Consider the following 57671-nt stretch of genomic DNA (forward strand, 5'->3'; position numbering starts at 1 on the left):
GATATTGTATCTAAGCCTACAGGCCCGCCTCTAAATTTTTCAATAATCCCTCTTAATAATTTATGGTCAATATGGTCAAGACCTAAACGGTCCACCTGTAACATTTCTAATGCTTCAGTAGCAAGGGTTTCAGTTATAGCTCCGTCTCCTTTTACCTGGGCAAAATCTCTGACTCTTCGAAGCAAGCGGTTCGCAATACGTGGAGTTCCTCTAGCACGCCTAGCCATCTCAAACGTCGCTTTCTGATCAATCTCTACATCTAAAATAGCTGCTGTTCTTTCTACTATCGAAGCAAGATCTTCTTCTTGATAGTATTCCAAACGGCTTAAAACGCCGAAGCGATCACGTAAAGGAGAAGATAAAAGCCCTGCTCTTGTTGTTGCACCTACTAGCGTAAACGGAGGCAAATCAAGACGGACAGAACGTGCACTCGGCCCTTTTCCAATCACAATGTCCAAACAGAAGTCTTCCATTGCTGGGTACAGTACTTCTTCAACAGAACGATTTAATCGATGAATTTCATCAATAAAAAGCACATCTCCAGGCTCTAAGCTGGTTAAAACCGCGGCTAAGTCGCCTGGACGCTCAATGGCTGGCCCTGAGGTCGTTCGGATTTGCACGCCCATTTCATTAGCGATAATAGTGGCAAGGGTTGTTTTACCTAATCCTGGAGGACCATATAAGAGCACGTGATCTAACGTTTCGCTTCGCATTTTGGCAGCTTTAATAAAAATGTCAAGATGGGATTTTACTTTATGCTGACCAATATACTGCTGTAAGGTTTGCGGCCGCAAACTTTGCTCGATGATTTCTTCTTCACCAAGAACATCTCCCGTTACAATACGATCGTCCATTTTACTCCTCCCTTACTTATTGTTTCAATAATCGTTTTAGCGCTTCTTTAATATACTGATCTGTTGTCATCGTTTCCTTCATTAAAGCTGGAACAATTTTTTTGATTTCTCTTTCTGCGTAACCTAATACTTTAAGTGCTTCAATCGCTTCATCGAGTGCTTCTGAACTTTGAGATTTGACTTCTTGTGCGTCCAAATCTGCAAATAAAGAAGGAACGGCATCTGGTACAATATCATGCAGCTTTCCTTTTAAATCTAGAATCATCTGTCGAGCTGTTTTTTTACCTACTCCTGGAAACTTAACTAAAAACTTCTCGTCTTCCTCCTCCACAGCTTGGACAACCTGCGCTGGATTACCTGACGCTAAAATAGCTAAACCGCCTTTTGGGCCGATTCCTGACACGCTAATTAACTTCATAAATAAATCCTTTTGTTCTCGCGAAGCAAACCCGTAAAGTGCAATTACGTCTTCTCTTACATATTGATAGGTGTAAACCGTTTTTGGTTGTTCATCAATTGAAAACACGTATGGATTCGGCGTAAAGACCTGATAGCCTATTCCGTTGTTTTCAATTACTATATACTCAGGATTTATATATGTAACCGTGCCTTTGATATAATCAAACAATAAGCTCTCTCCTTACTCACGTACGCGCGGGCAGTGACCTTCCATCTTACCTATGAAGAGTCCTGCCCGCATCGTTCTCTATTTTCCTTTACAGTTCCTTTTAAAAAGACGTTCAAGAGAACGTTCGCCTCTTTTCATCTTTCTCAACCCACTTTCACAATAGCTGTAAAAAATAGAACCGCCCACTTTTATTGATGAATGACCTTTTAAGTTATATACAATACTAGACTGCTGAATACCATTTTAACATATCGCCAAAAGCAAATAGAAGCAATTTAGAATGTTGAATTCAATAATTATTTTACCATACTAAAAAACGGCTGCTTGATCGAAAGCGGCCGCTGCTGGAGCTGATAGATTTTATAGAAATTAATGAGGGAAAGATATTCATCTTTTGATTGAACGCGAATACCTTTCTTTAATTGTTCATGCTGATAGCTTTCAAGCCTTTTGATGTCAATTTGAAAAAACGACTGTATAATGTGCTGCGACGAAGCTGGCTTGCCTTCAAATGCTGAGAGAATACCGTTAACAGAAAGCCCTACGTAGCCGTTGTCTTTTAAAATAGGTGAAATATCGTCTATGCTTGTTCTAAAAACTAGCTCTCGATCGGTTTCTTTAAGCAGTCGCCAATTTTTATATTTTTTCATTAATTGTTTTTTTGTCATAGAAGGGCTTTTAATCATCTCTTGACTTACGACTCCATCCACATACACGCGCTCAAGAAATAATGTCATCGGCTCCTTTTCATTCGCATCTGCACGGTATGGCATTATACAAAGCACAATACTTACTAGCATTAAAAAAGCTGCTTGATGAATGACTTTCTTCACTCACCTTCACCTCACACGTTAATCATACTCTTTTTAGTATTATCTAAAAAGGTTTTGTGAAAATCTACACTAATAGTTTGACCTACTTATTTTCTTTTATCCTCTTATTTTATGAAACGAATCCTTTTCACGATATTATGTTAAGAAAACATGGAGTATTTGTTACATTTGCACACTATTTGTAAAATTTTCTCTTAAACGTTTTAATTAAATTTTCGCAGGGTATGTACATAGTGGAAGTAATTGTAAGGACTTCTATTATCTATTTTCATAAAAAAGGGAGCTGAAGTAATGAGAATGAATAAACGTGTAGTCGGAACTTTTTTTTCAGAAAAAGAAGCTTTAGATGTTATCCATAATTTAAAACGTCAAGGTTATCGAGAAACAGACATCATGGTCATTTCTAATAGTAAAAGCAATACATTTCAAATAGGTCATGATACAAATGTAATTATTGAAGCTGGTTCGCCTGCCGTAAGTTCATTAGCTGGCGTCATGATGGATAACTTTTTTACCATGATGACAGGCGGCATGGGGCTCAAACAAGGAAGCGGCTTGAAATCAAAATTAATCCGCATGGGCATCCCAGACATCTCAGCCGTGCAGTGCGAGACAGATGTAGCTGCTGGTAAAATTCTAATTTTGATAGATGCCGTAAGCTCTGAACAAACTCCAGCGTACGGAACCTATACGGAACACAACGAGCATAGAGCTGTCCAACTGCGTGAAGAAAAATTAGATGTCTTAAAAGAACGCGTTCAAGTAGGTGAAGTAAAACTCCACAAAAAAGTAATAGAGGAAGAAAGAACTGTACACGTTCCTGTTACAAGAGAAGAGTTTTATATTGAACGCCGCCCTGTAATTGACGGAGACTATAACGCTGGCCCACTTACAGAAGATGAAATTATTCGTGTTCCAATCATGGAAGAACGAGTAGAAATAACCAAAAGACCAGTTATTGTTGAAGAAGTAATTATAGGAAAAAAACTTATTCAAGAAACAAAAGAATGGACTGAAACGATTAAGAAAGAAGAAGCAAGCGTAGAACCTGATGGACTCGCGAGCGCTGAAGTATACGAAAATATGATGAACTATACAGACCATACTTACGCTCAAGTTTCTGCAGCTCTAGCAAGCGACGTGGAAGCTGAATACGAAAATAGTCAGACAACTAACAACGAGAAGCCAAACACACAAGCTAATAAGACAAGCTCTTCTGCAAAAAATGTTAAAAATACAAAAAGTGTCGCTACGGCACCAGCAGATACGAAAAAAAGAGAAGGTCGCCTCAAACAAAACGAAACTAACGCTCAAAATGAAGAAGCGGAATCTAAAACAACAAACAAATCTGCTTCTAACAAGAAAAATTAATAGTTACATGTTCGAGGAATAGCTGCCTGGCTTCAATGGCAGCTTTTTTATATGTATTCTCATCAAAAAAACAGCCGCCCTTCACAGACAGCTGCTTCTTCATTTAACGATGTTTATGATTGACATTCTCATCGACTGATTCAAATAGACCATTGAAATTAGTTTGAATCGTATTTCGGTCTTTTCCATTTCGAATATCGTCATCAAGAGAACGAGCATTCATAAATACATCGTGATCTACTTTTACTTGAACATTGTAGTCCTTCGCAATAGGCTTTACTTTATCGAGCACATTTTGTCTTAAACGGCCGTTATTTATGTCTTTGGCAGGATCCACAGCAACTAATAGCTGATCTCCACGGACAACGGCGCGACTATTTTCTACACCTTTAACGCTTGCAGCTCGATCAGCCACTTTTTCCGTAAAGTCTCTTGGATAATCTTCACCATAATACATATTAGCCACGCCATTTGTACGATCATTTGTATTATTGATGTTTCCATAAGGGTTTGTCGGATTGTCAAAACGTCCATCACTTACGTTTAACGGATAATTAGGTGTTCCATTCCCATCTAAAACTTCGGTCATTGGACCTTTCGGATTATCTACGCGATGTTCATTCGCTTTTTCATTTGTATGATACCCAACAGGCTGTGTCGTATCTGTATAGCGTTGTTCCATACCTTGGTCTTTGTTATTGCAAGCGCCAAGTCCCATCATACATGCAAAAGCTAAAGAAGTTGCTACATACCTATTCAACATAATCGCCCCCTAATTTAAGCTCTATTTACTCTGAGCTTACTATTAGGATTAAAAGACAAGCCGTTTCTTATTCGATGAAGTGTTTATAAACTCTTTACATGTCATGTAGGTTTTGTAAGTGCTGGTAAATCACTCGATAAAACCGCGTACGCTGTGACCATTCTTCAACTGATTGCTGCATTAACCTTTGACGGTTTGCCCATGATAAAGCAGAGGGGTTTATATTCCAGTTTCTCATCAGCATCGATGGAAATAGCAAAGAAGCAAGAAAAAAACGCTGCTTGCTTAATTCTTTTATTTTCGAGTGTTGAAGTAGTTCTTTCATCGACCACTGGACGTAAGGCAAAAAGCGCTGGGCCAGCTGAACATAGTCATAAAGAGCAGGAGCTTTAGCCGCTAAGTCAAAATCAATCATAACAATACCCAAGTGGTTTGTTTTCAAGAAATTATGTGAAGCAACATCACCATGAATAATAGAATAGTTCAACCCTCTATCTTTGAAGCGCTCCATTAAGACTAAAGCTTTTTCTCCCCAAGTCACAATATCTTTATATACATGAAATTGATTAAATTCTCTAAATATGTGTGATGCTTCTCGAAAAGAGGAAAGCCGCTTTTTCCATTTTAAAATAAGATCATACTCAGAAAGCTTTGTATACGCGGCTATTTTCTTTTTATGAACTTCTCCATGATAGCGGCTCAATGCTTGTAATACTTCTTCTCGATCCTGAAAACTTTCATACGTTACCTCTTTTACTTGCTTAACAAAGGGCATCATCGCCCAATACAAATGACGGTCCTTTATATAAAGTTCACCTTGTGGGTAAGCTTCGAAATTAACAGCGTACCCTTGTTGAATCTGAGATAAAAAATGATAAACATGTTCAATTTTACCTTTATCTCTGTAAGCTTTTATTACTTTTTTTCCTTTATTCGTATCCGCTATGATGACATGAGGCTTTTTCATACGGTAGGTCTCAACTTGAATATCTCTTTTTTTCAAATAGAGAAAGAGACGATTTAAATTAAAATCGTCTCGTGTATAATAATCAATCCTCATCTTCGTCGTACTCATCATATTCTGGAATACTAAATGCATTTGGGTCAAACGCAGGATACGGAGGTACACCAATCATGCCATATGGGGCTGGATAGGGTGCCCTTGGGTCCTGAAAGCCATAAGGTACCTGCTGCTGGTACTGTGGATAAGGCTGCTGTGGTGCATAGTCTTCAGGTCGTGGTTCACCGCAGCCGCAGTCTCCTTGCTGCTGTGGCGCATAGTGCTGCCCATAATGGTAAGGCGCGTTTCCAAAACCTTCGGAAGAACTTTCATAATGGCCACCTGTCATAGCTCCTTGCACTTGTGGATACATCGGTGCTTGATGATAGGCCGGATAAACGGGCTGCTGATATCCCCATGGAGGCGGACAAGGAGAACATTGTACTGGTCCATAGCAGCTGTGTGGCATCATTGGATACATTGGCATCGGTGCCATGTGAGCGCCCATTGCATGTTCTTCAAACGATTCGTTTTCATAACCGTGATGATACATTGGAGCCTGTTGATACATTGGCATTGGATATGGCTGCGGTGCATACATTGGCGGATGACACGGCATATAATTAAATCCGCAGCCTGGCATCACAGGCGATATTGGCATGATTGGGTAACATGGCATTTGAGGAGGCATTTCTATACTCTCCATCTCAGGACTTTCTGGCGATTCATGCTTGGGTAGTTCTTTTGGTGCTTCTTTTTTTGGAGCCTGCATCGCCATATTAACTGTGTAATAATTGTTAATATCAATCTCAGGTGCAATTGGCTTTAATTTAGGAAGCTTTGGCGCAACTGGCATTTCTTTTTTAGGCTGAACAATTGGTGCTTCTTTTTTAGGCTGGGCGACCGGCGCTTCTTTCTTTGGCTGCGCAATCGGCGCTTCCTTTTTCGGTTGAGCAATCGGTGCTTCTTTTTTAGGCTGGGCAATTGGTGCTTCTTTTATCGGTTGCATAAACGGTGTCTGAGCAGGCTGATTAGCTGACTTTTTCTCATCTGGACTTTCATCAATTTCCGTTACTGGATAAGCTTTTGTGGATTGGTCACTATAAGGGTGTTGAACTTTAGGCATTTCTTTTATCCCAGGTGAAGGAGCTCCTTCTTTTTGAACAGGCACTCCGCTTGTCGGCACTTTAATTTTCATTCCAGGCATGATCATATCTGGATTGCTTAATTGAGAATTCGCTTTTTTTAACTCTTCAAAATTAACCCCATACTTTTCAGCGATTTTCCAAAGGGTATCCCCTTTTTGAACGATATGGATTTTCAACGTCATTCCCCTCCCGAGTAGAGTCTCTGCCATCTATATGTGCAAAATCAAAGTAAGTTCTGTTTGTTCATCACAAGATATGCCTTGAACCATTTTTTTATTCATTTTGCCCACAGTTTGGTTCAAGTTTTTATGATAAAGAAAAAAAGACTTATCAACACAAACAATATGTCAATAAGTCTTCTTTTAGACCTTCTTTGTTTAATTGTCTTAAAAATCTTTATGCTCGTTCTAACATATTCGTTAGGGCTTTGATAGCACCTTCTGCTGTATGTTTATCCACCTTGATTTGATTTACTTCTTTTCCTTCTTCGATGCTTTCTAAAGCCCACAGCAAGTGAGGCAAATCAATTCGGTTCATCGTCAAACAAGGACACATATAGGGATTAAGTGAAACAATTTCTTTATCCGGATGACTATTGATAATCCGTTTCACTAAGTTCATTTCCGTGCCAATGGCCCATTTAGAGCCTGAAGGAGCTTGTTCAATTGTATCAATAATATATTTTGTAGAACCTGCATAATCTGATTTTTGCACCACTTCATGGGAACACTCTGGATGAACAATAATATTCATCCTAGGCTGCTTCTCGCGTAAATAATCAATATTTTTAACCGTGAAATTTTCGTGCACAGAACAGTGACCTTTCCATAGAATCACCTTGATGTTGTTTATATCGCCTTCATATTCAAGCATTTCTTCAATAGGATTCCAAATGGCCATTTCATCTAGTCCAACACCTAAATCATAAGCTGTGTTTCTGCCCAAATGCTGATCTGGTAAAAAGAGAATGCGCTCTTTTTTAGAAAATGCCCACTCCACCATATTTTTTGCATTTGAAGATGTTACTGTTGCACCATCATGTTCGCCTACAAAAGATTTAATTGCAGCTGTAGAATTTACATACGTAAGCGGAATAATCGTATCTCCGAAAAGATCCTGCAAGACAGGCCATGCCTTTTCTGTTTGCTGAATAGTAGCCATATCAGCCATTGAACAGCCAGCTCGCATATCGGGTAAAATGACTTTTTGGTTTTCATCTGTTAAAATATCAGCTGTTTCTGCCATGAAGTGAACGCCGCAAAACACAATATGCTCAGCTTCTCTATTTTCAGCCGCTATTTGAGCCAGCTGTAAGGAGTCTCCTACCGCATCTGCAAACTCGTACACTTCGTCTTTTTGATAATGGTGGCCGAGCAGAAACAATTTGCTTCCCAGTTTTTTCTTGATTTCTAATACTCTTCTTTTCATTTCATTTTCTGTGAGCTCCGTATATTTAGCGGGCAGCGTTTGCTGCTGAAGCGTTTGTAATAAACTCATCATTTTCTGTTCCCCTTTCTGTTAATAAGTCCAAGCTGATATCGATAGACCCTGCTGAATGCGTTAAAGCTCCAAGTGAAATATAGTCCACTCCGCTGTCTCTAAAAGAATGGAGCGTGCCAAGCGTAATTCCACCGGATGCTTCTGTGACAATATGAGCGGGAACCAGCGGTATCCAATCTTTAATGACTTCTGGAGAACAGTTATCGAACATAATGACATCTGCTCCTGCCTCTATTGCTTCTAGCAATTGACTTTTATTTTCAATTTCTACTTCCACCTTAACCATATGTCCAAGCTGCTCTCTTACTCTCACAACAGCGTCTAGAATAGATCCTGCATGTGCAATATGGTTATCTTTTAACATGACGCCATCGTACAAGCCAAAACGATGATTATAACCTCCTCCAGCACGAACGGCATACTTCTCTAACATTCGCAGACCAGGCGTTGTTTTTCGCGTGTCACATATGCGGGTATGTGAGCTGCCAAGCATCGCTACGGCTTTGTGCGTCATCGTGGCAATGCCGCTCATTCTTTGAAGTAAGTTTAAAATTACCCGTTCACCGGTCAAAATAGATCGCACGGATCCTGAAACGGCAGCTATTTTATCTCCAGGCTTAAGAACATCTCCATCTTTTTTTTCGAAATCCACTTTCACATTAGGGTCTATTAAATGAAATCCTTCTTTAATCAATTCCACTCCTGCGATAATACCTGATTGCTTTGCCGTAAACACAGCCTTCCCTTGGTCAGACGGAGAAAAAATAGCTTCACAAGTTATATCTCCATCTCCAATGTCTTCTATAAAAAAAGAATGCAACAGTGTTTGTAATTTCAACGTGTTCATTATGCTACCTCACCTTTCTTTTTAGATTTCCTTGCTTATAAAATCAATGATTGTTTTGTTGAAGCAGCAGACTGCTTAATAATTCGCTTATGCTCCCACTCTTGCTTTTCATGCGGAAAGTCACTTCGGTAATGACCTCCTCTACTTTCTTTTCTTGCAAGAGAGGACTCGGCAATAAGCAGACCTGCAGTTAGCATATTGCAGATGGTTGCAGCTTCCCTCGAATATATAACTTCTTGATCAAGAGGTATTCCATCCAAATAATTTGTGAATTCATGCACAATGGTAGCCAATTCGTTTTCATGACGAATGATTCCTACACAATCCATCATTTTATGCTGAATTTGTCTTGTGGCAGGCAGTATTTTAGGCATGCCTTTATAGACGTAACGAACGGGAGTATAACGAGATACCGTTCTCGCTTTATGTAAAATATGACGCCCTGCCCGTTTTCCGAATACAAGACACTCTAACAATGAATTGCTTGCTAGACGATTTGCTCCATGAACGCCTGTAGAAGAAACTTCCCCCACGGCATACAATCCTTCAACACTTGTTTGTCCGTAAGCATCTACTTCAATTCCACCCATTAAAAAATGTGCGCCCGGAGTAACAGGTATTCGTTTTTTGTCCAATTGAATTTTATACTTTCGACACAGTGCCGTAATCGTAGGAAATTTTTGTTCAAAATGAGCCACTTTTTCAATGTCTAAAAATACGGATCTTCCTTTTTTCATTTCATTAAAAATCGTCCTTGCTACAACATCTCGCGGTGCTAAATCCTTAAAGAGATGAACGCCTTCCATTATGCGTTCATTCCATTCATTTACCAGTACACCACCTTCACCTCGAACCGCTTCGGATACTAGACCTTTCGCTTCCTTTTGATACAAAAGGGTCGGATGAAACTGAACAAATTCTAAGTCCGCTAATTTTGCTCCAGCCCTGTACGCAAGCGCTAGCCCATCTCCTGTCGCAAGCGGCTGGTTAGATGTATGCTTGTACAAAGCGCCGATTCCTCCGGTAGCAATAATGGTTTGGCGAGCATAATATATAGTAATTTTGTTGTTTTCACCTTGTCCGATAGCACCTCTACACGTTCCATCTACAGTTACTAAATGCTGAATCATTTCGTTTTCAATCACTGTAATATATGGCAGTACTTCTTTTTTCAAAAAAGCGAACAGCGCTTGTCCTGTTGCATCCCCACCTGCATGCAGAATACGATTGACACGATGGGCTCCTTCTTTTCCAAAATGCAGCGTACCATCTGGATTTTTATCAAACTTCATTCCTTTATGAATCAATTCATTTACTACAGCCGCACCTTCTTCCACTAAAGTGCGTACCGCTTGTTCATTGCAATGCTTATTGCCCGCAATCAACGTATCATAGAGATGTTCACTCCAGTGATCGCTGCTTCCAATAGCAGCTGCTACTCCGCCTTGAGCAAGAACTGAGTTATTGCGGTCAATTTTCCCTTTCGTTACCATTACAACTCTGTTATGACGACACAGTTCATAAGCTGCAGAAAACGCTGCTAATCCGCTTCCAATAATTAAAACATCCGTCTCTAACATTTTACACCTCTTTATTTACATGTGTCTTGACACCTATATTTACATATTATTAAATGAAAGACAAGAAGTTTTTTTATCGGGGGGAGAAAATGATTTATCTGGACTATGCAGCAACAACGCCAATGAGACAAGAAGCAATTGAGGTATATACTGAAGCGGCAACGAGCTATTATGGAAATTCCAGCAGTCTTCACACACTTGGAACACAAGCAGAGAATCTGCTTACACTATGCAGAAAAAAATTAAGTCTGTTAATAAATTGCCGAGAGGATGATCTTTTTTTTACAAGCGGGGGAACAGAAGCTAATTACTTAGCTATTCACTCTCTTTTAAAAGGAAACACTAGCAAACGAAAACATTTGGTTACAACGAAGCTTGAACATTCTTCAGTTCTTCATACGTTGCAGCAGCTTGAAAAAGAAGGCTTTTCCTTATCTTACGTACCTGTAGATCAAAACGGCGTTGTGTCTGTAGACGACTTAAAGAAGACGATTCGACCTGACACTGTGCTAGTAGCCATTCAGCATATCAATCATGAGCTCGGTACAATTCAGCCAATTGAGGATATTGGCCATTTTTTATCTCAAAAAGAAATTCTCTTTCACTGTGATTGTGTTCAATCTTTCGGTAAGCTTCCTATTGATGTTAAAAAGCTGAAAGCTGATAGCATCTCAGTTTCTAGTCATAAAATTTACGGACCAAAAGGTGTAGGAATGGTATACATGAATTCAAGTTCTTCTTGGAAGCCTATTTATCATAAAGCAACTCATGAAAAAGGCTTTCGCCCTGGGACTGTAAATACCACAGGCATTGCTGCCTTTACTGCAGCAGCTGAATGCGCATATGCAGAAATGAAGACCGCCAGAAGCCATTATGAGCGCTTAAAATCGTACTTACTGGAAAAACTAGAATCTCTTGCTCCTTTTATAGAGGTAGAAGGCCTTGGGAACTCTCATTTTCCTGGAATTATTGGACTGACATTTTCAAACATACAGGGTCAATATGTTATGTTACAATGTAATCGTCACGGAATTGCTATATCTACGGGAAGTGCCTGCCATGTAAATCAGCAGGAACCATTAGCTTCTTTACTTGCGATTGGCAAATCGACTGCGAATGCTAAGAACTTTGTACGTCTTTCATTTAGTCAACATTCAACGTTTAAGCATATTGATCGACTCATATCCGTTTTTCATTTATTACAGCAAGAATTTATGACAGTGTAAAAGGAGGGATTAAAGGTGCCAGGAACTCAAAAGAAAATTCTTGGAGAAGAAAGAAGAGAACTTATTCTACAATGGTTACAAACAGAGAATAAACCAATGACGGGCAGTGAGCTTTCGAAAAGAACAAACGTTAGCCGCCAAGTCATTGTACAAGATATTTCGCTGCTTAAAGCTAAAAATGAGCCCATTATCGCAACAAGCCAAGGATATATTTATATTCAAAATCCATCTCAAACTACCGTGCATCAGCGAATTATTGCCTGTCAGCATACGCCAGAAGATGCTGAAAAGGAGCTTCTCCTGCTTGTTGACCACGGCGTTCTCGTAAAAAATGTAACCGTTGAACACCCTGTGTATGGTGAATTAACGGCTTCCGTTATGATTCAAACCCGAAAAGAAGTAGAAACGTTCATAAAAAAAATTCAAGAAACAAACGCAACTTATTTATCTCAGTTAACAGAGGGGATTCACCTTCATACGATTGAAGCAGATACAATTGAAAAACTGAATGCTGCCTGCTTAGCTCTTGAAGCGGAAGGTTATTTAGTTTCGAATGAGTAAAAAGGTGTTATAACAAAAAAAATCCCGCTTTAAAGCGGGATTTCTGTTTCAAGTAGTGTATGAGGATAGCTTCCTAACAGCTCTACGCTACAGCCTAGTGCCTCAAGTTCAGCCATAGCCCCAGGGATTAATACTTCATCCATTTTTTGTTCAATATCAACGATAAAGAAATAGTTTCCAAGCCCTGTTTTCATGGGACGGGATTCAATTTTAGACAGATTTAGCTTACGCCAAGAGAAAGCTGAAAGCACTTGATGAAGCGCTCCTGCCTGATCAGATGGAAGTGTAATCATTAACGTTGTCTTGCACCCGTTTCCAGCTAAAAATGGCACCTCTTGCCCTCCATCTTTATGCAAAATAACAAATCTTGTTGTATTATGATCATAATCATGAATGTTCGGGCAAGCAATATGTAATCCATATTCACGGGCTGCTAATCCATTCGCAATAGCTCCAATATTAAGCTCAGGGTGTTCGCTTACATATTTAGCAGCAAACGCCGTTGATGTCATCTCTTCTACTGCAGTTGACGTACATTCTCCGTGTAAAAATTTATGACACTGCGCAATTGCATGAGGATGAGAATAAATCGTTTCAATGTTTTTCCACTGTTCTGCATGAGATGGATGAACCATTAAATGCTGACGAATTGGAAGCACAATTTCTCCAACAATCGGCAGACGACGTTCGTGAATAAGATAATCAAGTGTTAAATTTACAGATCCTTCAAGTGCATTTTCTAACGGTACAATTCCATACTCAATTTCTCCTTTATCCACTGCGTCAATGCATGCTGGAATTGTTTTGTATGGAATATGGTCGTGCTGTTTAAATACGCCTTGGACGGCCACATGTGTAAATGTTGCCTTTGGTCCTAAATATCCTACTTTCCCCACAATCATGCCTCTCCTTATCTATATCTGTTTACCATTATGCCCCTGAACCAAGCACGTCCACTTTATCTACAAACTCTAAGCTTTTCAGTCTTCGCAGCATTTCATTTAACTCAACACTCATACTTGCTGTATCTAATGAAAGAGTTACGTTGGCACGCCCTTGTAAAGGGATGGTTTGGTGAATTGTTAACACATTGCATCCTGATGATGCAACGGTGCTCAATAAATGTGATAAAGTTCCTGATCGATCTTCAATATGAAAAAATAGTGAAATAATGCGCTGTTTGACAACCGTCTGAAACGGAAAGACCGTGTCGCGGTACTTATAAAAAGCACTGCGACTCAAGTCTACGGCTTGTACAGCATCTGCTACCGACTCAGCTTTTCCCCGTTCAATTAACAGCTTCGCATCCAATGTTTTTTTCATCGCTTCCGGTAATACATCTTCGCGAACTAAATAAAACTGCTTATCGCTCTTATGCAAGTAAAGCCCCTCCCCTTATCCTATGAACAACAATTAGTCGATAAATTCAAATTCATATTCAAACAGCTTTACAATGTCGCCATCTTTTGCTCCTCGTTCACGAAGGGCTTCATCGACGCCCATGCCTCGAAGCTGGCGCGCGAATCGACGAACTGATTCTTCACGTGAGAAGTCAGTCATCTTGAATAATTTTTCGATTTTTTCACCGCTTAATACGTATGAGCCATCGCTATCACGCGTAATAACAAATTCCACTTCTTTCTTTTCATGCTTGTACAGTACGCGGTGCATAGATAGATCTTCCTCTTCTTGCATTGGGAATTCCGGGGTCGTTTCTACAAGATCAGCTACTGTAAATAACAGTTCGCGGATTCCATCACGCGTTGCCGCAGAAATTGGAAAGATTTTCACTTCGTCCCCTACTTTTTCTTTGAATGCAGCTAAATTCTCTTCGGCTTGCGGGATATCCATTTTATTTGCTACCACTACTTGCGGACGTTCCGTTAAACGCATATTATACTGACGCAGCTCTTCATTAATAGTTAAGTAATCTTCATATGGATCACGGCCTTCTAAACCTGACATATCGATTACATGGACAATCACGCGGGTACGTTCAATGTGACGTAAAAACTGATGACCTAATCCTACACCTTCATGTGCACCTTCGATTAGCCCTGGTAAATCTGCCATCACAAAACTGCGATTATCTTCTGTTTCAACTACTCCTAAATTCGGATTAATTGTTGTAAAATGATATTCAGCAATTTTTGGCTTTGCAGCAGACGTTACGGATAATAACGTTGACTTTCCGACACTTGGGAAACCAACTAATCCTACATCGGCTAATACTTTTAATTCAAGAATGACATTTCTCTCTTTACCTGGCTCTCCATTTTCTGAAAGCTCCGGTGCTGGATTTGCAGGTGTAGCAAAACGCGTATTCCCACGCCCTCCGCGTCCACCTTTAGCAATCACTGCGCGCTGGCCGTGCTCAACTAAATCAGCAATCGTTTCGTTCGTATCTTCATCCAACACAACGGTACCTGGTGGAACTTTTACAATCATCGGCTCAGCGTTACGTCCGTGCTGTCCTTTTGACATTCCATGTTCACCACGGCTTGCTTTAAAGTGACGCTTATAGCGGAAATCCATCAGCGTACGTAATCCTTCTTCTACTTCAAAAATGACATCTGCACCGTGACCACCGTCACCACCTGCAGGACCTCCTTTTGGTACGTACTTTTCGCGACGGAAGGCAACCATTCCATTTCCTCCGTCGCCACCTTTTACATATACCTTGACCTGATCTACAAACATTTCTTTTTCACTCCGTTCTATATCTTAGCTCTTGCCATAGCAAAAGCGCTTTTAACTTATTGTGAGCATAAGGCTAAATTCATCTTCAGACATATGCTGTTCAACCAATGCAACTCCTTGAGCGCACTCATAACATTGTAGCTTGTTTTGTAGCTTCTGTATATCTGTTAGTATTCCACTAAAGTCAAAAAAGAAACGAATTCCCTGTTCTTCAATGCATACTGAAATACTCAAATAGTTTTCTGCATGATAATCAACATACTTTTCGAGTGCTTCTGTCAAATAGCAACACCAGTTGTATACGAACTCATCGTATTGTGATAAATCCTTCAATTCTCCAAGCACTTCCACATCTAAGCGAACAGCATGGTTATTCCAATGATAGGTCATAACAAAGCCCGCAAACAGTCGCATATTGATGTTTGTTAACTTGGATTCATGTTTGGATTCATTTACAATTTCTTCAATGATTTCATTCGCTCGATCAAGCCGATTCAACGCTAGATTGCCTTTGATTAATTGCAGCTTATTTAACCAATCATGCCGCGCGTATCTTAATACCTCTACGACATCCCATTCTTTTTCCATCTTAGCACTCCTAACTTTGACTCGAGCATAAGTATTTCACAACGCTGACAAACATCTCGTATCAATCTTCTTAGATATGTTCGATTATAACAAATTCCAATGGGTAATAGGTGAAATATTCTACAAAAAGAAAACTCTAACCTACTTGGGTTAGAGTTTTCTTTTTGTATCTTATGCTTCTTGAGCAACAGGGTATACAGATACTTTTTTACGGTCACGACCGAAACGTTCAAATTTAACGATACCGTCGATTTGAGCGAATAAAGTATCATCTCCACCACGACCTACGTTTGCACCTGGGTAAATTTTAGTACCGCGTTGACGGTATAAAATTGAACCACCAGATACGAATTGGCCATCAGCACGTTTAGCACCAAGACGTTTCGAGATTGAATCACGACCGTTTTTAGTACTACCTACTCCTTTTTTAGAAGCGAAGAATTGAAGGTCTAATCTTACTAACATGACATCCACCTCCTGTTTAGTTGTCGTTAATTTTTATATAATTACTGTAATCTAATTCGATCGTTTTCAGTGAAACAACCATACCTTCTAATAGCAATTGAATCTGTTCCAATGTGAACGAATCCACATCTTTCGGAATCTCACAACGGAGATAGCCACCATCTCCACCTTGCTCTAAGTGCGGTTCAACCCCACTTATTGAAAAGATAGCATTAATTGTTCCAAATGAAACTGCAGATGCTCCCGCACAAACAAGATCTTTTCCGTGTTCGGAAAAGTCAGCATGTCCACTCATCGTGAACCCGTCAACTTTCTTATTTGCATCACGAGAAATCGTCACCTTAATCATTTGTTATAATTACGCGTTGATAGCGTCGATTACAACTTTTGTGTAAGGTTGACGGTGACCTTGCTTACGACGATAGTTTTTCTTTGCTTTGTATTTAAATACAGTGATCTTTTTAGCGCGACCTTGTTTTTCAACTTTAGCCGTAACTGTTGCACCTTCTACGAAAGGAACACCAACTTTCACGCTGTCGCCACCTACAAATAATACTTTGTCAAAAGTAACTGTTTCGCCTTGTTCACCAGCAAGTTTTTCAACGTAGATTGCTTGACCAGCCTCTACTTTAATTTGCTTACCACCAGTTTCAATAATTGCGTACATTCTCTGCACCTCCTCTAAAAACTAAGACTCGCCATCACAGGTGTTCAAGTGAACTTAAAACCTGTTCTGAGCGGTTGTAGCACGGGTGCTACAAACCAACATATTAAATCTTACTACAAATCAAAGGTTAGTGTCAATTGGAATTCATGTTTTCTTCTAAAAATTTATATAGAAGCAGAGACCCTTTTTTGAATCTGCTCTTTCGACCCCAATTGACGCAAAACAAATGCGTTTGTATAATCATCGCTTGGCGTAAGATATACGGTTTTTTTAACCATTTTCTCTAGAGCTTTGAGAAACCCTTGAGCTTTCATTTCATTTATAACATCACTTCGCGTCTCAATCCAAATAGCCTCTTCTTCCGCGCCGCGATGTTCCCAAATTACACGTTCAATTTGAAAAGCAACCGTTTTGGAATCAATCATTTTACCGGTTCCTTCACATACTTCACAAGGCATAGTTAATGTTGACCCAATGCTATTGCGCACTTTCTTCCGCGTTAATTGCAATATGCCGAGCTCTGTAAAGCCAACTACATTCGTCCGCACTTCATCTTGTTCACATAGCTTTTTCATATACCTTTCTACTTCTGTCCGATCTTCTTTATGAGACATATTTATAAAATCAATTAAGATCATGCCGCCTAAGTGACGTAATTGCATCTGTTTGGACAGTTCATACGCAGCTTCCATATTTGTTTGAAACATCGTCTTTCGAATATTATCTTTTCCTGAAAACTTCCCCGTGTTCACGTCTACGACCGTCATCGCTTCCGTTTCGTCAATAACGATATAACCTCCACTTTTGAGCCACACGATTCGCTTTAAAAGCTTCTCTATTTGCCGTTCCACATCATAAAAGGAGAAAATATTTTCATTTCCTTTATAGTACTCTATTGACGAGTTAGGGTAGGCAGCTTGAAGATGCTGATATAGGTCAAAGTCATCTACTACTATCCCGTCAATTCCTTGTTGAAGTGCAGCTTGCACTCTTGTTTCGAGAAAATCTTGTCCTTTGCTGACTAGGGCAGGAGCTTTCATTCCCTGTGTCTGTCGTTCAAGGCGCTCATATTTCTTCTGTAGCTCTTTTATTTTGTGTTGGACCGCAGCTTCTGATTTTTCCTCAATCGCTGTTCGAAATAAAAAGCCTTCCATCCCCTGTTTTAACCGCTCGCCAAGCTGTTTCCACTGTTGGCGTTTTGGCTCATCTATTTTTTTGGATACAGCGACATAGTTTCCGTGCGGTAAATATACAAGCTCATCAGAAGAAAATTCAATAATACCCGTCAGCTTCGGCCCTTTTGTTCCAATGCCTTCTTTTACAACTTGAACCAATACTTTTTCTCCTTCACGAATAAAAGCAGACATCGGCTGCTGATCCTTGTGAGGATTATCTGACTGCTGATAGGATACAAGTTCATTTCGATGAATAAATCCGTTCATTGATAAACCAATATCGATAAAGGCTGCTTGCATATGCGGCAGGACTTTTACGACTTTACCCCAATATATATCACCAATAATTTGATTCTCGCTTTGTTCTTCTAAATATATTTTTTCTAGTGTTTTATCGTTTATCACGGCTATACGTTTGGAAGAAGTAGCCGCGTTAATGATACATGCCTTCACATACATTGCCTCACTTTAATCTAAATTCATAGGAAAAAGTTCGGTCAGTGCAACCGAACTTTTTTCATTCTATTCTATGTTACTAGAAATCAGTAAACTGTTACAAGTTCATCTAGTGGGCTATTTGTTCTTTTTTCTACAAAGTAAGCGTGTAAAAGTTCATTTTCATCAATTTGTACATGCTCGCCTGTTTGAGATGTAGCAATAATCATATGCTTACAACCTCTTTGGAATTTTTGCAGGACTTGATGGAGCGTCTCACTGGTTGATACACTTAGCGTTTTTAAAGCTCCAATTGGATGCTCTTTTCCATGATACCTCTCCAACAAAAAGCGCATGTAGACAAATTGCCTGCTCTTCCATTCCAAATATCCGGATATAATTAAAAATGAAATAACAATCCATAAGTGCAGCTGAAAAGGATGCATAATGACGGCGTAGATAATACCGATAGCTAAAAAAAACGTTGATAACCGGAGTGCAAGCTTATGCGCTTCTAAAAATGGTAAAGAACGACTGCACATTAAAAAAAGCAGCTTCCCTCCGTCCAATGGCCAAATGGGCAAAAGGTTAAATAGTAAAATTACTGTGCATTGAAACATAAATTGCTCATACGTTTCCAAAGACAACACATTTATTTTCATTAATAAGAAAGCAGCTCCAAACATCCAAAGATGCTGAAGAGGTCCACTTATTGTCACAATAAACTCTTCTCGAAATGGACGATTACCATGTTCATCTACTTCTGCTACTCCTCCAAAAGGTAAGAGCATAATTCTACGAATTCGCCAAGAAAAACACTGAGCCGCTACGGCGTGGCCCAGTTCATGAATAATTACAATAATAAATAACAAAAAAAGCTGCTTTACCGTAGCCGTTAAGATACCAATTACGAAAATCCCCCAAAACAATGGATGAATGTGAATTTTCATCAATAACGAAAAAGCACTATTCAAATTGAATCACCTGACTAGGATCCACAAACTTATCGCCTTTTTTAATAGCAAAATAGAACGTTCCAGCATCGCCTTTTTTACTGTTTTCCACAATTCCTACTTCTTTGCCTTTATTCACAAAATCATACATGCTAACATTGATTTTTTTGAGCTGTCCATACCAAGTTTCAGTTCCATCGGCATGTTGAATAATAACGGTATTCCCAGTATCATCACGTTTTCCTACATACCTTACAATACCTTCACTCATTGCTTCTACAACAGAATCCACTCCTGTTTGAACCGTCACCCCTTGCTTACTTTGAGCAAATGTTTCCGTTACTTTCCCTGAAGCTGGAGTAGCGTATTCTCCGCTTACACTTTGCTCCGTTTTGCTAGACTCCTTATTCGGCAGGAGCGTTAACGGCTTCCCAAACTTATCTTCATACCAAGAGGAAACAGCTGCAAACTGAAATTCTTTATCCATTGTTTGTTGAACCACCACTCTGGCCTGTTCAAAAGCAGGAGAAGCGTTCTTGAACATAATCCCTACAATTAACACTAAGCAGGCCGAAGCTAAAATTTTAAATAAAAAGCGTTCTTTTCGAAATAACGGGTGATATTCCTTTGCTGATGGTGTGTATTCAACCGCAGAATAATCCATCGATCCATATTTTTCTTCTTCACTCATTAAGGACGTATGAAGAGGTTCTTGAGGAAGACGCTTCGTTGTATTTAATTGTTTTCGCTTGCGCTCAGCAATTCGTTTACGGATTTCATCAGCACGTCGATTCATGATTCATCATTCTCCTTGTTCTTATCGTATAATCAACTATATGACTTGTCCGTGGAGCTTATGACAGCTTGACTCTACAAAATCACACAAATAAAAAAAGCTTCCTCTATCGGAAGCTTTTTAAGAACGAACACCAAAGAATCGTTTAATACGTGCAAACATTCCCTTATCTTCTTCATCTAACGATTGAAGAGGAACCGTTTCACCTAGAATACGTCTTGCAATATTACGATATGCAATTGATGCTTTGCTTGATGGATCCATGACAATTGGTTCACCGTTGTTAGAAGCACGAATAACATTTTCATCGTCAGCAACGATTCCAATTAAATCAACAGCCAGAAGCTGAGAAATTTCTTCCACGTCCAGCATGTCTCCATTTTTCATCATATGACTACGGATTCGGTTAATAACCAGTTTTGGAGATTCGATATCCTCTTGCTCCAATAATCCAATAATACGGTCAGCATCACGAACAGCTGAAACTTCCGGTGTTGTCACAACGAGTGCCTTATCAGCGCCAGCTACGGCATTCTTATAGCCTTGTTCAATACCAGCTGGGCAATCAATAACCACATAGTCATAGTCTTGCTTTAACTGAAGAACTAACTCTCGCATTTGTTCTGGTTGAACAGCTGTTTTGTCACTCGTTTGAGCAGCAGGAAGTAAGTACAAACATTCAAAACGCTTGTCCTTAATCAAGGCTTTTTGCGGTTGGCATCGACCTTCTACCACGTCTACAAGATCATAAATAATACGATTTTCAAGCCCCATTACAACATCCAAGTTGCGTAAGCCGATATCAGTGTCTACTAGACACACGCGCTTTCCAGCTAATGCTAGAGCAGTACCTAAATTGGCTGATGTCGTTGTTTTTCCAACTCCACCTTTACCAGACGTAACAACAATAGCCTCTCCCACTGTCAAATTCTCCTTTCTACCCTGGTCAAATTCGGTCTTAGATGCGGTAAAGCTTGCACGCGATCTATCACCATTTGATCATTATCATCTAAGTATGCACATTCCATTATATTCTCTTCCTTCTCACTGCGCTCTTCTTCTGATCGGGTAATGATATCAGCAATGCGCAGCTGTGAAGGTTTCATTAACGATGCAGCAATAACGGCGTTTTTATTGCCGCGATATCCTGCATGAGCAATCCCTTTTAAAGCACCTAATACAAATAAATTTCCTCCAGCTACAACGGTTCCTCCGGGATTTACGTCTCCGACTAGAAGCAAATCGCCTTCTACATGGAGAACCTGTCCTGAACGAACTACCTTTGTAACAGATACTAATTCACTTTCTTCTCTTACTCGGACTGCATCTTGCTTTAAAATAACGTTACTATCAATTTGTTTAACTACTAAATACTGATTTTCTTCTATGAGCGCCTTCAATTCGGTTTCCTGCTCTGTAGTTAAATAACGATTTCCGATTTTGACATACACTGTGACGATTTGATCGGCATCGCCATGCTTATTTGTCAAAAGCTTCGTCTTAAGTTCCGTCAAAAGCTCTGCAAATGAACATGTATCATTGAGATGCAACGTTAATCCATCTTTTGTTCCTTTAATTGTCACATTTTGTTGCTTTTGTTTATTCAAGACGCTCACCTCAACGAATATATAATTTCGACAGAGACTTACTCAATTCCTTTTTTTCGTTTCTTCAATCAGCATTTTTATCACATCACGAACGAGAAGCGTAATATATTTTCGGATCAGCGTTCATCGATAAATTTAGCGAAATATTGAAAACATCTTTGAAGCGGAAATGCAAAAATGAGTGCAAATATGGCATTTAAAATGATGGTTGCGTAAAATCGCTCTTGCAAGAAGCGACCAATGGTCATATCGGATATATTAATAATGCTATTAATTCCATATACATAAAACTCAATAATGGCTACAGCTAATAGCGACATGCAGATTACGATAAGCGTATTTTGCTGAAAAATCTTCATTAGTTTTGATACGATATAGCATACGGCCGGCAATCCAAGCGCGTATACTCCTAAGACATCCGTAAAGGCAATATCGTACATGAATCCAAGGATTACCCCATATAGCATCGCTTGCTTTGGGTGATAATACACTGCCATAAAAGCCAGTACCACTACAACAAAGTGAGGCGATAGAATCCAGTCTCGCCATGGTGATGCCATGGCGACAAAATTAACAAAGATACTTTCAAACATAAAAACGACAAGCACGAGAATAGGAAGGACAAACCGCTTCATCAGTTAGCCTCCTCCGCCCCTAAATCGTCTTCAGCAGCGGGCGCACTTCTTTTAGCTACAACTACGTTATCTAAGTCATACAAGTCAGCAGCAGGTTTGATATAAGCTTTTTTCGTTAATCCATATTCATCAGGCTCAATTTTTGTGATAACGCCAATTGGAAGATTGCTAGGAAAAATGCCGTCTTCTTGTCCTAGACCGGACGTTACTACTTTTTGCTTTTCTTTAATATCAGCATCAAAAGGAATACGACGCATAACAAGCGCCTGTTCTTTATCATCATAGCCTTCAATTAAACCAAACACTTCTTTTTTAGCCTGAATTTTAGCAGATACACGGTTTGTACGATCTGATGAACTAATTAACTGCACAGTAGATGTGAACTTAGATGCATGCTTCACTTTACCAATCAGCCCTTCAGGAGTCATAACAGCCATATTTTCCTGTACATTATGAACCGTCCCTTTATCAATGGCAATTACCTCATGCCAACGGTCTGGATTACGAGCAATAACTGTTGCTTCGATTGGATTGTATTGACTTAAATCCGTTTTTTTGTCGAGCTGTGCTCTTAATTTTTTATTTTCTTGCTGCAAAGCGTTGGCTTTCGTTTCTAATTGCATGCGTTCGTCTAAACGGGCTTTTAATACCTCGTTTTCTTCGTATGTACGCTTTAAGTCACCTACATTCTGAAAGAAACCCGCTACAAATTGTGCGGGTTCATTAAAGGTAGCCTGAACAAGACCAACCGTATCTTTGACAAACTGTTCAGGCCACGTTACATTTTTACGACCATTTAACGAAAAACCAATCAATGCCACTAATACAATAATACTGACCAATAAAATAACTAAACGTTTATTTAAGAAAAATTGTGGCACGATCTACACCTCTTAATATTTAGCGATATGAATCGCTTGTACGATTTTTAAATAAATCAATGTGTTCTAACGCTTTCCCAGTTCCAATTGCAACACAGTCAAGCGGATCTTCTGCGATGACAACCGGCATATTTGTTTCTTCACTAATAACTTTATCTAAATTACGTAGCAATGCGCCACCGCCTGTTAATACAATACCGCGATCCATAATATCTGCCGCAAGTTCAGGTGGTGTTTTTTCTAATGTACTTTTTACTGAATCGACAATAGAAGCCACTGTATCTTTTAGCGCTTCTGCAATTTCTTCTGCTGAAATTTCGATTGTTTTCGGTAGACCTGTTAGTAAGTCACGTCCGCGAATTTCCATGTTTTCAATACCTTCTGGAATTCCGGCAGAACCGACTTCTACTTTTAATGCTTCTGACGTACGCTCACCGATCATTAAATTGTAATTCTTGCGAATATATTGAATAATCGCTTCATCCATCTCGTCCCCAGCGATACGGATTGACTGACATGTTACGATTCCGCCTAAAGAAATAATCGCAACTTCTGTTGTTCCTCCACCAATATCTACTACCATACTTCCCGTTGGCTCCCAAACCGGTAGATTGGCGCCGATTGCTGCAGCAAACGGTTCTTCAATTGTATACGCATCACGCGCGCCAGCCTGACGAGTCGCATCAATAACGGCACGCTTCTCAACAGCTGTAATGCCAGAAGGTACACAAACCATTACATACGGCTTACCCGCAAACAAACTTTTTGTTTTTTGAGCTTGATTGATGTAATATTTCATCATCGTCGCAGTTGTTTCGTAATCTGCAATAACTCCATCTTTCATTGGACGAAGGGCTACTACGTTCCCAGGTGTACGACCAATCATATTTTTTGCATCGTTACCTACCGCAACGATTTGTTTTGTATCAGTTTGCAAAGCCACAACAGACGGCTCACGCACAACAATTCCTTTTCCTTTTACATAAACGAGCGTATTTGCAGTACCCAAATCTATTCCAAGGTCTCTAGTACCGATTCCAAACATGTGTCTCTTCCTTTCTCTTACCAAAATGCAAAGGTAAAAATTCCATAATTCAATTTCTTCATTTCATAAGTAACATTTTTTATTTTCTATACTTTTTTCATAGATGTCAACGCCAAATATTGTATGATAAAAAGTCATACTTTGTCTATTAATAACGAATGATTGTAAAGAACTTGTCATTTAAAATCATGACTACTATTATAACCCAAGGATTTTAAAAAGCATAGCCTTACATGTATCCTTTTTCTTTTAAACTAATATATTTTCGATCTCCGATAATTAAATGATCTAACAATTCAATTCCTATGATAAATCCGCACTCTTTTAAGCGCTTCGTTACCTCTATATCTTCTCTGCTGGGAGTAGGGTCGCCGGAGGGATGATTATGAATACAAATAAGAGATGCAGCTGAACGGCGAAAGGCTTCTTTAAATACTTCTCTTGGATGGACAATAGATGAATTGAGGCTTCCGATAAAAATGGTTTGCTTGTGGAGAACTTGATTTTTCGTGTTGAGGTATAAACAGACGAAATGCTCTTGGGACAGCACGCGCATTTCTTCCATCACATAATTAGCTCCGTCTTCAGGGCCATGAATGGTATATCGCTCACTAGATTTCCGCTGTACAATCCTCTTACCTATTTCAATAGCCGCTATAATTTGAATCGCTTTTGCAGGTCCGATACCTTTAATATTCATCATTTCATCAAGCGATGCATGCTGTAAAAGTTGAAGACCTTCAAAATGCGTTAATATGCGATTGGACAGCTGAAGAACAGATTCATCTTTGGTTCCGGTGCGCAGCAAAATAGCAATAAGCTCGTGGTTAGAAAGACTAGAAGCACCCATTGCCACAAGGCGCTCTCGAGGTCTTTCATCTTGAGGAAAATCTTTAATTAGCAATGATTGATCCAATTTCGTCACTCCTTTTTAGTAGACGAAACCGTATTGTTTTAGCTCACGTATTGTTCGGGAGAGCGGCAAGCCCACCACGGAGAAATAGTCTCCTTCAATTTTTTTAACTAGCGCAGCACCGAGACCTTGAATTCCATAAGAACCAGCCTTATCCATAGGCTCTCCTGACTCTACGTACTGTACGATTTCATCTTGTTCAATCGGCCAAAACTCTACATCAGTTTGTTCATAAAACGTATGAACTTTTGCATTTGATACGAACGCTACTCCAGTTAACACCTGATGTTTTTGACCTGACAGCATCGTAAGTGTTTCAATCGCTTCTTGTTTCGTTTTTGGCTTTCCTAAAATACGATTGCCATATACGACAACTGTATCGGCGCCTAGGACCATATCCTCTTTATAATGCGAAGCGACGTCCACTGCTTTTTGCCTAGCTAAATCCATTACTACCTCGGACGGAGTGTATGATGGATTGACGATTTCTTCAATTGTACTAACGTGAACGGTAAAGGGAATGTGAAGCTGCTGAAGTAATTCTTTTCGACGAGGAGAGCCTGAGGCTAAAATTAATGTTTGTTTCATACATCTCACCTTTGCATTTTGATTTAAAAAAAGAAGGACACACCGTTATTTTAGCAATTTCATCTCTAAATGACAATAAACAAGTGAGGCAGCATTACACTACCTCACCTGTTAAGACGTTACAAGGCTTTCATACTGCTGAAGAGCTTTTAACACGTATCCCTGAGCAAGCCAAGCGTCTTTACTGCTTTTATTGTCTTCATATGAAGAAAGAGAAGCCGCAGCCTTTTGAAGGGTTCTCACCATGGTTTTAATGTCTTCATTTGACGCTTCTTTCTGAACTTTTGTCAGCTCTTTTTTCAAAGATTTGATATCGGCTACCCGCTCTCCCTCAATCGCTTTAACAGATTGATCTAAGAGATTAGCCATAAACGGCTGCGCTGTTGTTATAACCGTTTGATCTTTTTTCCCTAATTCGCTGGTGGGCTTAATTTCATAAGACTTTACATATACATCTTTACCTTGTTGTTTATACGTTTTACTAAGTGCCTTTGCTTTTTCTTCTCCAGTGGCAGCACCAACGACAAGAGAATAGGTTTTAGGTGAAAAAATCTCGCCTGCTTCGTTCTCTTCTTTCCATTTATCCATTGCTTTATTTGCAGCAGTTTTTGATGAAAAAGCACCTGCTTGCACAATGTAAAAGGAAAAAGGGTCTAAAGTAGAAGCAGCAGCTGACGTATCCTTCGATTCCTGTTCGCTTTTCTTTTCAGCTTTACCAACACTTTCAGTGGCAGACGCTGTTTGAGCAGCTTTTTCTTCTTTCGCTCGCTCACTTGTTTGTGCTTTTCCTACAGGCTGTTCGCTTCCTGTCATCATTTTCACACCAACCATACCGATGCCGCTGCCTATTCCGACTGCTAGTAATACAATCACAGCCGTTCGTTTGATCACACCGCCGTTTACTGTTTTAATCGAAACATTTTTAGGGTGTAATCGCGGCTTTTTCTTCTTTTCATTTCTTACATCTTCAATAAACACCACTTTATTTTCTTCCACATGAGAATCTTTGGATGCCGGTTCCGGAAGAACCCACGTAAATTCGTCTTTTTCCGGCGCTTGTTCTTCCTTCTCATCCTTAGATTGACCATTGATTTTAATTGAAATTTTTCGTTCCTGCTTGTCCACTGCCCCACCGCCTTTAGTTAACGTAGTCTTAGTACCGGTTGTAAGCTGAGGTAAACCGACATAAAACATACACTTTTTTCCATGCTATCATAGAAGAAAAAAAAAATAACAAGACATTTGTCGTCTTGTTACAAAAGGTTTTCGCTATTTAGTTACAGAAATTTTAACTTTGTCGAAGACTTGAAGCTCAATAAAAATAGTTGCTAACATACCAATCTATCAATTCGTTTCCATGAAAATAAGCAGCGATTGTCCCTATAAAAATAAAAGGAACGAAAGGAATTGGTACACCTACCTTTGCCTTTTTCATTAATAATGCTCCTATACTAACGGTTCCGCCTATTAATATAGCTAAAAAAAGTGATAGCAAAACAAGCTTTACTCCAAGCACAATACCAATCAAACCATACAATTTAATATCTCCTTCTCCAAGGCCTCCTCTGCTGAGAAATGCGATTAGAAAGAGGAGAAAAAATGCGATTCCTCCTCCCATTAAAGAATCACTCCACGAAGTTAATGGAATGAAAAGACGCTCAAGAAGAAAGATAGGCAAAAAGAAAAGCAGCACCTTATTTGGGACAATCATATAGGCTATATCTGAGACAACGATAATTGTTAAAAAAGAAACAAAAGTTAATATGACAATCAGTTCTAACGTCATATTCAATCTTAAAAAAGCATATACAAATAAACTTCCTGTCGAAAATTCTACGAACGGGTAGATGAAGGAGATTTTTTTGCGACACATACTACATTTTCCTGCATTTTTAATGTAGGAGACTACGGGGATTAACTGTTGTGGAGAAAGAACGTATAAACAGTGTGGACAATGAGATCTTGGAGATAAAATAGATTTTCCCTGAGGAATTCTAAGGCCTGCTACGTTGTAAAATGAACCTAGAGTGATACCTGAAACGAATAGATAAAGGTAAATTATACTCATACGACTCCTTCCATTTCAGGGGTATAGAATACTAACTGTAGATTTTCTTTTGAATGGGGCAATGTATCTTTTCCTTTTAAATAGCTGCCAATAAACGGTATGAGAAAAGCTGCTAGAAGACCTATTACGATAACCAGTATGATCACTTGCGTGAGAGAAAGTCCTTTATTCTCTTTTGACAGTTTATCCATTTCCACACCTCTCTTTTATTGATTAGTATCAAACAGCTCCTTCATTAATAAACTGAATCTTAATACCCATAAAAGTCATATTCTGTATGCCTCCTTCCTTAAAACACACCTTTTATAGGTAATAAGGATTATACCACTAAAAAACAAAAACAGCATAAAAAAACGTCTGCAAAAGCAGACGTTTTTTAATAGTAAGGAGCCATAAATAAGTAGACAATTACACCTGTAAGGCTTACATAAAGCCAGATTGGCATTGTCCATCGCACAATTTTTTTATGTTTTTCAACTTGCATTGTCCAGCCCCACACAAGTGCAAACAGTGCCAGCGGAACGATAATCGCTGCTAAGAAACTGTGTGTGATCAAAATAAAGAAGTAAATGGGACGAACAATTCCTTCTCCACCAAACGTAGCTGTTTCCGTTGAGATATAGTGGAACGTTAAATATGAAACTAAAAAGAGCAGTGTAGAAGTGAATGCCGCTAAGATAAACCCTCTATGAGCATTGATGTTTTTTCTAAAGATTGAAATCAACGCTGCAACTAAAAAAATAAACGTAAAACTATTCAAAATAGCATTTAACCGTGGAAAGATAGTCAAATCAAAACTTACTTTTCCTTGATAGCCAATATTCGAAAAGAATAGCAGTAAGATAATAACATTCGCTATCACTGAAAAGGTAAGAATAATACCGGTAAAGTTTTTATTACTTTTCGGTACAATTTTTTCATTATTCTTACTCATGTTAACAATCTCCTTATTTAGTGATGTACATGTTTATTATATATCACTTACCTAGGGGGTGAAAGTGACAATACTTTGAACTTAGTGCTTCCTTATTATTTGTATCCCTTTCTTACATTATGTTAAAAGCAGCAAGATTTCACTTGCTGCTTCTGCTCATTTGAGAAGAAAGGCCCGCACTTCTGATATAAAATACAGAGACCCTGTAATCACGACCATGTCTTGTTCACCTGTCGCCTTTTCCTTTACGTAAGCAATTGCTTTTTTCCACTCCTCGTCCATATGCTTATTACGATGAGTACTCATCTCATAAAGCTCTCCAGCTGCGCGAGCACGAGGAAAGTCAAACGACGTAAATGTAATACTTGCAGCGATTGTTTCAAGTTCTTGGACCATTCGATCAGCGCTTTTATCATTTAAGCAGCTGAAGATTAAATGAATGTTTCGATCTTCATAATGAAGGCGTAAAGTAGATAACAAGCTATCAATGCCTTCTGCATTATGAGCCCCGTCAATAATCGTTAAAGGATGCTCATTTACTATCTCAAAGCGGCCGTTCCACTTTGTATGCTGAATCCCTTTTATCATTTGCTCATTGGAGATAGAAAGCTTTTTCTTTTCTTTTAAATAACAAACGGCCATCACAGCCAAAGCTGCATTTTTAACTTGATGATAGCCAAGCATATTTAATTGCAAGTGTTCAAATGTACCATACGGCGTTTTTAACGTAAAGCCTTCTCCATTTGCTAAGGGCTCATAGTTTTCAATTTTAAATTCTTTTCCTAACACAAATAACGAAGCCTGCTTCAAATTTGCCTCTTCTGTAATGACGTCAAGCGCCTTTACTTGCTCTGCACCAGTAATAATAGGGACTTCTTTTTTAATAATCCCCGCTTTTTCTGCTGCAATTTCTTCTACCGTATCACCTAGTATCGCCATGTGATCAAATCCAATGTTTGTAATAATACTCACCATAGGATTCACAACGTTTGTTGAATCATATCGTCCCCCAAGACCTGTTTCAAACACAACATAGTCAACTGAATCATGATAGCCGAAATAAAGAAAAGCCATGATTGTAATCACTTCAAATTCCGTTGCTGACCCTAAGTCCGTATGTTCTAGTCGCTCCACTACAGGCTTTACTTCCTGAACAAGAGCGGTCATTGCTTCATTTGAAATAGGCTGTCCATTCACGCTAATCCGCTCATTAAATGTTTCGATATAAGGGGAAGTAAACGTTCCAACTTTATACCCTGCTTCTTCTAACATATTTCGCAAATACGAAACAGTAGAACCTTTACCATTCGTCCCAGCAACGTGAATAGCATTTATATTTTGCTGCGGAAAATCAAGCTGCTCTAGCATCCATTCCATTCGTTCTAACCCCGGCTTGATTCCAAAGCGAAGTCTGTTATGAATCCAATCAAGCGCTTCTTCATATGTCGTTATCATCTTTTATTCACCTTTCTTTTCCATCGCTATTATTATGTAAAGAAAAAGCGTCGCTATACAAGCCACGCTTTTTCTGTTAGTTTATTAACCCATTGATTATCCGCGTAATTCAGCAATACGAGACTGAACAGCTTCACGTTTTTCAACGTAATCTTGCTCTTTTGCACGCTCTTCTTCTACTACTTTAGCAGGCGCTTTTGCAATAAAGCCTTGGTTGTTTAATTTCTTTTGTACACGTTCTACTTCTTTGTTTAACTTATCGTATTCTTTTTCTAAACGGGCGATTTCTTCTTCGATATTAATTAAACCTTCAAGAGGTAAAATTAATTCTGCGCCTGTTACAACAGCAGTCATCGCTTTTTCATCTAATGAAACATCGGTTGAAATCACAAGCTCACTTGGATTACAGAAACGTTCTACATACGCACGATTCTTTTCAAGCTGACTTTGAATATTTTCATCTTTAGCTTTAATAAATAATTTTACTTGTTTGCTCATCGGCGTGTTCACTTCAGCACGAATGTTACGAACAGCACGGATAATATCTACAAGTAAACGCATATCGTTAGCAGCTTCTTTATCCGAAAGCTCAGCGCGTACTTCCGGCCATTTAGCTACTGTAATTGATTCACCTTCATGCGGCAAGCTTTGCCAAATTTCTTCAGTAATAAACGGCATGAATGGATGTAAAAGTCGCATTGTGTTATCAAGTACATAAGCTAAAATTGAGCGAGTGGTCTTTTTAGCTGCTTCATCTTCTCCGTAAAGAGGAAGTTTAGCCATTTCAATGTACCAATCGCAGAAGTCATCCCAAATAAAGTTATAAAGAATGCGTCCAACTTCACCAAATTCATATTTGTCAGCTAATTTTGTTACGTGCTCAATCGTTTCATTTAAGCGCGTTAAAATCCATTTATCCGCAACTGACTTTTCGCCTGATAAATCAAGCTCTTCAAATGTGATGCCGTCCATGTTCATTAATGCAAAACGAGAAGCATTCCAAATTTTATTTGCAAAGTTCCACGTCGCTTCGACTTTTTCAAAGCTGAAGCGTAAATCTTGTCCCGGTGAGCTTCCTGTAGATAAGAAATAGCGAAGAGAATCTGCACCGTATTTCTCGATTACTTCCATTGGATCTACGCCGTTACCAAGTGATTTACTCATCTTACGACCTTCAGCATCTCGTACAAGACCGTGAATAAGTACATCGTCAAACGGACGTTTACCCGTAAATTCAAGACCTTGGAAAATCATACGAGATACCCAGAAGAAAATAATGTCGTAGCCCGTTACAAGAACATTTGTTGGGTAGTAGCGTTTGAAATCAGCTGCATCCACATCCGGCCAGCCCATTGTTGAGAACGGCCATAGCGCTGAACTGAACCATGTGTCTAATACATCTGAATCCTGTTCCCAGTTTTCGATATCTGCTGGAGCCTCATGATCTACGTATACTTCTCCAGTTTCTTTATGATACCAAGCTGGAATGCGATGTCCCCACCAAAGCTGACGCGAAATACACCAGTCGCGAATATTTTCCATCCAGTGTAAGTATGTCTTTTCAAAACGATCAGGCACAAAGTTTACTTTTTCTTCTTGTTTTTGAAGATCTACTGCTTTATCTGCTAACGGCTGCATTTTTACAAACCACTGAGTTGATAAATAAGGTTCAACAACGGCACCGCTTCGTTCACTGTGACCTACTGAATGCATGTGGTCTTCAATGTTGAACAATACGCCGTCTTCTTGAAGGTCTTTAACAATTTGCTTACGGCAAGCAAAACGATCCATTCCTTCATATTTACCTGCTTTGTCATTCATCGTGCCGTCTTGATTCATCACTAAAATACGCTCTAAATTATGACGGTTTCCAATTTCAAAATCGTTCGGGTCATGAGCAGGCGTAATTTTTACCGCACCAGAACCGAATTCCATATCTACATAATCATCGCCTACGATTGGAATTTCACGACCTACAATCGGAAGGACAACCTTTTTGCCGATTAAGTGCTTATAGCGATCATCTTCAGGGTGAACAGCTACAGCCGTATCTCCTAGCATTGTTTCAGGACGAGTTGTTGCGATTTCAATATGTCCAGAACCATCTGCCAACGGATAGCGCATATGATAAAACGCACCTTGTACATCTTTGTAAATAACCTCGATGTCTGAAAGAGCTGTTTTTGTAGCTGGATCCCAGTTAATAATATATTCTCCGCGATAGATTAACCCTTTTTTGTAAAGCGTTACGAATACTTCGCGCACTGCTTTAGAAAGGCCTTCATCAAGCGTGAAGCGCTCGCGTGAATAGTCTAAGCCAAGTCCTAGCTTCGACCACTGCTGGCGAATAAAGCTTGCATATTCTTCTTTCCATTTCCACGTTTCGGCTACAAAATTTTCGCGGCCTAGATCGTAGCGGCTTTTCCCTTCGCTGCGAAGCTTTTCTTCTACTTTTGCCTGCGTTGCAATCCCCGCATGGTCCATGCCGGGAAGCCATAAAACGTCATAGCCTTGCATGCGCTTCATACGCGTTAAGATGTCTTGTAACGTTGTATCCCAAGCGTGGCCTAAATGCAGCTTGCCCGTTACGTTTGGGGGTGGAATTACAATTGTATATGGCTCTTTTTCAGGGTCATTTGTTGCTTCAAAAAACTTCCCGTCTAACCAATACTGATAACGATTTTCTTCAACGGCTTTTGGATCATACTTCGTTGGAAGAGTCACTTCTTTTTCAGACATAATGTATACCTCCATAATATAAAGTTTCAGTCTTTAGAAACTGTGTAAAGCTTTTATAAACATAAAAAAACTCCTTTCCTAATAAAAGGACGAAAGGAGTTGATTTCGCGGTACCACCTTTTTTTATAGACGTATCCCGTTTGATAAGCCTATACACTTCATTTCATAACGGTTGATTAACCGGCTTTTTCTACTGAGCTATGCAGCTGTTCAAAAAAGCTACTCATAGGCGACATTCCGAGTGCACATTCTTAAGAAATCTCACAGCAGCTGATTTCTCTCTCTGAAAGACGAACATCCCGTACTCTTCCTATTCACTGTATTTATGTATGAATTTCTCTTAATTATACTATATGAAAAAATGTTGAATCGTCAATAATCTTCTCCATTTTTTTATGATTATATTCATAATTTTTTTGTTCTGCTCTTTATTTTTTCATTCACTCGCTAATTTTGGAAATAAAATGAAAAGTCCGCTCAAAAAAATGGCACCATTTCTTTCTTTTTTCATATACTTACTTTAACCTGGGCACGTGGATTGAAAGGGGCATGTACAAATGAAGAAACGAATAAATGTAAATTCGTATCAGCTGCAGCGGTGGCTCAAAACAGCAGGAGCGGCTTGTGGACAGTTTATTGTTCCTTTAACAATTTTTCAAGGTATACGTACACTATTCTTCCCCACAACCTTTGATGTACTGTTGTTGGCACTTCTTGCCATACTAGCGGTTGCTTTATATTCGGACTGGATTTAAAAACCCAAGCGCTATTCGTTCGCTTGGGCTTGTGCAGCTGCTTCCGCTGCCATTTTTTTTTGCTGATCTACTTCAAATATTTTAATATTGAGCTGTTCAATGTTTTTCGTCAGCCAGTATGCTCGAATAAATGACTGCATATGTTCAAGCTCCGTTTTACTTTCTTTATGCTGCCTATATTGAACGATACACTGATACAAGGGTTCTGGAAACGCTAAATAACTGTGCAAAAGCAGTCTTTCCTCTTCTCTGAGAGCAAAATGTTTTTCATACGTACTAAACCACTCATAGCTGTCATAGGTAGTTACTGGGTACGTGCGAAGAGTACGGAAATAAAATGAGACCAAATCATAAATCGGTGAAGCATCTTTTGCATGTTCAAAGTTAATAAAAAAACCATTTCCCCGTTCGTCATAGATAAAATGTTTAGCCGATAGCTTTCCATGAGACGTAACCAGCCGGATCTTTTCCTTTTCTTCCATTTCATCGTTCCACTGATCGAGCTTTCCAAAACCAAACTCAAGCGCTCTTGTCATTTCATAATAAAATGTACAGTAATGCAATTCAAACGGGGACATATACACTTTCTTCTCGCATTCTACTACGTACTGCTTCAGCTCTTCCTGACGTTTTTCCCACGTTTCTTTCATCGATGTATAATGATTTTCTATATCTTCTTTTTTTACTTCTACTTCCTGCGCCGAAGCACCGTGAAGCTTAGCAAGCTCTTGAAATAATTTATGATATCGAATATCACGCTCTTCGGTTGGGTTATTTGGGAGCCACGGCATTAAGTAATACGAGCCGCTTTCATCTGAAACAATGGGCTGAGAACGCTTCGTTTGATAAATAGGGACAAAGCCCATCCACCCTTTTTGATACACGTTCTGCAACTTTTGAATGAAGTTCTGATTTCGCTCTTGATGATTCGCCATTTCTTTAAGCGCAAATACGCCAGTTTTTGTATAGACTTTTTTTACTTTTCCGTAGTCTTCGATAAAGTCAACATCTAAGTCATATTCTTTTAACAATACTTTGTAGTCTGCTACTGTCCGCTGCATCTATATTCTCCTTCCTCGTAAAAAATAAAGAAAACAGTTAAGACATTATATGCGTCAAAACTGTTTTCTTTCCGACTTTAACGAACGGGAATATTTAAGATGCTTCCTTCTTCCAGCTCATATTCATCTCCTAAATTATTCACTCGTAAAATGTTTTGTACATTCGTATTATAGCGGTTTGCTATCGTATCAAGCGAATCTCCGTCTTGAACAATACAAAGCTTCCACGTTGAAAAAGCTTCTTCTTCCCGCGAAAAGAGCTTTGTTAAATAAAGGGCGTTTTCATTTCGGCCGCTTTCATTTTCTTCTTTCCGAAATTCAACAATAATCTTTTCCTTTTCTTGCTCAGCCTCTTGTTGAACGTCAGCATACGTATTTAATTCACTAGCTTGCGATTCTTCGAAGCTTTCTTGCTCTTGACGAAGCTGAAAGAGCTCAATCACGTTGTCTTCTCTTTCTTCCTCGATTGGTGCCTCTTTTTTCACTTCGACTTCAAATGGTTCATATGCTTCCTCTTCATATTCCACGACCGGCTCAGCACGAGATTCTTTTTTAAATACAGATGAAAAATAACTAGGAGGCTTTTCTGAATGATCTTCTTCAATAGCCTCTGCCTCTAAAAGTGCGGGAGCTTCACGATAGCTTACGTCAAACTCTTGCTCCTCTTGTTTCTCTTCTTCTTGAGCAAAGTTTTCAGTATATACCTCTTCAGCATCGTCTGCTTCTTCATAGGAGACGATGTGCTGTTCTTCCGCAAACTCTTCCTCTTCTTCTCGTTCTTGTTCTTCATGCTGTTCCCCGTACAATCCTGTGATGGACAAGTCAGCCATTAGCTGCAGCTGATTTGTGCCTGGTAATTCATAATCAAATAAATCAATAGATACATATACATCTTCAATACTTTGAATACGATTTTTAGGAATGGTAATATCAACAGGAAATTGATGTGATAATTCAGCCGTTCCGTCTTCACGGACAGAGATAGATTGCACTTGATTCTCATTTGTATATTCGCGTAACGAGTGCTCTCCCTCGTACGTTTCGTATTCACCTGTTAATTGTAATGCTCCTCGAATAGACACATATTGGTCATATTCTTGAATAGATACTTGAGGCTCTAAGGAGATAGACAAAAGTTGTGAGACTTCCTGTCCTTTTTGAAACCATACTGATTCTTCTACGGAAAAACGCAGACATGATAAATTATCCTGCGACAAATTGTTCTCCCCCTTCCAACACCCGCCAGGTAATAGCGCGGTCATTAAAGATGTATGAACAAATAAATTAAAATATGTCTTGAAAACTAAAAAAGCTTACGGAATCCTCCGTAAGCTTCTTTATAAAAGTTATTTCTATTTAGCTGTTTATCCACGCAACTTTGAAAAAGCTTTTTCAGCTGCTGCAATTGTATGTTCAATGTCTGCATCTGTATGAGAAGTTGATAAAAACATTCCTTCGAATTGAGAAGGAGGTAAAAACACGCCTTCATTAGCCATTTCACGATAGTAAGCTGCAAAATAATCTAAATTCGATGTTTTCGCTGTTTCGTAATTTATGACCTGTTCGTTTGTGAAGAAGAAACCGATCATTGAACCAGCTCGGTTTACGGTAAACGGCACATCATATTTTTCAGCTGCTGCCATCAATCCTTCTTCTAAGCGATCTGCTTTACGAATGAACTCATCGTAGGATTGAGGTGTCAGCTGTGTTAATGTCTCGTATCCAGCTGTCATCGCAAGCGGATTACCTGATAATGTACCTGCTTGATAAATCGGGCCGCTTGGTGCAACTCGCTCCATAATTTCAGCTTTACCACCGTAAGCACCTACTGGTAAACCACCACCGATTACTTTTCCTAAGCAAGTTAAGTCAGGCGTAATGTTGTAGTAGCCCTGTGCACAGTTGTACGCTACGCGGAACCCTGTCATTACTTCATCAAAAATGAGCAGTGAGCCATATTCTGATGTGATATCACGAAGCCCTTGTAAGAAACCGGGCTGAGGTGGTACCACACCCATATTTCCTGCTACCGGTTCAACGATTACTCCGGCAATGTCATCTCCGAATTCTTTAAAAGCATATTGTACGCTTTCTAAATCATTGTACGGCACTGTAATCGTGTTTTTAGCGATTCCTTCAGGCACTCCCGGGCTATCTGGTAGGCCTAACGTTGCAACGCCTGAGCCAGCTTTAATGAGAAGAGAGTCACCGTGTCCATGGTAACAGCCTTCAAATTTTAAAATTTTGTTGCGGCCCGTATAGCCACGCGCTAAACGCAGTGCGCTCATCGTTGCTTCCGTACCTGAACTCACCATACGGACGATTTCGATTGAAGGAACGCGCTCAATCACAACTTTAGCGAGCTCATTTTCAATTAATGTTGGTGCACCAAAGCTTGTACCAGATTCCGTTACTTTTTTTACTGCTTCAACTACTTGATCGTTGGAATGTCCGTGAATTAAAGGTCCCCATGATAAGACGTAGTCAATATATTTGTTGCCGTCAATATCGTAAATCGTAGCGCCTTTTCCTCGTTCCATAAAAATAGGATCCATATCTACTGATTTAAATGCACGAACAGGACTGTTTACTCCACCCGGCATTAGTTGCTGCGCTTCTAAAAAAGCTGCTTTTGACTTTTCATAACTTCTCATGTGTAAGCCTCCTTAATTACTTGTCAGATAACCAGCGTGCTGCGTCTTTAGCATGATACGTTACAATTAAATCCGCTCCTGCACGCTTCATGCTAATTAATTTTTCAAGAACAATCTCTTTTTCATTTACCCAGCCGTTTTGAGCTGCCGCTTTAATCATTGAATATTCACCGCTCACATTATAAGCCACTACAGGTAAATTAAACGTATTTTTCACATCGCGCATAATATCTAAATATGATAGAGCTGGTTTTACAATTAAGAAATCTGCTCCTTCTTCGACATCAGATTCCGCTTCTCGAAGTGCCTCTAAGCGATTAGCTGGGTCCATTTGATATGTTTTACGGTCTCCAAATTGAGGAGAAGAATGCGCTGCATCACGGAATGGTCCGTAAAAAGCAGATGCATATTTAACAGCATAAGACATCACCGGCACATCTTCAAATCCAGCTTCGTCTAGACCGTGGCGAATAGCTGCCACGAAACCGTCCATCATGTTTGAAGGCGCAATAATATCCGCTCCTGCTTTAGCTTGACTAACCGCTGTACGCGCTAATAAGTCAAGGCTAGGATCGTTTAAGATTTTTCCGTCTTCAATTACACCACAGTGGCCATGATCTGTGTATTGACACAAGCATGTATCTGCGATAACAACAAAATCTGGAAAATTTTCTTTAATTTGACGAATACCTTTTTGGACAATTCCGTGGTCATGGTATGCCTGTGAGCCGACCGCATCTTTTTCAGCGGGAACACCAAATACCATAGCTGACTTGATTCCTAAATCGACTAACTCTTGGATTTCATCATTCAAGTAGTCTAAAGAAATTTGATCCACACCTGGCATTGATTTTACAGCATTTCTTTTTTGTTCACCTTCTACAATAAAAATAGGATATATAAAGTCTTCCGGATGTAAATGTGTTTCACGTACAAGCGCACGCATATTTACAGAATTACGAAGACGACGATGACGTGTAAATTGTAAATCTTTCATGTTAAAATCCTCCTTTATTATTCAAAACAACTAACCAACATATCTATCATACCATTTATTGTGTATGTGTTAGGAACAAGATGCTTAATTCCATATTCGCTCGCTGTCTGACTCGTAATAGGACCGATGCAAACAACTTTGGTTTCATTTATAAGCTCAAGCCAATTCGGAATATCTTTAACTGACTCGACAAAAAATCTCACTGTAGAAGAACTTGTAAAAGTAATGGCATCAATTCCTGTTTCTAAATGTTGCTTAACCAAGCGTTCAGAGCCTTGATTTCGAATGGTCTGATATACAACTAAATCCGTTACCTCACACTCTTTTAACCCATCTTTTAAAACAGAGCGGGCTAATTGTCCTCGTACAAGGAGAACTCGCTCGTGATGTAACACATTTGCTTTTAACGACTCAAGAAGTGATTCGGCAACGTATTCTTTTGGAACAAGTTGCACGTTAACATCGTATTTTTCCAGCAATTTTGCGGTTTTTTCTCCAACCGCAGCCACTTTTAATCTTTTTAAAGCACTCCGACTGATATTTAACTCTTTTAGCCATTCAAAGAAAAAAGAAATGCCGTTTTGACTTGTAAAAACAATCCAATCAAAACAGTCAATCGACAGCAGGACATCTTCCACTTCTTTTTCATTGTTAGAGCGTGCAAACGTGAGGACTGGTAAGCTTAAAGGTATGCCTCCAAGCTTTTTAATCTGTGCTGCAAATGAATGAGCCTGCTTCGCTTCTCTTGTAATCAAAACTTTTTTCAAAAAAAGAGGAGCCTCATGACTCATTATTTGTCCAGCTCCTCTTTTACGCGGTCAATTAAAAGCTTAGCTCCTTGAGATGTTAAGCGACTAGCAGCTTCTGAACCGATAGCAACGGGGTCTTTTCCCGTAATGTGCTCTTTATAAATCGTTTTGCCATCAGGAGATGCGACTAGCGACGTTAGCTCAATATTTCCACCGTCTACTATACGCCCATATCCCGCAATCGGCACTTGGCATCCGCCTTCCATCTCTTTTAAAAATACGCGTTCAGCTCTAACAGCACGAGCCGTTTCATCATGATTTAAAGTTTGAAGAAGCGATAATAATTCATCGTCATTTTCTCGGCATTCGATAGCTAAAGCTCCTTGTCCTACAGCAGGAACACTTATTTCTGGCTCTAGGTACTGAGTGACCGTATCTCTCGACCAGCCCATACGAGATAGTCCTGCAGCGGCCAAGATAATCGCATCGTAATCTTCATTTTTTAATTTTTCTAGGCGTGTATCGATATTTCCTCGAATCCATTTAATTTCGATATCTGAACGCATAGATAGAAGCTGTGCCCCTCGACGCAAGCTGCTTGTCCCAATCACAGCACCGCTTGGCAGCTCCTCAAATCGCTCACCATTTTTTGAAATAAGCGCATCACGGTGATCTTCTCGTAAAGGAATACATCCAATCGTTAATCCTTCTGGCAAAACAGCCGGCATATCTTTCATACTATGAACGGCCATATCAATTTCTTTATCTAACATGGCTTGTTCAATTTCTTTTACAAAAAGACCTTTACCGCCTACTTTGGACAGCGTTACATTTAAAATTTTGTCCCCTTTTGTCACCATTTCTTTAATTTCAAACTCAAAAGGAAGACCTTGTTTTTTTAACTGTTCAATGACCCACTTGGTCTGTGTTAACGCAAGTTTGCTTCGACGAGAGCCGACAATAATTTTTCGCATGTTGTCCTCCTAATTACGAACCCCAAAAGTGAAAATTCGATAAACTGCCAAATAAAAAGAAATTAATAAGTAAGACTAAGAACAATCCAATATTCCACATCGCGATTGCCTTTCCTTGAATACCTCTACGCAGTCTAGCATACAAGTAAGCGCTGTATGCAACAAACATTAAAAATGAACCTAACACTTTTGTATCGTACCAATGAAAATCTACGTATTTAATATAAGCCCATATGATTCCTAAGATTAACGAAAGCAATAACAGCGGTACACCAATTAAAATTAATACATAGGACATGTAATCTAGCTTTGTTAAATCTTCAATTCTTAGCAAGCGCTTGCCCCATTTCTTCTTTTTCAATAAATTATACTGAACAAGATACAGAGCAGAAAAAACAAAAGAAACTGAAAAAGCGCCGTAAGATAAAATAGCCATGGTAATATGGATGATTAATAATTCTGACACAAGGCGCTCCGACTGGACAGCTGTGTATGTTTCAAGTGGAGCAAACGTATGAATAGCCATAATTAAGAAACCAATCACATTTGTAAAAAACACCATAAAATCAACGCGGAACAGGCGATTAATCACAAGTGAAAGAGTAATTAACACCCACGCGTAAAAATACAGCCCTTCAGAAACAGTAAGAATAGGAAACCTTCCCGTCTCAAACATTCGTAAAATTAAAAAGGCTGTTTGCAAAACCCATACAATAGAAAGTAACCAGAAGGCTATCGAGTTTGCCTTCCGGTTATTTTGTACAAAATCAATAAAATATAATAAAACGCTCACCGCGTATAAAATCACAATCAATTCATAGATTCTGGTTAATTCCATATCAACCATTATTCAATCCTCACTTAAGACTGATAAGCTACTGAATGAGACGTAATCGATGTATGAAGCTGCTCTTCTTTTTCTTTTTGCAAAGCAACTTCCTGTTCAATATTAAAAATCTTCATGAACAGCTCTAAAGACTCTTCAGCATGTTTCTCTCCAGCCAATTCTTTCGCGTGTAAAATTGGATCGCGAAGAAGTTGATTAATTATACTTTTTGTATGTTTATTTAACACTTTGCGCTCACGCTCAGATAAATCTGGGAGCTTACGATCAATGCTTTTCATCGTTTCAGCTTGAATGGTAAGTGCTTTTTGACGAAGTGCAGAAATAACAGGTACAACGCCTAATGTACCAAGCCAAGACTTGAAAGCAACAATTTCAGCTTCAAGCATAATTTCAATTTCATCCGCAGCTTTTTGACGCTCTTGCAAATTAGATTCTACAATCCCGTTTAAATCGTCGATATCGTATAAAAAGACCGTCTCTAGCTCATCTAGTTCTGGATCTAAGTCACGCGGAACGGCGATGTCTACCATAAACAATGGACGACCTTTACGCGTACGCTCTGCTTCACTCATCATTCGTTTCGTTACTACATAGTCATTAGCTCCTGTTGAACTAATTAAAATATCTGCTTCGCTTAAAGCATGTTGAAGATCAGCAAATGGTTTGGCTTCTCCAGAAAAACGGTTTGCTAGCTCCTGTGCCTTTTCAAATGTTCGATTCACTACCGTTACTTTTTTAGCTCCGCTGCCATATAAATTCTGCACGGCCAGCTGACCCATTTTTCCCGCACCAAGAATCAATACGTGTTTAGATGATAAGTCTCCAAAAATCTTTTTAGCAAGCTCTACGGCTGCATAGCTGACAGAAACTGCATTCGCACCAATTTCTGTTTCATGATGAGCTTTTTTGGCTAATGTCACAGCTTGTTTAAACAGCTGATTAAAAACCGTTCCAATTGTTTCTTCTTGAGCAAGCAAAAAGCTTGAACGCACTTGTCCAAGAATTTGTGTTTCACCAATCACCATTGAATCTAATCCACATGCTACTCGGTATAAGTGTTCGATGGCTCCATCATTTTCATAGATCGTTAAATAAGGCGAAAACTCTTCTTTATCTATTCCGAACCATTCAGCTAAAAATGCTTTTACATAATAACGGCCCGTGTGTAATTGATCAACAACAGCATAAATTTCCGTACGATTGCATGTTGAAACAATGATGTTCTCCAAAATGCTTTTTTGGCCGCTTAACGTTTTCATGGCAGATGCTAATTCTTGCTCATTAAAACTAAGCTTTTCTCTTATTTCAACAGGGGCTGTTCGAAAGTTTAAGCCGACTGCTATAATATGCATTTGTACATACCCCCTATAATTGAAATGTGCTTATTTATCCGAATTTGACGGGCAGTAACCCCTAAATTTCCAAAGAGCTACAGTGAGATAACTGCCCGTAAAATCCGGCGTTCTTCATTCTACTATTCGTAAAATCCGGCGGACATTACACAGATGTAATCTTCGCCTTATCTCTAACTATTATAACATGTTCTATAAGTCATTCGAAAAAAAAATGTGAACAGTCTTTGAAAACATGTGTTAAGATATTAACTGTTATTCCGTAATAAATTGTATCAAAAAAGCAGCGTTTTATCACGTTTTCTGTTTTGAAACACCTGGAGGTTACTATGAAAAAGCAATCAATGTTTTTTGGTGTCTTACTAGTTGGATTTGGAATCTTTTTCTTACTGAATGAACTACATATGAGCATTGCAGCAAAGGTATACACGTGGCCTGTACTGTTAATTTTAATAGGAGCGGCACTGTTAACTGAGTCTGCTTTATCTCAAGATCATTCAAACTTGCTTGCAAGTTACATATTAATCACTTTAGGTATTCATTTCTATGTAAGTGAACAAATTCCCTTTTGGCCTACGAATATTAGCATGGTCGTTTTTATGGTGGCCATTAGCTTTTTACTCAGTGCTAGAAAAGCCAAATCGGGCTTTTTCCAAGGCGGCACCCTTTTAATTATTGCCATTTTAATGATGTTTTCAGACCGTCTTAAACTATTTTTGCCAAAAGTTGAAGACGGCGTAAATTATTTAACAACCTTCTGGCCTATTTTATTGTTACTAGTTGGGCTATATTTATTATTTTTCAAACGAAAGTAATCTATGTAAACAAGTTAAAAAAATGGAACGTTTGACTCACTTCCTGGTAGAGTGATGATAAACGTTCCATTTTTTTAGCTTCTATTCCTTTGTTTAGTGAGTCATGCGATACTGCAAAGATTTCCACGCTTTATCTTTTCCTTCACCTGTTTCAGATGAGAAATGAATTAATTCATCATTTGGATCTAAATCCAGCGTTTCTCTCACTACTTTTAAGTGCTTCTGCCATTTTCCTTTAGGAATTTTATCGGCTTTCGTCGCAATAACCATAACGGGAAGGTCATGGTGCTTCAAAAACTCATACATCATAACGTCATCCTTTGAAGGAGCATGGCGTAGATCAACAATCATTAACACAGCTTTAAGCTGCTCACGATTTGTTAAATACGTTTCAATCATTTTCCCCCATGCTTCACGCTCTTTTTTAGACACTTTTGCAAATCCGTAGCCAGGTACGTCTACAAAGTGAAGGATTTCATTAATTAAAAAGAAGTTAAGCGTTTGAGTTTTTCCAGGCTTAGACGACGTACGCGCTAAGCTTTTGCGATTGAGCATCTTATTAATAAAAGATGATTTTCCTACATTTGAACGGCCTGCTAACGCAAATTCTGGCAGGTTTTCTTTAGGATATTGTTCAGGGCGTACGGCACTGATAACAATATCGGCTTGAGTTACTTTCATTTTACCTCTCCTACTAGCGCATGTTCCAATACTTGGTCCACATGTGACACAAGAACGATGTCTAATTCCTCTTGTACACTGTCAGGGATATCTTCAATATCACGTTCATTATCGTGAGGGATTAATATTTTAGTTAATCCGGCACGGTGTGCACTAAGTGACTTTTCTTTTAAACCACCGATTGGTAATACGCGACCTCTTAGTGTAATTTCTCCTGTCATTCCTACTTCTCTACGCACTGGTTTACCCGTTAGTGCTGATACTAGAGCAGTGGCAATGGTAATTCCTGCAGAAGGTCCATCCTTTGGTACAGCTCCTTCTGGAACATGGATATGAATATCATGTTTTTCATAAAACTTCTCATCAATTCCTAGTTTCTCTGCATTTGAACGCACGTAGCTAAATGCCGCCTGAGCTGATTCTTTCATCACGTCTCCAAGCTTTCCGGTTAGCACTAGTCTTCCTTTACCAGGGGATAAGCTTACTTCAATGGCCAGCGTGTCTCCTCCTACAGTTGTGTAAGCAAGACCTGTAGCAACGCCAACTTGATCTTCCGTCTCAGCCTGTCCGTAGCGGAACCTAGGCTTACCAAGGAATTCTTCAAGCGTTTTGGCCGTCACCACCACGCGCTTTTTCTCACCAGAGACTACGATACGAGCTGCTTTTCGACAAATGGAAGCAATTTCGCGTTCAAGGTTACGAACACCAGCTTCTCTCGTATATAAACGTATGATTGCTGTTAAGGCGTCATCGCGAATCTGCAAATTGCCCTTTTGCAATCCGTGATTTTCTAGCTGGCGCAGCAATAGGTGACGCTTCGCGATTTCAAGCTTTTCCAGCTCCGTGTAACCAGCAATTTGAATAATTTCCATTCGATCGCGCAGCGGCCCCGGAATCGTAGCTAAGTTATTAGCTGTAGCCACGAACATCACTTTTGATAAATCATACGTTTCTTCTATATAGTGATCGCTGAAATTATGATTTTGTTCAGGATCCAATACTTCTAACAAAGCAGAAGACGGGTCTCCTCGGAAATCATTTGACATTTTATCGATTTCATCAAGCAGAAATACAGGGTTAATCGTTCCTGCTTTTTTCATTCCTTGAATAATGCGTCCAGGCATAGCTCCCACGTACGTGCGACGATGACCGCGGATTTCCGACTCATCTCTCACACCGCCTAGAGATACTCGTACAAAATGACGATCTAGAGACGTAGCAATTGAGCGGGCTAGGGATGTTTTCCCTACGCCAGGAGGTCCTGCTAAACATAAAATAGGGCCTTTAAGAGATTTTGTCAACTGCTGCACGGCTAGATATTCTAATACGCGTTCCTTCACTTTTTCAAGGCCATAGTGCTCATCGTTCAGCACTTGTTCAGCATTATGAATATTGAGCGTATCTTCCGTTTCGTTTGTCCAAGGTAGCGCAATCAACCACTCGATATAATTTCGAATGACTGAGCTTTCAGCGGAGGTAGCAGGAATTTTTTCATAGCGATCCAATTCTTTAAACGCCACTTGTTTGACATGGTCCGTCATCCCACTTGCTTCAATTTTTTCGCGAAGCGTTGCTACTTCTCCTGTCTTTCCTTCTTTGTCTCCAAGCTCTTTTTGAATCGCCTTCATTTGCTCACGAAGATAATACTCTTTCTGAGTGCGTTCCATTGATTTCTTTACACGCTGTCCAATTTTTTTCTCCAGCTGCAAAACTTCTTGCTCATCTTGAATATGAGAAATGATCGTATTTAATCTTTCTTTCACATCAGTTGTTTCTAAAATTTCTTGTTTAAGCTGAATTTTTATTGGTAAATGAGAGGCTACAATATCTGCTAATCTTCCTGGTTCTTCAATGTCACTTACGGTTGAAAGAGTTTCAACGGACACCTTTTTGGAAAGTTTTATGTATTGTTCGAAATAGTCTAAAAGCGTGCGCATCAGCGCTTTATCTTCTACATCAACCTGATGTTCTTCATTTTGCTTTTCCACGTGTACAACAAAATATTCTTCGCTGTCTTCAAATTCTGTAACGGTTATGCGATTTAGTCCTTCTACTAAGACGCGCATCGTTCCATTCGGCAGCTTTAGCATTTGTTTAATTTTTGCCAACGTACCGGTTCTATATAAATCCTCTTTTGTTGGTTCATCGATACCCATATCTTTTTGTGATACTAAACAAACTAAGTGATCATCCATCATTGCTTTTTCTAATGCTTGCACAGATTTGTCTCGCCCAACATCTAAATGAAGCACCATTGTCGGATAGACGATCAAACCTCGTAAAGGCAGTAGCGGCATTGTCAATTTTTCTTTTTCTGCCATGCAATGAACACCTCCAATGCTCGTCAATTAAAGTATGTAAAGTGTGAATTCTTTTAACAATTTTATCTCATTTGTATACACATTGTCTAACAATAGTAATTACTAATTGTATCATGAGAAAGAATTAAAAGGCAAAATATATCTTTTTAAGCTCTTTTCATAAAAAAACGCCTTTTTCGTTGGCTGTGTATAAAGGTTTTATACGCGAAAAAGGCGATGAATATTCATCTGACCATTAATTTTTAATTATCATGATAGAATTAGCTAGATTCTCTATTTGGAATAGCTGGATCTACCGACAAATGTGCAACATGCTCATGTACAGACAATAGTGCTTGTTCAAACACCTCTGTTAAATGATGGACAGGAATAATATCGATACCTTTTACCTTTTCTACCATTGCATTCATATTTTCTTTTGGCACAATCACCGTCTGAACGCCTGCTTGTTTTGCTGCCTTGATTTTTGGAATTACGCCGCCAATTGGCTTTACGTTGCCGTGCAGACCAATTTCTCCTGTCATTGCTACCGTGTGTTTGATTGGGACTTCATAAATTGCTGAGTAGATCCCTGTTGCCATAGCAATACCAGCAGAAGGTCCATCGATTGGCACACCTCCCGGAAAATTCACGTGGATATCATACTCATCGGCTGGCACATCCATTGAGCGAAGAACCGTTATGACATTTTCAATTGAGCTTTTAGCCATACTTTTACGACGAATAGACTTCCCTTGAGTCCCTATACTTTCCTCTTCAACGATACCCGTAATAATAATGTTCCCTTTCTCTTTTGCAGGAATCGCTTTGACCTCAATTTCTAAAAGTGCTCCAGAGTTGGGCCCGTACACGGCTAATCCATTAATAAGCCCCACTTTTTCCTCATCTGCAATTTTCGGATCGTGTCTTGGAGATAGTTGACTAGAATGAACAATCCATTCAATATCTTCATTTTTAATGTCCGTTCGTTCCTCTGATATCGCTAGTCCAGCCGCAATTTGCATCATATTAACCGTTTCACGTCCATTGCGTGCATATGTAGAAAACAGAGATAAACCTTCTTCTGATATATCCATTCTGACTTTATTTGCTGCTTTTTTTGCAACTGTAATAATTTCGTCGCGATCAAGCTCACGGAAAAATACCTCTACGCATCTGGAACGAATGGCAGGCGGAATTTCATTAGGCGTTCTAGTCGTCGCACCAATCAAGCGAAAGTCGGCTGGTAAACCATTTTGAAAAATATCGTGAATATGTGTTGGAATTTGTGTATTTTCTTCGCTGTAATAGGCGCTTTCCATAAACACTTTTCGATCTTCTAGAACCTTTAACAGCTTATTCATCTGAATAGGATGGAGTTCTCCAATTTCATCAATAAATAAAATTCCCCCGTGTGCATCTGTAACTGCTCCTTGTTTTGGCTGCGGAATTCCAGCTTGGCCCATAGCGCCTGCGCCTTGGTAAATGGGGTCATGCACTGATCCAATTAAAGGATCTGCAATGCCTCGCTCATCAAAACGCGCCGTAGTTGCATCTAACTCTACAAATACAGCTGCTTGTTTAAAAGGTGATTTTTTATTTTTCTTTGCTTCTTCTAACACTAAACGTGCTGCTGCTGTTTTTCCTACTCCAGGCGGCCCGTATACAATAACGTGCTGTGGATTAGGACCGCAAAGGGCAGCCTTTAGTGACCGAATTCCATCTTCTTGTCCGACAATATCGGAGAAGCTAGACGGCCTCACACGTTCGGCAAGCGGCTCAGTTAAAGAGATGGCTCTCATCTTCTGCAGTTGCTCCATTTCTTTCTTTGAATCCCGGTCAATTGAGACTTTTTGCGTACGCTGATTGCGTAATAAATTCCAAAAATATAAGCCAATGATGATACCAAAAAAGAGTTGGACCATTAAGGCAATATTCGTCCAGTTCATAGATAAACCTCCTGCGCAGTTTAGTAAGATAATTATCAGTTATTATCTCCCTGCAGCAGTAGGAATAAACAAGATTCTAGTAAAAAGTAAAATTTAGTTGTCCTTCATCAACAGAAAAAAGCCGGGTACTCAAATTGAGTACCCGGCTTTTTTTATGCTGATGTTTTGCTGCCTTCTTGAATAGTAGATCCGTCTTCTAATACGAACTTAGGAGCCGCTTGATCACGAACTGTTTCACCTGTGATAATACATTTTGTAATATCATCACGTGAAGGAAGATCAAACATTACATCTAACATAATACCTTCAATGATTGAACGTAGACCACGAGCACCTGTTTTACGCTCGATTGCTTTTTTAGAAATTTCTACTAAAGCCTCGTCTTCGAACTCAAGTTCAACGTCATCAAGTTCAAGCATTTTTTGATATTGTTTCACTAGTGCATTTTTCGGTTTTGTTAAAATCTCAACTAGCGCTTCTTCATCAAGAGGCACTAAGCTAGCAGTAACCGGTAAACGACCAATAAACTCTGGAATTAAACCAAATTTTAATAAATCTTCCGGTAATACTTTTGCTAGTAACTCTTTTTCTGTAAAGTCTTGTTGTTTTGTTTCTGAACCGAAACCAATTACTTTTTTACCTAGACGGCGCTTAATAATAGGTTCGATTCCGTCAAACGCACCACCGCAAATAAATAAGATATTTGTTGTATCAATTTGAATAAATTCTTGATGAGGGTGTTTGCGTCCACCTTGAGGAGGAACACTTGCTACAGTACCTTCTAAGATTTTAAGAAGAGCCTGCTGCACACCTTCACCTGATACATCACGTGTAATAGATGGGTTTTCAGACTTACGCGCTACTTTATCAATTTCATCGATGTAGATGATACCTTTTTCAGCTTTCTCCACATCGTAATCAGCTGATTGAATTAATTTTAATAAGATGTTTTCAACATCTTCTCCTACATAACCCGCTTCTGTTAGAGATGTTGCATCTGCAATCGCAAACGGTACGTTTAAAATACGAGCCAATGTTTGAGCTAGTAAAGTTTTACCGCTTCCTGTAGGTCCAATTAATGCAATATTACTTTTTGATAACTCAACGTCATCAATTTTACTGTTTGAATTGATTCGTTTGTAATGGTTGTATACTGCAACAGATAACGATTTTTTCGCATCCTCTTGACCAATTACATACTCATCTAAAATGTCACGAATTTCTTTTGGTTTTGGTACATCTTTAAATTCTACTTCTTCTTCTGTACCTAACTCTTCTTCTACGATTTCCGTGCAAAGTTCAATACATTCATCGCATATGTAAACACCTGGACCCGCAACTAACTTGCGTACTTGTTCTTGTGTTTTACCACAAAATGAGCATTTTAACTGCCCTTTTTCATCGTTAAATTTAAACATAATTTTCACCCCTTGTAGTATTTACTAAAGTGCTCGAAGCTGATTTCTATCCGCGCTATAGCCCAACAACATGAACAACTCATCTATTTGTAGGTAAATGCCCCTCTTTATCACATAGTAAAAGCGCTATGAAAAGATTTGTATTGCATTTTACCATACATTTTCTTGAATAGATACTAAAACGTTTTATGTATATGTTGTTGATGAGCATAACAGAATGAAGATCTGCTATTATATAGTGTCCTCTTATTGGGCCTATTTCATAACCACGGATTTCAAACAATGGGTTAAAGCTGCTTCTACGGTGTTGGTTATGATATAAAAAAACTATTGAAGTTTATAAAACAAGGCACGATCAAGTCGCGCCTTGTTTCTTACTTACTATTATGCAACAGCTTTGCTGTTTTCTACAAGAAATTCAACTGCTTTACGTACTTTCATGTCTTCTTTAATGCTATCAAGACTGCCAAGCACTTTCTTAATTTCTTCGACAGGCATGTTGTACATTCCTGCCATGTTTTCTAATTCTTTTTCTACTTCTTCTTCGCTTACTTCAAGATTTTCAGCTTTTGAAATAGCTTCTAGCGTTAAGTTGATTTTCACACGCTTTTCAGCATCCGGACGCATTTGGTCGCGAAGAGCTTTTTCATCTTGACCTGAGAATTGGAAGTAAAGTTCAAGGTTAAGACCTTGCATTTGTAAACGTTGTTCAAACTCTTGCATCATACGATCCATTTCAGTGTTGAACATTGCTTCTGGAATTTCTACTTCAGCATTTTCAGCAGCTTTTTCTACTAAAGTGTCGCGAAGAGCTGATTCTGCTTGGTTTTCTTTATCGCTTTGTAATTTTTCTTTTGTTTTTGCTTTTAACGCTTCTAAAGTTTCTACTTCTTCATCTACGTCTTTTGCAAACTCATCGTCTAAAGCTGGAAGCTCTTTAGATTTGATTTCGTGTAATTTCACTTTGAATTTAGCAGCTTTACCAGCTAGCTCTTCAGCGTGATACTCTTCAGGGAATGTTACTTCCACTTCTTTTTCAGCGCCTACTTCAAGACCAACTAGTTGCTCTTCAAAGCCAGGGATGAATGTGTTAGAACCGATTTCTAAAGAATAGTTTTCGCCTTTTCCGCCTTCAAATGCTTCGCCATCAACGAAACCTTCAAAGTCGATTACAGCTGTATCGCCTTCAGCTACTGTTCCTTCTTCTTTAACAACTAGTTCAGCGTGACGCTCTTGAAGTGTTTTTAATTCAGCTTCAACGTCTTCATCTGTTACAGTTGTATCTACTTTTTCTACTTCTAAGTTTTTGTATTCGCCTAATTTAACTTCAGGCTTAACAGTTACTTTAGCAGTGAAAACTAGAGGTTGTCCTTTTTCGATTGTTTCAACATCGATTTCTGGACGATCAACCGGCTCGATACCAGCTTCAACAATTGCATTGCTGTAAGCTTCAGGTAATAAGATGTCTAGTGCATCTTGGTATAAAGATTCTACGCCAAAACGTTTTTCGAAAAGTGGACGAGGCATTTTACCTTTACGGAACCCTGGTACGTTTACTTGTTTTACAACTTTTGTGAATGCTTTATCTAAGGCTTTATCAAACTCAGCAGCTTCAACTTCTACTGTTAAAACGCCTTGATTTCCTTCTTGTTTTTCCCATTTTGCAGACATGAATGTTTCCCTCCAAAATCATTTTAAGTAGTGATTTCTAAATTAGATAATGCAGATAGCCTATCAGTTCAAACCTCAATCATTATCTATTTAACTCCCTACTACTTTAAAGTAAGTAGGAATGTAATGTAAAGATGAAATTCTACTATACGTATTTAAGTGCATTTTACAACCATTATATTATAACATACAACAATGACGTTTCAACTAAACACCACATTTTATATAAAAGAAATTTCTTCAATTTCTTTTAGCTCTTTAATTGCCTTTCGTAATTCAGCTGGGGAGAAACTTCCGTCTTCCTCTGCTACAGCTGCATCTGACTCTTCTCCTTGCATCATCAGACTAACAGCATACACCGCTTCTGTCCAAAGTTTTACATTATCACCCGGTAAAAACGGAAATGTTATAAATAAATGACGCTGCCATATTTCAACGGCAACCTGCAGCAATGTAGGATTTTCATGCTCCAGCTTTTCCGTCAGCTGCGCTTCTACTTGCTCGGCAAACAAATACGGTGTTGTTCGTTGAAGCTGAAGCGCATTTACTTTTTTCGTCTCTCCAAACTTACTAATCATAAAATCAATGTCTACTTCTTCTTCCATGACTGTTTTTAAAGCGACTGTTTTTACGATAGGGTGAATAGCTTCAGATGAAAATAGCTGTTCCAGAAAGAAGCGCTGCTTTTCAATTCTCTTTGTCTTTAATGAATGAACCCATTCAAGCTGATCTTGAATATTGTCTAGAGCTGTGAATGATTTAAACTGCTCTATCTGTTCTTCTTCTGTTTGTTCTTCTATGACTTGTTCTTGATTCATTCTATTTTTGCAGAACTCCAATAGCTGATAAAGCTGTTCAGCATGTTCAGAAGGGAGTTTGTGTTCTTGAATAACTGCTTGTAGAGTGACATATCCTTCATGATAATGACCAAGCTGAATTAACACCATGAGGTACATTTGCAAATTATGATAATAATCGCCAATATCTTCTTTCAGCATTTGCTCACATAATTCCTTAGCTATGCCTGCATCACCGAGCTCCACGTGACAAATAACAAGGCCAAGCAAAATTTCATGATGCTTATTATCAAGTTCGTAGGCCTGCTCAAATAAAGGAAGTGCTTCTTGAAATTGCTTGTGCTGCATATGTTCTGTAGCTTTTTCAACCAACCGTTCTTTTAATAGAGGAAAAGCTACAATTTTGTTTTGTTGTTCATTCGACATGTTTTCTCCCCACTTCGCGGTCCATTTGCTTTACAGTTTAGCAATTGAATTAACGGAACGCAAAAAAATCGAGCAAAATCATCATTTTGCTCGATTTTTGGTTAATATCTTACCGTTTTTGCTTCATAAGCAGAAATGTCGTCTTCAAAAGAAAGCGTATAGCCAATTTCATCATATCCGTTAACAAGCATATATTTCCAATGGCCATTGATCTCAAACGTACGTTCAAAACCTGCTTCATCGGTAATTTTTTGCTGATGAAGATCGATTGTACAGGCGTAAGAAGCACTTTGAGACTCTTTCATTAAATAGGAAACATCTTCTTTTGGTAAAATAATAGGTAAAATACCATTTTTCAGACAGTTTTGTTTAAAAATATCCGCAAATGACGGTGCGATAATGGCACGGAACCCATAGTCTAAAAGCGCCCATGGAGCGTGTTCACGTGACGAACCACACCCGAAGTTCTCGTCAGCTACAAGAATTGTTGCTCCTTGATTTTGAGGCTGATTTAGTTCAAACGTTTCATTTAACGTTTCATCTTCATTATATCGCCAATCAAAAAAGAGAAATTGGCCAAAGCCAGTACGCTCAATTCTTTTCAAAAATTGCTTTGGGATAATTTGATCAGTATCTACGTTTGCTCGGTCGAGACCTGCTACTTTTCCTGTATGGATCGTAAAAGCATTCATCTGTGTTCTCCTCCTTATCGCACCGCTTGTTCTTGTAGTTTGCGTACATCAACAAAATGTCCATATACCGCTGCCGCTGCTGCCATTACCGGGCTTACTAAATGCGTTCTGGCACCTTTTCCTTGACGTCCTTCAAAGTTTCGATTAGAAGTGGACGCACAGTGTTCGCCTTGTGGAACTAAGTCAGAGTTCATGCCTAGACACATGCTGCAGCCCGAGTCTCTCCATTCAAAGCCTGCTTCAATAAAAATAGCAGATAACCCTTCTTCTTCAGCCACTCGCTTTACTTTTTGAGAACCTGGTACAATCATCGCTCGCACATCTGGTGACACTTTCTTTCCTTTAATAAAGGCTGCCACGTCACGAAGATCAGACAAACGAGCATTTGTACATGAACCGATAAATACATGCTGAACTGGGATCTCTTCTATTGCCATGCCGGGCTGTAAGCCCATATACTCAAGTGCTCGTGACAAAGACTTTTTCTCAGCTTCTGTTGTACACTCTTCTAATGTAGGAACTTGCTTGCTAACATAAGAACTCATCGCCGGGTTTGTTCCCCATGTTACAACAGGCTCAATTGTATCTGCATCAATTTCTAGAGTTTCATCGTATGTTGCACCTTCATCTGTTGCTAAAGCTGCCCAAGCTTCCACTGCTTTTTCAAACTGTTCTCCTTTAGGAGCATACTGACGCCCTTTAATATAAGAGAAAGTAACATCATCTGGACTGATTAAACCAGCTTTTGCACCGGCTTCAATAGACATATTACAAATAGTCATGCGCTCTTCCATTGAAAGGTCGCGAATACATTCGCCCGTAAATTCTACGATTGAACCCGTTCCAAAATTCACGCCGAATTTTTGAATAATTGCTAATACAATGTCCTTAGCATAAACACCAGGCTGTTTTTTGCCATTTACTTTCACTTGTAGCGTTTTTGGTTTCGCTTGCCATAGCGTTTGCGTTGCTAAAACATGTTCTACCTCACTCGTTCCTATACCAAAAGCAAGCGCTCCAAATGCACCGTGAGTAGATGTATGGCTATCTCCGCACACAATGGTTTTTCCAGGCTGCGTCAATCCTAATTCCGGTCCAATGATATGCACAATTCCTTGCTCTTCGCTTGTTAAATCTAAAAGCTTCACACCAAACTCATGACAGTTTTCAGATAGTTTGTCTACTTGTTTCTTTGCAATCGGATCTTTAATATTAAAACGGTCAACCGTTGGAATATTGTGATCCATTGTAGCAAACGTTAAGTCCGGACGCTTCACTTGACGATTTGCCACGCGAAGACCTTCGAATGCTTGAGGAGACGTTACTTCATGAATAAGATGAAGATCGATATATAATAAGTCCGGCTTCCCCTCTTCTCGACGTACAACATGTTGTTCCCAAAGCTTATCAATAATTGTTTTTGGTTTCATACTGCTCCTCCTTTCTGATTATGAAAAACGTTTCTCACAAAACGTGAGAAACGCATGATTAACTGTAAGCTGTCATAATGCTTGAAATGGCAGAATCGTTGGCAATAACCGCAGTTATTGCATCCACCATTTTATCGGTACCTAAATAATGATTACCGTCTGCTAAGTCAGCTGTTCGATGACCTGCATGTAATACACTTTCAACCGCTTGTTCAATCACCGCTGCTTCTGTTTCTAATCCAAATGAATGTCTAAGCAACATTGCTGCAGATAAAATAGCAGCAATCGGATTAGCTTTGTTTTGTCCAGCAATGTCTGGTGCAGAACCGTGAACCGGTTCGTATAAAGATGGACCATCAACCGTTAAACTCGCAGATGGAAGCATCCCTAACGATCCTGTCAGCATAGAAGCCTCATCACTCAAAATATCACCAAACATATTTTCAGTTACCACTACATCAAAATATTTCGGATTGCGAATTAACTGCATAGCAGCTGAATCTACAAGCATATGCTCAAGCTCTACATCCGGGTAGTCTTTTGCTACTTCTTCAGCTACTTCACGCCACACTCGACTAGACTCAAGCACATTCGCTTTATCAACCGACGTTACCTTTTTACGTCGATTTACAGCCGTTTCAAACGCTTGGCGAATAATCCTTTCTATTTCTGTACGCTTATAAAATAACGTGTCGACAACTGTCTCTTCATTTCCTTCTGTTCGACGCTCGCTAGGCTGACCAAAATATAAGCCCCCTGTTAGCTCACGAACGATAATGAAGTCAACACCTTCAATGTATTCTTTTTTCAAAGGAGAGGCATCTGCTAAGCTATCATAAAACGTCACTGGACGAAGGTTAGCATATAAATCCAATTCTTTTCGAATAGCTAGCAAACCTTTTTCTGGTCGCAAATGTGAAGGATTACGATCCCATTTTGGCCCTCCAACGGATCCAAGTAAGACGGCATCCGCCTGCTTACAAATCTCAATTGCACTTTCTGGAAGAGGTGTGCCAGCCTCATCAATTGCAGCTCCGCCAATTAATCCATACGTAAACTCGAATTGATGATCAAAGCGCTCTCCAATTGCTTTTAAAACGGCAACAGCGCCTTTGGTTACTTCTGTTCCTACGCCGTCACCTGGTAATACAGCGACTTTTTTTGTCATGGTGGTCTCTCCCTTCAGTTCACATTACTTCTTGCTTTGTACGATGCTGCTGAATAGCGATTAATCGATTAATGGCATTTAAATAGGCTTTCGCTGACGATTCTAATACGTCAAATGCTACTCCGCGTCCGCTTGCTTCAGTTCCTTCGCTTTCAACCTTCACAAATACTTCAGCCAGTGCATCCGGACCGCCGTTAATAGACTGAATACGATAGTCTAATAGTTTGACATCTTGCTCAACACAGCGCTGCAGCGTATTATAGATAGCTTCCACGCTTCCAGATCCCGTAGCTGCTTCTTGAATCTCTTCGCCGTTTTCTTTGCGAAGCGTAATCGTAGCCGTAGGAATATTGTTCGTACCATACTGAACTTGCAGACTTTCAAGCTTATATTCACTGTCTTTGCTAACTTGCTTTTGAATGACTAATGCCAATAAATCATCGTCGGTAATGTCTTTTTTCTTATCTGCTAAGTCTTTAAACTTCTCAAAAAGCACGTTTGCTTCTGTATCTTCCAATGTGAACCCAAGCTCTACTAAGCGTGTACGGAACGCATGACGGCCTGAGTGTTTACCCAGCACAATCGGATTTTGTTTAACACCCACAAGTTCTGGGGAAATAATCTCATATGTTAACGGATTTTTTAAGACGCCATCTTGGTGAATACCTGATTCATGAGCAAAAGCATTTTTTCCGACAATTGCTTTATTTGGCGCAATATTCATTCCGGTAAGCTTACTGATAATGTCACTCGTACGCTTGATTTCGGGCAAGATCAAACCTGTGCTCGCTTGATAGAAGTCTTGACGGACATGAAGCGCAAGTGCTACTTCTTCAAGAGCAGCGTTACCGGCACGTTCTCCGATTCCGTTAATCGTTCCTTCAATTTGAGTAGCTCCTGCTTCAATAGCAGCCATTGAATTAGCAACAGCTAGCCCTAAGTCATCGTGGCAGTGAGCTGACAAATCGACCTTATGAATATTTGATACATGTTCTTTTAAGTAATTAAATACGGATTGATAGTCACCAGGCGTGATAAATCCTACCGTATCTGGAATATTAACGACTTTTGCACCAGCATCGATAACAGCTTCTACAATTCTAGCTAAAAACGGTAAATCTGTGCGACATGCATCTTCAGCAGACCATTGAACAACCGGGAATTTTTTACTTGCGTATTTCACCATTTCCACTGCTGTTTCAAGTACTTCATCAGGTGTTTTTTTCAATTTATGCTGCATATGAATTTCGGAAGTAGCGATAAAAACATGCAGTCTTGGTTCTGCACTTTCTTTTAACGCTTCCCATGCAATGTCAATATCTTTTGTAACAGACCTTGCAAGGCCTGTTACAGAAGAATTTTTGACAATAGACGCAATTTCTTTTACGGATTGAAAATCACCTTTTGAAGAAGCTGGAAATCCGGCTTCAATAATGTCGATACCTAATCGCTCTAACTGCTTAGCAATTTCAAGCTTTTCTTGTAGGTTCAAATTGACTCCAGGTGACTGTTCACCATCGCGTAGCGTCGTGTCAAATAGTTTAATTTTTTGCACTAGCGATCACCGCTTCTTTCTTTTGTTTTTTAACAAATGGCATCATTTCACGTAATTGAGCGCCAACTTTTTCAATTAAATGTTCGTTTTCACGGTTATTGATAGCTGTAAATTCTGGACGATTTGCTTGGTTTTCTAGGATCCAGCCTTTTGCAAATTTACCTGTTTGGATATCTTCAAGCACCTTTTTCATTTGTTCTTTTGAACGCTCATCTACAACGCGTGGTCCTGAAACGAAGTCACCCCATTGAGCTGTATCAGAGATTGAATAACGCATGCCTTCCATTCCGCCTTCATACATAAGGTCAACAATTAATTTTAATTCGTGTAAACACTCAAAATATGCAACTTCCGGTTGGTAGCCAGCTTCTACAAGCGTTTCAAAACCAGCTTTAACTAATGAAGTTAAACCGCCGCAAAGTACT

The 57671-nt window shown here is 39.3% G+C and carries 56 protein-coding genes and 2 other annotated features (2 of these 58 running past the window's edge); of the genes, 5 read left to right on the forward strand and 51 right to left on the reverse strand.

What is annotated here, in order from left to right; all coding sequences use genetic code 11:
- The 3 genes from ruvB to ACRPLQ_RS22095 form a co-directional block, all read right to left on the reverse strand.
- Positions 1 to 854: the 5' portion of a Holliday junction branch migration DNA helicase RuvB gene (gene ruvB, locus ACRPLQ_RS22085; protein ID WP_028411698.1), read on the reverse strand. The gene continues 148 nt to the left of window position 1, outside the view; only the first 854 of its 1002 coding nucleotides appear in the window; it begins with the start codon at positions 852 to 854; its stop codon lies beyond the left edge, outside the window.
- A 16-nt stretch (positions 855 to 870) separates the two neighbouring features.
- A complete protein-coding gene (gene ruvA / locus ACRPLQ_RS22090; RefSeq protein ID WP_028411699.1) occupies positions 871 to 1482 on the reverse strand; it encodes a Holliday junction branch migration protein RuvA in 612 nt (203 codons plus the stop codon).
- 296 nt (positions 1483 to 1778) lie between these two features.
- On the reverse strand, positions 1779 to 2315 hold the full coding sequence (locus ACRPLQ_RS22095; protein ID WP_028411700.1) for a BofC C-terminal domain-containing protein: 537 nt from the start codon (positions 2313 to 2315) through the stop codon (positions 1779 to 1781).
- Between the two features lie 291 nt (positions 2316 to 2606).
- Between ACRPLQ_RS22095 and ACRPLQ_RS22100 the strand changes: the two genes are divergently transcribed.
- A complete protein-coding gene (locus ACRPLQ_RS22100; RefSeq protein WP_165635126.1) occupies positions 2607 to 3686 on the forward strand; it encodes a YsnF/AvaK domain-containing protein in 1080 nt (359 codons plus the stop codon).
- Between the two features lie 103 nt (positions 3687 to 3789).
- Here ACRPLQ_RS22100 and ACRPLQ_RS22105 read toward each other — a convergent pair whose 3' ends face one another.
- From ACRPLQ_RS22105 to nadB, 6 genes are all read right to left on the reverse strand, one after another.
- Positions 3790 to 4449 (reverse strand): YhcN/YlaJ family sporulation lipoprotein, encoded by a 660-nt coding sequence (locus ACRPLQ_RS22105; RefSeq protein ID WP_033579658.1) that lies wholly within the window; start codon positions 4447 to 4449, stop codon positions 3790 to 3792.
- A 94-nt stretch (positions 4450 to 4543) separates the two neighbouring features.
- Positions 4544 to 5509, reverse strand: a complete 966-nt coding sequence (locus ACRPLQ_RS22110; RefSeq protein WP_231099271.1) for a phosphotransferase — start codon at positions 5507 to 5509, stop codon at positions 4544 to 4546.
- Positions 5499 to 6779, reverse strand: coding sequence for a SafA/ExsA family spore coat assembly protein (safA, locus tag ACRPLQ_RS22115; protein ID WP_165635125.1), 1281 nt, complete (start codon positions 6777 to 6779; stop codon positions 5499 to 5501). The genes ACRPLQ_RS22110 and safA overlap by 11 nt, the downstream gene beginning before the upstream one ends.
- 214 nt (positions 6780 to 6993) lie before the next feature.
- Positions 6994 to 8094, reverse strand: a complete 1101-nt coding sequence (gene nadA / locus ACRPLQ_RS22120) for a quinolinate synthase NadA (RefSeq protein WP_034265535.1) — start codon at positions 8092 to 8094, stop codon at positions 6994 to 6996.
- Positions 8051 to 8944 carry a carboxylating nicotinate-nucleotide diphosphorylase gene (nadC, locus tag ACRPLQ_RS22125; RefSeq protein WP_028411706.1) on the reverse strand — a complete coding sequence of 298 codons (894 nt, stop codon included), beginning with the start codon at positions 8942 to 8944 and terminating at the stop codon, positions 8051 to 8053. The genes nadA and nadC overlap by 44 nt, the downstream gene beginning before the upstream one ends.
- Positions 8945 to 8979: 35 nt before the next feature.
- Positions 8980 to 10524, reverse strand: a complete 1545-nt coding sequence (nadB, locus tag ACRPLQ_RS22130; RefSeq protein WP_028411707.1) for an L-aspartate oxidase — start codon at positions 10522 to 10524, stop codon at positions 8980 to 8982.
- 89 nt (positions 10525 to 10613) lie between these two features.
- On the opposite strand from nadB, the gene ACRPLQ_RS22135 reads away from it, so the two are divergent.
- Positions 10614 to 11750 carry an IscS subfamily cysteine desulfurase gene (locus ACRPLQ_RS22135; RefSeq protein WP_165635123.1) on the forward strand — a complete coding sequence of 379 codons (1137 nt, stop codon included), beginning with the start codon at positions 10614 to 10616 and terminating at the stop codon, positions 11748 to 11750.
- A gap of 15 nt (positions 11751 to 11765) precedes the next feature.
- Entirely contained in the window at positions 11766 to 12311 is a 546-nt protein-coding gene (locus ACRPLQ_RS22140; protein WP_028411709.1) for a transcription repressor NadR, read from the forward strand.
- 29 nt (positions 12312 to 12340) lie between these two features.
- On the opposite strand, the gene pheA is transcribed toward ACRPLQ_RS22140, so the two are convergent.
- The 23 genes from pheA to ACRPLQ_RS22255 form a co-directional block, all read right to left on the reverse strand.
- Positions 12341 to 13213, reverse strand: a complete 873-nt coding sequence (pheA, locus tag ACRPLQ_RS22145; protein ID WP_028411710.1) for a prephenate dehydratase — start codon at positions 13211 to 13213, stop codon at positions 12341 to 12343.
- Positions 13214 to 13241: 28 nt separating this feature from the next.
- A complete protein-coding gene (locus ACRPLQ_RS22150) occupies positions 13242 to 13691 on the reverse strand; it encodes an ACT domain-containing protein (protein WP_028411711.1) in 450 nt (149 codons plus the stop codon).
- A 33-nt stretch (positions 13692 to 13724) separates the two neighbouring features.
- Entirely contained in the window at positions 13725 to 15011 is a 1287-nt protein-coding gene (gene obgE / locus ACRPLQ_RS22155; protein WP_028411712.1) for a GTPase ObgE, read from the reverse strand.
- Between the two features lie 51 nt (positions 15012 to 15062).
- Positions 15063 to 15599: a Spo0B C-terminal domain-containing protein gene (locus ACRPLQ_RS22160; RefSeq protein ID WP_013085118.1), complete on the reverse strand. Its 537-nt coding sequence runs from the start codon at positions 15597 to 15599 to the stop codon at positions 15063 to 15065.
- 171 nt (positions 15600 to 15770) lie between these two features.
- The gene (rpmA, locus tag ACRPLQ_RS22165) at positions 15771 to 16064 is read right to left on the reverse strand and encodes a 50S ribosomal protein L27 (protein WP_013059335.1); all 294 of its coding nucleotides are present in this window, start codon (positions 16062 to 16064) and stop codon (positions 15771 to 15773) included.
- A gap of 16 nt (positions 16065 to 16080) precedes the next feature.
- Positions 16081 to 16413 carry a ribosomal-processing cysteine protease Prp gene (locus tag ACRPLQ_RS22170; RefSeq protein ID WP_013059336.1) on the reverse strand — a complete coding sequence of 111 codons (333 nt, stop codon included), beginning with the start codon at positions 16411 to 16413 and terminating at the stop codon, positions 16081 to 16083.
- A 9-nt stretch (positions 16414 to 16422) separates the two neighbouring features.
- Complete coding sequence (gene rplU, locus ACRPLQ_RS22175) at positions 16423 to 16731, reverse strand: 50S ribosomal protein L21 (protein WP_013059337.1); 309 nt, start codon at positions 16729 to 16731, stop codon at positions 16423 to 16425.
- A 14-nt stretch (positions 16732 to 16745) separates the two neighbouring features.
- Positions 16746 to 16817 (reverse strand) — a sequence feature (ribosomal protein L21 leader region).
- A gap of 78 nt (positions 16818 to 16895) precedes the next feature.
- Positions 16896 to 18365, reverse strand: coding sequence for an Rne/Rng family ribonuclease (locus ACRPLQ_RS22180; RefSeq protein WP_099000509.1), 1470 nt, complete (start codon positions 18363 to 18365; stop codon positions 16896 to 16898).
- Between the two features lie 83 nt (positions 18366 to 18448).
- A complete protein-coding gene (locus ACRPLQ_RS22185) occupies positions 18449 to 19315 on the reverse strand; it encodes a M50 family metallopeptidase (RefSeq protein ID WP_033579652.1) in 867 nt (288 codons plus the stop codon).
- Positions 19308 to 20090 (reverse strand): M23 family metallopeptidase, encoded by a 783-nt coding sequence (locus tag ACRPLQ_RS22190; protein WP_028411716.1) that lies wholly within the window; start codon positions 20088 to 20090, stop codon positions 19308 to 19310. Before ACRPLQ_RS22190 ends, ACRPLQ_RS22185 begins: the two co-directional genes overlap by 8 nt.
- Positions 20091 to 20210: 120 nt before the next feature.
- Positions 20211 to 21011, reverse strand: a complete 801-nt coding sequence (gene minD, locus ACRPLQ_RS22195; protein WP_013059341.1) for a septum site-determining protein MinD — start codon at positions 21009 to 21011, stop codon at positions 20211 to 20213.
- A gap of 2 nt (positions 21012 to 21013) precedes the next feature.
- Positions 21014 to 21697, reverse strand: coding sequence for a septum site-determining protein MinC (minC, locus tag ACRPLQ_RS22200; RefSeq protein WP_028411717.1), 684 nt, complete (start codon positions 21695 to 21697; stop codon positions 21014 to 21016).
- A gap of 116 nt (positions 21698 to 21813) precedes the next feature.
- Complete coding sequence (gene mreD / locus ACRPLQ_RS22205; RefSeq protein WP_014458115.1) at positions 21814 to 22332, reverse strand: rod shape-determining protein MreD; 519 nt, start codon at positions 22330 to 22332, stop codon at positions 21814 to 21816.
- The gene (gene mreC, locus ACRPLQ_RS22210; protein ID WP_013059344.1) at positions 22332 to 23213 is read right to left on the reverse strand and encodes a rod shape-determining protein MreC; all 882 of its coding nucleotides are present in this window, start codon (positions 23211 to 23213) and stop codon (positions 22332 to 22334) included. Before mreC ends, mreD begins: the two co-directional genes overlap by 1 nt.
- Before the next feature lie 19 nt (positions 23214 to 23232).
- On the reverse strand, positions 23233 to 24258 hold the full coding sequence (locus ACRPLQ_RS22215; protein WP_013059345.1) for a rod shape-determining protein: 1026 nt from the start codon (positions 24256 to 24258) through the stop codon (positions 23233 to 23235).
- 229 nt (positions 24259 to 24487) lie between these two features.
- Positions 24488 to 25174 carry a RadC family protein gene (gene radC / locus ACRPLQ_RS22220; protein WP_028411718.1) on the reverse strand — a complete coding sequence of 229 codons (687 nt, stop codon included), beginning with the start codon at positions 25172 to 25174 and terminating at the stop codon, positions 24488 to 24490.
- Positions 25175 to 25189: 15 nt separating this feature from the next.
- Positions 25190 to 25759 (reverse strand): Maf family protein, encoded by a 570-nt coding sequence (locus ACRPLQ_RS22225; RefSeq protein ID WP_033579650.1) that lies wholly within the window; start codon positions 25757 to 25759, stop codon positions 25190 to 25192.
- Between the two features lie 111 nt (positions 25760 to 25870).
- Positions 25871 to 26953 (reverse strand): SPOR domain-containing protein, encoded by a 1083-nt coding sequence (locus ACRPLQ_RS22230; RefSeq protein WP_033579649.1) that lies wholly within the window; start codon positions 26951 to 26953, stop codon positions 25871 to 25873.
- Between the two features lie 118 nt (positions 26954 to 27071).
- The gene (locus ACRPLQ_RS22235; protein WP_432236279.1) at positions 27072 to 27827 is read right to left on the reverse strand and encodes a prepilin peptidase; all 756 of its coding nucleotides are present in this window, start codon (positions 27825 to 27827) and stop codon (positions 27072 to 27074) included.
- A complete protein-coding gene (locus ACRPLQ_RS22240) occupies positions 27824 to 28018 on the reverse strand; it encodes a hypothetical protein (protein WP_033579647.1) in 195 nt (64 codons plus the stop codon). Before ACRPLQ_RS22240 ends, ACRPLQ_RS22235 begins: the two co-directional genes overlap by 4 nt.
- Positions 28019 to 28203: 185 nt before the next feature.
- On the reverse strand, positions 28204 to 28761 hold the full coding sequence (locus ACRPLQ_RS22245) for a DUF420 domain-containing protein (protein ID WP_028411723.1): 558 nt from the start codon (positions 28759 to 28761) through the stop codon (positions 28204 to 28206).
- Positions 28762 to 28917: 156 nt separating this feature from the next.
- Positions 28918 to 30216, reverse strand: a complete 1299-nt coding sequence (locus ACRPLQ_RS22250) for a bifunctional folylpolyglutamate synthase/dihydrofolate synthase (RefSeq protein ID WP_028411724.1) — start codon at positions 30214 to 30216, stop codon at positions 28918 to 28920.
- Between the two features lie 96 nt (positions 30217 to 30312).
- A complete protein-coding gene (locus tag ACRPLQ_RS22255) occupies positions 30313 to 32955 on the reverse strand; it encodes a valine--tRNA ligase (protein WP_034265552.1) in 2643 nt (880 codons plus the stop codon).
- Between the two features lie 82 nt (positions 32956 to 33037).
- Positions 33038 to 33282 (reverse strand) — a binding site (T-box leader).
- Between the two features lie 230 nt (positions 33283 to 33512).
- On the opposite strand from ACRPLQ_RS22255, the gene ACRPLQ_RS22260 reads away from it, so the two are divergent.
- A complete protein-coding gene (locus ACRPLQ_RS22260; RefSeq protein ID WP_013059354.1) occupies positions 33513 to 33710 on the forward strand; it encodes a hypothetical protein in 198 nt (65 codons plus the stop codon).
- An 11-nt stretch (positions 33711 to 33721) separates the two neighbouring features.
- Here the strand turns inward: ACRPLQ_RS22260 and ysxE are convergent, their stop codons facing one another.
- The 8 genes from ysxE to hemA all read right to left on the reverse strand — a co-directional run bounded on the left by ysxE (position 33722) and on the right by hemA (position 42344).
- On the reverse strand, positions 33722 to 34771 hold the full coding sequence (gene ysxE, locus ACRPLQ_RS22265; protein WP_013085128.1) for a spore coat protein YsxE: 1050 nt from the start codon (positions 34769 to 34771) through the stop codon (positions 33722 to 33724).
- A gap of 77 nt (positions 34772 to 34848) precedes the next feature.
- Positions 34849 to 35988, reverse strand: coding sequence for a stage VI sporulation protein D (spoVID, locus tag ACRPLQ_RS22270; protein ID WP_028411727.1), 1140 nt, complete (start codon positions 35986 to 35988; stop codon positions 34849 to 34851).
- A 147-nt stretch (positions 35989 to 36135) separates the two neighbouring features.
- Complete coding sequence (hemL, locus tag ACRPLQ_RS22275; protein ID WP_013059357.1) at positions 36136 to 37425, reverse strand: glutamate-1-semialdehyde 2,1-aminomutase; 1290 nt, start codon at positions 37423 to 37425, stop codon at positions 36136 to 36138.
- A 16-nt stretch (positions 37426 to 37441) separates the two neighbouring features.
- Entirely contained in the window at positions 37442 to 38422 is a 981-nt protein-coding gene (gene hemB / locus ACRPLQ_RS22280; protein WP_014458109.1) for a porphobilinogen synthase, read from the reverse strand.
- 17 nt (positions 38423 to 38439) lie between these two features.
- Entirely contained in the window at positions 38440 to 39213 is a 774-nt protein-coding gene (locus tag ACRPLQ_RS22285; RefSeq protein ID WP_049166235.1) for a uroporphyrinogen-III synthase, read from the reverse strand.
- Complete coding sequence (hemC, locus tag ACRPLQ_RS22290; protein WP_028411729.1) at positions 39213 to 40145, reverse strand: hydroxymethylbilane synthase; 933 nt, start codon at positions 40143 to 40145, stop codon at positions 39213 to 39215. The genes ACRPLQ_RS22285 and hemC overlap by 1 nt, the downstream gene beginning before the upstream one ends.
- 13 nt (positions 40146 to 40158) lie before the next feature.
- Positions 40159 to 40992 carry a cytochrome C assembly family protein gene (locus tag ACRPLQ_RS22295; protein WP_013059361.1) on the reverse strand — a complete coding sequence of 278 codons (834 nt, stop codon included), beginning with the start codon at positions 40990 to 40992 and terminating at the stop codon, positions 40159 to 40161.
- A 14-nt stretch (positions 40993 to 41006) separates the two neighbouring features.
- The gene (gene hemA, locus ACRPLQ_RS22300) at positions 41007 to 42344 is read right to left on the reverse strand and encodes a glutamyl-tRNA reductase (protein ID WP_432236280.1); all 1338 of its coding nucleotides are present in this window, start codon (positions 42342 to 42344) and stop codon (positions 41007 to 41009) included.
- A 329-nt stretch (positions 42345 to 42673) separates the two neighbouring features.
- On the opposite strand from hemA, the gene ACRPLQ_RS22305 reads away from it, so the two are divergent.
- The gene (locus ACRPLQ_RS22305) at positions 42674 to 43159 is read left to right on the forward strand and encodes a LiaF transmembrane domain-containing protein (protein ID WP_013059363.1); all 486 of its coding nucleotides are present in this window, start codon (positions 42674 to 42676) and stop codon (positions 43157 to 43159) included.
- Positions 43160 to 43252: 93 nt separating this feature from the next.
- Here the strand turns inward: ACRPLQ_RS22305 and yihA are convergent, their stop codons facing one another.
- The 11 genes from yihA to ilvC form a co-directional block, all read right to left on the reverse strand.
- Entirely contained in the window at positions 43253 to 43840 is a 588-nt protein-coding gene (gene yihA / locus ACRPLQ_RS22310; protein ID WP_013059364.1) for a ribosome biogenesis GTP-binding protein YihA/YsxC, read from the reverse strand.
- The gene (gene lon / locus ACRPLQ_RS22315) at positions 43837 to 46161 is read right to left on the reverse strand and encodes an endopeptidase La (protein WP_432236281.1); all 2325 of its coding nucleotides are present in this window, start codon (positions 46159 to 46161) and stop codon (positions 43837 to 43839) included. Before lon ends, yihA begins: the two co-directional genes overlap by 4 nt.
- 260 nt (positions 46162 to 46421) lie before the next feature.
- Positions 46422 to 48089, reverse strand: coding sequence for an ATP-dependent protease LonB (gene lonB / locus ACRPLQ_RS22320; RefSeq protein WP_028411731.1), 1668 nt, complete (start codon positions 48087 to 48089; stop codon positions 46422 to 46424).
- Between the two features lie 152 nt (positions 48090 to 48241).
- On the reverse strand, positions 48242 to 49507 hold the full coding sequence (clpX, locus tag ACRPLQ_RS22325) for an ATP-dependent protease ATP-binding subunit ClpX (RefSeq protein ID WP_013059367.1): 1266 nt from the start codon (positions 49505 to 49507) through the stop codon (positions 48242 to 48244).
- A 384-nt stretch (positions 49508 to 49891) separates the two neighbouring features.
- Entirely contained in the window at positions 49892 to 51178 is a 1287-nt protein-coding gene (gene tig, locus ACRPLQ_RS22330) for a trigger factor (RefSeq protein ID WP_016765666.1), read from the reverse strand.
- Positions 51179 to 51399: 221 nt separating this feature from the next.
- On the reverse strand, positions 51400 to 52401 hold the full coding sequence (locus ACRPLQ_RS22335; RefSeq protein ID WP_432236282.1) for a tetratricopeptide repeat protein: 1002 nt from the start codon (positions 52399 to 52401) through the stop codon (positions 51400 to 51402).
- A 101-nt stretch (positions 52402 to 52502) separates the two neighbouring features.
- On the reverse strand, positions 52503 to 53093 hold the full coding sequence (leuD, locus tag ACRPLQ_RS22340; protein ID WP_048019708.1) for a 3-isopropylmalate dehydratase small subunit: 591 nt from the start codon (positions 53091 to 53093) through the stop codon (positions 52503 to 52505).
- A 14-nt stretch (positions 53094 to 53107) separates the two neighbouring features.
- Positions 53108 to 54523, reverse strand: a complete 1416-nt coding sequence (gene leuC, locus ACRPLQ_RS22345) for a 3-isopropylmalate dehydratase large subunit (protein ID WP_028411735.1) — start codon at positions 54521 to 54523, stop codon at positions 53108 to 53110.
- A gap of 58 nt (positions 54524 to 54581) precedes the next feature.
- Positions 54582 to 55691 carry a 3-isopropylmalate dehydrogenase gene (leuB, locus tag ACRPLQ_RS22350; RefSeq protein ID WP_432236283.1) on the reverse strand — a complete coding sequence of 370 codons (1110 nt, stop codon included), beginning with the start codon at positions 55689 to 55691 and terminating at the stop codon, positions 54582 to 54584.
- A gap of 19 nt (positions 55692 to 55710) precedes the next feature.
- Positions 55711 to 57246 (reverse strand): 2-isopropylmalate synthase, encoded by a 1536-nt coding sequence (locus tag ACRPLQ_RS22355; protein WP_025750618.1) that lies wholly within the window; start codon positions 57244 to 57246, stop codon positions 55711 to 55713.
- A protein-coding gene (ilvC, locus tag ACRPLQ_RS22360) for a ketol-acid reductoisomerase (protein WP_028411737.1) crosses the window boundary here: on the reverse strand, positions 57233 to 57671 show its 3' end. It continues 587 nt past the right edge of the window; 439 of the gene's 1026 nt are visible here — the last part of the coding sequence; the start codon falls outside the window, past its right edge; it ends in the stop codon at positions 57233 to 57235. Before ilvC ends, ACRPLQ_RS22355 begins: the two co-directional genes overlap by 14 nt.

This window comes from Priestia sp. TRN 1309 (assembly GCF_050846875.1).
Classification (GTDB): Bacteria; Bacillota; Bacilli; order Bacillales; family Bacillaceae_H; genus Priestia; species Priestia zanthoxyli.

Excerpts from the sequence above, each read along its gene's own strand:
- ACRPLQ_RS22215 (WP_013059345.1), bottom strand. The coding sequence starts at position 24,258 with ATGTTTGGAATCGGTACTAGAGACCTTGGAATAGATTTGGGTACTGCA.
- ACRPLQ_RS22100 (WP_165635126.1), top strand. The coding sequence starts at position 2,607 with ATGAGAATGAATAAACGTGTAGTCGGAACTTTTTTTTCAGAAAAAGAA.
- ACRPLQ_RS22190 (WP_028411716.1), bottom strand. The coding sequence starts at position 20,090 with ATGAATCGACGTGCTGATGAAATCCGTAAACGAATTGCTGAGCGCAAG.
- yihA (WP_013059364.1), bottom strand. The coding sequence starts at position 43,840 with ATGAAAGTAACTCAAGCCGATATTGTTATCAGTGCCGTACGCCCTGAA.
- ACRPLQ_RS22160 (WP_013085118.1), bottom strand. The coding sequence starts at position 15,599 with ATGGAAAAAGAATGGGATGTCGTAGAGGTATTAAGATACGCGCGGCAT.
- ACRPLQ_RS22335 (WP_432236282.1), bottom strand. The coding sequence starts at position 52,401 with ATGTCGAATGAACAACAAAACAAAATTGTAGCTTTTCCTCTATTAAAA.
- ACRPLQ_RS22180 (WP_099000509.1), bottom strand. The coding sequence starts at position 18,365 with ATGTATGTGAAGGCATGTATCATTAACGCGGCTACTTCTTCCAAACGT.
- pheA (WP_028411710.1), bottom strand. The coding sequence starts at position 13,213 with ATGATTGTGGGGAAAGTAGGATATTTAGGACCAAAGGCAACATTTACA.
- ACRPLQ_RS22250 (WP_028411724.1), bottom strand. The coding sequence starts at position 30,216 with ATGATAACGACATATGAAGAAGCGCTTGATTGGATTCATAACAGACTT.
- obgE (WP_028411712.1), bottom strand. The coding sequence starts at position 15,011 with ATGTTTGTAGATCAGGTCAAGGTATATGTAAAAGGTGGCGACGGAGGA.
- ACRPLQ_RS22260 (WP_013059354.1), top strand. The coding sequence starts at position 33,513 with ATGAAGAAACGAATAAATGTAAATTCGTATCAGCTGCAGCGGTGGCTC.
- hemL (WP_013059357.1), bottom strand. The coding sequence starts at position 37,425 with ATGAGAAGTTATGAAAAGTCAAAAGCAGCTTTTTTAGAAGCGCAGCAA.
- mreD (WP_014458115.1), bottom strand. The coding sequence starts at position 22,332 with ATGAAGCGGTTTGTCCTTCCTATTCTCGTGCTTGTCGTTTTTATGTTT.
- ACRPLQ_RS22105 (WP_033579658.1), bottom strand. The coding sequence starts at position 4,449 with ATGTTGAATAGGTATGTAGCAACTTCTTTAGCTTTTGCATGTATGATG.
- ACRPLQ_RS22225 (WP_033579650.1), bottom strand. The coding sequence starts at position 25,759 with ATGAAACAAACATTAATTTTAGCCTCAGGCTCTCCTCGTCGAAAAGAA.
- ACRPLQ_RS22235 (WP_432236279.1), bottom strand. The coding sequence starts at position 27,827 with ATGAGTATAATTTACCTTTATCTATTCGTTTCAGGTATCACTCTAGGT.
- leuB (WP_432236283.1), bottom strand. The coding sequence starts at position 55,691 with ATGACAAAAAAAGTCGCTGTATTACCAGGTGACGGCGTAGGAACAGAA.
- lonB (WP_028411731.1), bottom strand. The coding sequence starts at position 48,089 with ATGAACTGGACGAATATTGCCTTAATGGTCCAACTCTTTTTTGGTATC.
- clpX (WP_013059367.1), bottom strand. The coding sequence starts at position 49,507 with ATGTTTAAATTTAACGATGAAAAAGGGCAGTTAAAATGCTCATTTTGT.
- safA (WP_165635125.1), bottom strand. The coding sequence starts at position 6,779 with ATGACGTTGAAAATCCATATCGTTCAAAAAGGGGATACCCTTTGGAAA.
- nadB (WP_028411707.1), bottom strand. The coding sequence starts at position 10,524 with ATGTTAGAGACGGATGTTTTAATTATTGGAAGCGGATTAGCAGCGTTT.
- ACRPLQ_RS22110 (WP_231099271.1), bottom strand. The coding sequence starts at position 5,509 with ATGAGGATTGATTATTATACACGAGACGATTTTAATTTAAATCGTCTC.
- ACRPLQ_RS22135 (WP_165635123.1), top strand. The coding sequence starts at position 10,614 with ATGATTTATCTGGACTATGCAGCAACAACGCCAATGAGACAAGAAGCA.
- ysxE (WP_013085128.1), bottom strand. The coding sequence starts at position 34,771 with ATGCAGCGGACAGTAGCAGACTACAAAGTATTGTTAAAAGAATATGAC.
- hemB (WP_014458109.1), bottom strand. The coding sequence starts at position 38,422 with ATGAAAGATTTACAATTTACACGTCATCGTCGTCTTCGTAATTCTGTA.
- ACRPLQ_RS22240 (WP_033579647.1), bottom strand. The coding sequence starts at position 28,018 with ATGGATAAACTGTCAAAAGAGAATAAAGGACTTTCTCTCACGCAAGTG.
- rpmA (WP_013059335.1), bottom strand. The coding sequence starts at position 16,064 with ATGTTAGTAAGATTAGACCTTCAATTCTTCGCTTCTAAAAAAGGAGTA.
- ACRPLQ_RS22230 (WP_033579649.1), bottom strand. The coding sequence starts at position 26,953 with ATGTTTTATGTCGGTTTACCTCAGCTTACAACCGGTACTAAGACTACG.
- tig (WP_016765666.1), bottom strand. The coding sequence starts at position 51,178 with ATGTCTGCAAAATGGGAAAAACAAGAAGGAAATCAAGGCGTTTTAACA.
- hemC (WP_028411729.1), bottom strand. The coding sequence starts at position 40,145 with ATGCGAAAAATTATTGTCGGCTCTCGTCGAAGCAAACTTGCGTTAACA.
- ACRPLQ_RS22305 (WP_013059363.1), top strand. The coding sequence starts at position 42,674 with ATGAAAAAGCAATCAATGTTTTTTGGTGTCTTACTAGTTGGATTTGGA.
- ACRPLQ_RS22245 (WP_028411723.1), bottom strand. The coding sequence starts at position 28,761 with ATGAGTAAGAATAATGAAAAAATTGTACCGAAAAGTAATAAAAACTTT.
- ACRPLQ_RS22295 (WP_013059361.1), bottom strand. The coding sequence starts at position 40,992 with ATGGTTGATATGGAATTAACCAGAATCTATGAATTGATTGTGATTTTA.
- leuC (WP_028411735.1), bottom strand. The coding sequence starts at position 54,523 with ATGAAACCAAAAACAATTATTGATAAGCTTTGGGAACAACATGTTGTA.
- nadC (WP_028411706.1), bottom strand. The coding sequence starts at position 8,944 with ATGAACACGTTGAAATTACAAACACTGTTGCATTCTTTTTTTATAGAA.
- rplU (WP_013059337.1), bottom strand. The coding sequence starts at position 16,731 with ATGTACGCAATTATTGAAACTGGTGGTAAGCAAATTAAAGTAGAGGCT.
- hemA (WP_432236280.1), bottom strand. The coding sequence starts at position 42,344 with ATGCATATTATAGCAGTCGGCTTAAACTTTCGAACAGCCCCTGTTGAA.
- ACRPLQ_RS22285 (WP_049166235.1), bottom strand. The coding sequence starts at position 39,213 with ATGAGTCATGAGGCTCCTCTTTTTTTGAAAAAAGTTTTGATTACAAGA.
- leuD (WP_048019708.1), bottom strand. The coding sequence starts at position 53,093 with ATGAATGCTTTTACGATCCATACAGGAAAAGTAGCAGGTCTCGACCGA.
- lon (WP_432236281.1), bottom strand. The coding sequence starts at position 46,161 with ATGGCAGAAAAAGAAAAATTGACAATGCCGCTACTGCCTTTACGAGGT.
- ACRPLQ_RS22170 (WP_013059336.1), bottom strand. The coding sequence starts at position 16,413 with ATGATTAAGGTGACGATTTCTCGTGATGCAAATAAGAAAGTTGACGGG.
- nadA (WP_034265535.1), bottom strand. The coding sequence starts at position 8,094 with ATGAGTTTATTACAAACGCTTCAGCAGCAAACGCTGCCCGCTAAATAT.
- ACRPLQ_RS22255 (WP_034265552.1), bottom strand. The coding sequence starts at position 32,955 with ATGTCTGAAAAAGAAGTGACTCTTCCAACGAAGTATGATCCAAAAGCC.